The sequence below is a fragment of the Mycobacterium sp. AT1 genome (genome assembly GCF_002043095.1).
In the GTDB taxonomy this organism is placed as follows: domain Bacteria; phylum Actinomycetota; class Actinomycetes; order Mycobacteriales; family Mycobacteriaceae; genus Mycobacterium.
In genome coordinates, this window is record NZ_MVOC01000044.1 from 134,910 (window position 1) to 192,580 (window position 57,671).

At 68.2% G+C, this 57,671-nt stretch carries 51 protein-coding genes and 3 pseudogenes (2 of these 54 cut by a window edge); 21 read left to right on the plus strand and 33 right to left on the minus strand.

Going from position 1 to position 57,671, the window contains the following annotated elements; all coding sequences use genetic code 11:
* Positions 1-1,332, minus strand: a pseudogene (locus tag B1790_RS20560) (acyl-CoA dehydrogenase); it reaches 466 nt to the left of the window's first position.
* A pseudogene (locus B1790_RS20565) lies at positions 1,332-3,115 on the minus strand (acyl-CoA dehydrogenase). Before B1790_RS20565 ends, B1790_RS20560 begins: the two co-directional pseudogenes overlap by 1 nt.
* Before the next feature lie 177 nt (positions 3,116-3,292).
* Between B1790_RS20565 and B1790_RS34740 the strand changes: the two are divergent.
* On the plus strand, positions 3,293-3,430 hold the full coding sequence (locus B1790_RS34740; RefSeq protein WP_158083857.1) for a hypothetical protein: 138 nt from the start codon (positions 3,293-3,295) through the stop codon (positions 3,428-3,430).
* Positions 3,430-4,056, plus strand: coding sequence for a TetR/AcrR family transcriptional regulator (locus tag B1790_RS20570; RefSeq protein WP_233165235.1), 627 nt, complete (start codon positions 3,430-3,432; stop codon positions 4,054-4,056). Before B1790_RS34740 ends, B1790_RS20570 begins: the two co-directional genes overlap by 1 nt.
* Here B1790_RS20570 and B1790_RS20575 read toward each other — a convergent pair.
* The 6 genes from B1790_RS20575 to B1790_RS20600 are packed head-to-tail and all read right to left on the minus strand — an operon-like array spanning position 4,053 to position 8,361.
* Entirely contained in the window at positions 4,053-4,868 is an 816-nt protein-coding gene (locus B1790_RS20575; protein WP_079925093.1) for a serine hydrolase, read from the minus strand. The genes B1790_RS20570 and B1790_RS20575 overlap by 4 nt on opposite strands.
* Positions 4,869-4,871: 3 nt before the next feature.
* The gene (locus B1790_RS20580; protein WP_079925159.1) at positions 4,872-5,534 is read right to left on the minus strand and encodes a thioredoxin domain-containing protein; all 663 of its coding nucleotides are present in this window, start codon (positions 5,532-5,534) and stop codon (positions 4,872-4,874) included.
* Between the two features lie 52 nt (positions 5,535-5,586).
* Positions 5,587-6,504 (minus strand): M56 family metallopeptidase, encoded by a 918-nt coding sequence (locus tag B1790_RS20585; protein ID WP_079925094.1) that lies wholly within the window; start codon positions 6,502-6,504, stop codon positions 5,587-5,589.
* Positions 6,501-6,878 carry a BlaI/MecI/CopY family transcriptional regulator gene (locus tag B1790_RS20590; RefSeq protein WP_079925160.1) on the minus strand — a complete coding sequence of 126 codons (378 nt, stop codon included), beginning with the start codon at positions 6,876-6,878 and terminating at the stop codon, positions 6,501-6,503. The genes B1790_RS20585 and B1790_RS20590 overlap by 4 nt, the downstream gene beginning before the upstream one ends.
* Before the next feature lie 30 nt (positions 6,879-6,908).
* Positions 6,909-7,448 (minus strand): dihydrofolate reductase family protein, encoded by a 540-nt coding sequence (locus B1790_RS20595; RefSeq protein ID WP_079925095.1) that lies wholly within the window; start codon positions 7,446-7,448, stop codon positions 6,909-6,911.
* Position 7,449: 1 nt separating this feature from the next.
* Positions 7,450-8,361: a helix-turn-helix domain-containing protein gene (locus B1790_RS20600; RefSeq protein WP_369832386.1), complete on the minus strand. Its 912-nt coding sequence runs from the start codon at positions 8,359-8,361 to the stop codon at positions 7,450-7,452.
* 79 nt (positions 8,362-8,440) lie between these two features.
* Between B1790_RS20600 and B1790_RS20605 the strand changes: the two genes are divergently transcribed.
* Complete coding sequence (locus B1790_RS20605; protein WP_079925096.1) at positions 8,441-9,604, plus strand: acyl-CoA dehydrogenase family protein; 1,164 nt, start codon at positions 8,441-8,443, stop codon at positions 9,602-9,604.
* Complete coding sequence (locus B1790_RS20610; RefSeq protein WP_079925097.1) at positions 9,601-10,623, plus strand: acyl-CoA dehydrogenase family protein; 1,023 nt, start codon at positions 9,601-9,603, stop codon at positions 10,621-10,623. Before B1790_RS20605 ends, B1790_RS20610 begins: the two co-directional genes overlap by 4 nt.
* Here the strand turns inward: B1790_RS20610 and B1790_RS20615 are convergent.
* The gene (locus tag B1790_RS20615; protein WP_079925098.1) at positions 10,620-11,471 is read right to left on the minus strand and encodes an arylamine N-acetyltransferase; all 852 of its coding nucleotides are present in this window, start codon (positions 11,469-11,471) and stop codon (positions 10,620-10,622) included. The genes B1790_RS20610 and B1790_RS20615 overlap by 4 nt on opposite strands.
* A 42-nt stretch (positions 11,472-11,513) precedes the next feature.
* On the opposite strand from B1790_RS20615, the gene B1790_RS20620 reads away from it, so the two are divergent.
* From B1790_RS20620 to B1790_RS20635, 4 genes are all read left to right on the plus strand, one after another.
* Positions 11,514-12,011 (plus strand): hypothetical protein, encoded by a 498-nt coding sequence (locus B1790_RS20620; protein WP_079925099.1) that lies wholly within the window; start codon positions 11,514-11,516, stop codon positions 12,009-12,011.
* A 72-nt stretch (positions 12,012-12,083) separates the two neighbouring features.
* Entirely contained in the window at positions 12,084-12,905 is an 822-nt protein-coding gene (locus B1790_RS20625) for a 1-acyl-sn-glycerol-3-phosphate acyltransferase (RefSeq protein ID WP_079925100.1), read from the plus strand.
* A 6-nt stretch (positions 12,906-12,911) separates the two neighbouring features.
* Positions 12,912-14,555, plus strand: coding sequence for an acyl-CoA ligase FadD12 (gene fadD12, locus B1790_RS20630; RefSeq protein ID WP_079925101.1), 1,644 nt, complete (start codon positions 12,912-12,914; stop codon positions 14,553-14,555).
* Positions 14,545-15,762, plus strand: a complete 1,218-nt coding sequence (locus tag B1790_RS20635) for an alpha/beta hydrolase (protein WP_079925102.1) — start codon at positions 14,545-14,547, stop codon at positions 15,760-15,762. Before fadD12 ends, B1790_RS20635 begins: the two co-directional genes overlap by 11 nt.
* Before the next feature lie 18 nt (positions 15,763-15,780).
* Here B1790_RS20635 and B1790_RS20640 read toward each other — a convergent pair whose 3' ends face one another.
* The 5 genes and pseudogenes from B1790_RS20640 to B1790_RS20660 form a co-directional block, all read right to left on the minus strand.
* The gene (locus tag B1790_RS20640) at positions 15,781-17,193 is read right to left on the minus strand and encodes a DUF4185 domain-containing protein (protein WP_079925103.1); all 1,413 of its coding nucleotides are present in this window, start codon (positions 17,191-17,193) and stop codon (positions 15,781-15,783) included.
* A gap of 215 nt (positions 17,194-17,408) precedes the next feature.
* On the minus strand, positions 17,409-18,824 hold the full coding sequence (locus B1790_RS20645) for a wax ester/triacylglycerol synthase family O-acyltransferase (protein ID WP_079925104.1): 1,416 nt from the start codon (positions 18,822-18,824) through the stop codon (positions 17,409-17,411).
* A 4-nt stretch (positions 18,825-18,828) separates the two neighbouring features.
* Positions 18,829-20,052, minus strand: coding sequence for an alpha/beta hydrolase (locus B1790_RS20650; protein WP_079925105.1), 1,224 nt, complete (start codon positions 20,050-20,052; stop codon positions 18,829-18,831).
* A gap of 61 nt (positions 20,053-20,113) precedes the next feature.
* Positions 20,114-21,610 carry an amino acid permease gene (locus B1790_RS20655; RefSeq protein WP_079925106.1) on the minus strand — a complete coding sequence of 499 codons (1,497 nt, stop codon included), beginning with the start codon at positions 21,608-21,610 and terminating at the stop codon, positions 20,114-20,116.
* Positions 21,611-21,686: 76 nt separating this feature from the next.
* Positions 21,687-21,866 (minus strand): annotated as a pseudogene (locus tag B1790_RS20660) (hypothetical protein); the annotation flags it as partial.
* A gap of 274 nt (positions 21,867-22,140) precedes the next feature.
* Here B1790_RS20660 and B1790_RS20665 point away from each other — a divergent pair.
* The gene (locus B1790_RS20665; protein WP_158083858.1) at positions 22,141-23,445 is read left to right on the plus strand and encodes a septum formation family protein; all 1,305 of its coding nucleotides are present in this window, start codon (positions 22,141-22,143) and stop codon (positions 23,443-23,445) included.
* Here the strand turns inward: B1790_RS20665 and B1790_RS20670 are convergent.
* The 6 genes from B1790_RS20670 to B1790_RS20695 are packed head-to-tail and all read right to left on the minus strand — an operon-like array spanning position 23,442 to position 29,139.
* Complete coding sequence (locus B1790_RS20670) at positions 23,442-24,239, minus strand: ABC transporter permease (RefSeq protein WP_079925109.1); 798 nt, start codon at positions 24,237-24,239, stop codon at positions 23,442-23,444. The genes B1790_RS20665 and B1790_RS20670 overlap by 4 nt on opposite strands.
* Positions 24,214-25,122 carry a 2-aminoethylphosphonate ABC transporter permease subunit gene (locus tag B1790_RS20675; protein WP_079925162.1) on the minus strand — a complete coding sequence of 303 codons (909 nt, stop codon included), beginning with the start codon at positions 25,120-25,122 and terminating at the stop codon, positions 24,214-24,216. The genes B1790_RS20670 and B1790_RS20675 overlap by 26 nt, the downstream gene beginning before the upstream one ends.
* On the minus strand, positions 25,119-26,276 hold the full coding sequence (locus B1790_RS20680; protein ID WP_079925110.1) for an ABC transporter ATP-binding protein: 1,158 nt from the start codon (positions 26,274-26,276) through the stop codon (positions 25,119-25,121). The genes B1790_RS20675 and B1790_RS20680 overlap by 4 nt, the downstream gene beginning before the upstream one ends.
* A gap of 2 nt (positions 26,277-26,278) precedes the next feature.
* Positions 26,279-27,325, minus strand: coding sequence for a 2-aminoethylphosphonate ABC transporter substrate-binding protein (locus B1790_RS20685; protein WP_079925111.1), 1,047 nt, complete (start codon positions 27,323-27,325; stop codon positions 26,279-26,281).
* 9 nt (positions 27,326-27,334) lie between these two features.
* Entirely contained in the window at positions 27,335-28,012 is a 678-nt protein-coding gene (locus B1790_RS20690; protein ID WP_233165236.1) for a phosphonatase-like hydrolase, read from the minus strand.
* An 11-nt stretch (positions 28,013-28,023) separates the two neighbouring features.
* A complete protein-coding gene (locus B1790_RS20695; RefSeq protein ID WP_079925113.1) occupies positions 28,024-29,139 on the minus strand; it encodes a TIGR03364 family FAD-dependent oxidoreductase in 1,116 nt (371 codons plus the stop codon).
* Positions 29,140-29,248: 109 nt separating this feature from the next.
* Between B1790_RS20695 and B1790_RS20700 the strand changes: the two genes are divergently transcribed.
* The 3 genes from B1790_RS20700 to B1790_RS20710 all read left to right on the plus strand — a co-directional run bounded on the left by B1790_RS20700 (position 29,249) and on the right by B1790_RS20710 (position 31,410).
* On the plus strand, positions 29,249-29,776 hold the full coding sequence (locus tag B1790_RS20700) for an HD family phosphohydrolase (RefSeq protein WP_079925114.1): 528 nt from the start codon (positions 29,249-29,251) through the stop codon (positions 29,774-29,776).
* Complete coding sequence (locus B1790_RS20705; protein WP_079925115.1) at positions 29,773-30,468, plus strand: GntR family transcriptional regulator; 696 nt, start codon at positions 29,773-29,775, stop codon at positions 30,466-30,468. Before B1790_RS20700 ends, B1790_RS20705 begins: the two co-directional genes overlap by 4 nt.
* 90 nt (positions 30,469-30,558) lie before the next feature.
* Positions 30,559-31,410, plus strand: coding sequence for an alpha/beta hydrolase (locus B1790_RS20710; protein ID WP_079925163.1), 852 nt, complete (start codon positions 30,559-30,561; stop codon positions 31,408-31,410).
* Here the strand turns inward: B1790_RS20710 and B1790_RS20715 are convergent.
* From B1790_RS20715 to B1790_RS20730, 4 genes are all read right to left on the minus strand, one after another.
* A complete protein-coding gene (locus tag B1790_RS20715; protein ID WP_079925116.1) occupies positions 31,382-32,437 on the minus strand; it encodes an aldo/keto reductase in 1,056 nt (351 codons plus the stop codon). The genes B1790_RS20710 and B1790_RS20715 overlap by 29 nt on opposite strands.
* Before the next feature lie 58 nt (positions 32,438-32,495).
* The gene (locus tag B1790_RS20720; protein WP_079925164.1) at positions 32,496-33,323 is read right to left on the minus strand and encodes an alpha/beta fold hydrolase; all 828 of its coding nucleotides are present in this window, start codon (positions 33,321-33,323) and stop codon (positions 32,496-32,498) included.
* Between the two features lie 29 nt (positions 33,324-33,352).
* The gene (locus tag B1790_RS20725) at positions 33,353-34,402 is read right to left on the minus strand and encodes a cupin domain-containing protein (RefSeq protein ID WP_079925117.1); all 1,050 of its coding nucleotides are present in this window, start codon (positions 34,400-34,402) and stop codon (positions 33,353-33,355) included.
* 129 nt (positions 34,403-34,531) lie between these two features.
* Entirely contained in the window at positions 34,532-35,554 is a 1,023-nt protein-coding gene (locus tag B1790_RS20730) for a MaoC family dehydratase (protein WP_079925118.1), read from the minus strand.
* Between the two features lie 12 nt (positions 35,555-35,566).
* Here B1790_RS20730 and B1790_RS20735 point away from each other — a divergent pair, with 12 nt between their 5' ends.
* Both B1790_RS20735 and B1790_RS20740 read left to right on the plus strand, forming a co-directional pair.
* A complete protein-coding gene (locus B1790_RS20735) occupies positions 35,567-36,727 on the plus strand; it encodes an acyl-CoA dehydrogenase family protein (RefSeq protein WP_142271421.1) in 1,161 nt (386 codons plus the stop codon).
* A gap of 2 nt (positions 36,728-36,729) precedes the next feature.
* Positions 36,730-37,482, plus strand: coding sequence for a GntR family transcriptional regulator (locus B1790_RS20740; RefSeq protein ID WP_079925120.1), 753 nt, complete (start codon positions 36,730-36,732; stop codon positions 37,480-37,482).
* Between the two features lie 37 nt (positions 37,483-37,519).
* Here the strand turns inward: B1790_RS20740 and fadD4 are convergent, their stop codons facing one another.
* The 4 genes from fadD4 to B1790_RS20760 form a co-directional block, all read right to left on the minus strand.
* A complete protein-coding gene (fadD4, locus tag B1790_RS20745) occupies positions 37,520-39,043 on the minus strand; it encodes a fatty-acid--CoA ligase FadD4 (RefSeq protein WP_079925121.1) in 1,524 nt (507 codons plus the stop codon).
* A 126-nt stretch (positions 39,044-39,169) separates the two neighbouring features.
* Complete coding sequence (locus B1790_RS20750) at positions 39,170-40,996, minus strand: phosphoenolpyruvate carboxykinase (GTP) (protein WP_079925122.1); 1,827 nt, start codon at positions 40,994-40,996, stop codon at positions 39,170-39,172.
* Between the two features lie 150 nt (positions 40,997-41,146).
* Positions 41,147-42,289, minus strand: a complete 1,143-nt coding sequence (locus B1790_RS20755; RefSeq protein WP_079925123.1) for a hypothetical protein — start codon at positions 42,287-42,289, stop codon at positions 41,147-41,149.
* A complete protein-coding gene (locus B1790_RS20760; RefSeq protein ID WP_142271422.1) occupies positions 42,286-43,275 on the minus strand; it encodes a hypothetical protein in 990 nt (329 codons plus the stop codon). The genes B1790_RS20755 and B1790_RS20760 overlap by 4 nt, the downstream gene beginning before the upstream one ends.
* 164 nt (positions 43,276-43,439) lie before the next feature.
* Here B1790_RS20760 and trmB point away from each other — a divergent pair, with 164 nt between their 5' ends.
* The 3 genes from trmB to B1790_RS20775 all read left to right on the plus strand — a co-directional run bounded on the left by trmB (position 43,440) and on the right by B1790_RS20775 (position 48,272).
* Complete coding sequence (trmB, locus tag B1790_RS20765) at positions 43,440-44,207, plus strand: tRNA (guanosine(46)-N7)-methyltransferase TrmB (protein WP_369832389.1); 768 nt, start codon at positions 43,440-43,442, stop codon at positions 44,205-44,207.
* On the plus strand, positions 44,207-44,941 hold the full coding sequence (locus tag B1790_RS20770; RefSeq protein WP_142271423.1) for an NYN domain-containing protein: 735 nt from the start codon (positions 44,207-44,209) through the stop codon (positions 44,939-44,941). Before trmB ends, B1790_RS20770 begins: the two co-directional genes overlap by 1 nt.
* 64 nt (positions 44,942-45,005) lie before the next feature.
* Complete coding sequence (locus B1790_RS20775) at positions 45,006-48,272, plus strand: MMPL family transporter (protein ID WP_079925125.1); 3,267 nt, start codon at positions 45,006-45,008, stop codon at positions 48,270-48,272.
* Here the strand turns inward: B1790_RS20775 and B1790_RS20780 are convergent.
* The gene (locus B1790_RS20780) at positions 48,269-49,459 is read right to left on the minus strand and encodes an AI-2E family transporter (RefSeq protein WP_142271424.1); all 1,191 of its coding nucleotides are present in this window, start codon (positions 49,457-49,459) and stop codon (positions 48,269-48,271) included. The genes B1790_RS20775 and B1790_RS20780 overlap by 4 nt on opposite strands.
* A 203-nt stretch (positions 49,460-49,662) precedes the next feature.
* On the opposite strand from B1790_RS20780, the gene B1790_RS20785 reads away from it, so the two are divergent.
* Genes B1790_RS20785 through B1790_RS20795 form a run of 3 tightly spaced genes read left to right on the plus strand, consistent with a single transcriptional unit; the run spans position 49,663 to position 52,369 of the window.
* The gene (locus tag B1790_RS20785; RefSeq protein WP_233165238.1) at positions 49,663-50,763 is read left to right on the plus strand and encodes a YbhN family protein; all 1,101 of its coding nucleotides are present in this window, start codon (positions 49,663-49,665) and stop codon (positions 50,761-50,763) included.
* Positions 50,764-50,772: 9 nt separating this feature from the next.
* The gene (locus tag B1790_RS20790; protein WP_079925127.1) at positions 50,773-52,014 is read left to right on the plus strand and encodes a M23 family metallopeptidase; all 1,242 of its coding nucleotides are present in this window, start codon (positions 50,773-50,775) and stop codon (positions 52,012-52,014) included.
* A complete protein-coding gene (locus tag B1790_RS20795) occupies positions 52,001-52,369 on the plus strand; it encodes a DUF3054 domain-containing protein (RefSeq protein ID WP_079925128.1) in 369 nt (122 codons plus the stop codon). The genes B1790_RS20790 and B1790_RS20795 overlap by 14 nt, the downstream gene beginning before the upstream one ends.
* Here the strand turns inward: B1790_RS20795 and B1790_RS20800 are convergent.
* The 4 genes from B1790_RS20800 to B1790_RS20815 all read right to left on the minus strand — a co-directional run bounded on the left by B1790_RS20800 (position 52,284) and on the right by B1790_RS20815 (position 55,586).
* A complete protein-coding gene (locus B1790_RS20800) occupies positions 52,284-53,717 on the minus strand; it encodes a HAMP domain-containing sensor histidine kinase (RefSeq protein ID WP_079925129.1) in 1,434 nt (477 codons plus the stop codon). The two genes, B1790_RS20795 and B1790_RS20800, sit on opposite strands and share 86 nt — an antisense overlap.
* A 1-nt stretch (position 53,718) precedes the next feature.
* Positions 53,719-54,387, minus strand: a complete 669-nt coding sequence (locus B1790_RS20805; protein WP_198952074.1) for a response regulator transcription factor — start codon at positions 54,385-54,387, stop codon at positions 53,719-53,721.
* A gap of 56 nt (positions 54,388-54,443) precedes the next feature.
* On the minus strand, positions 54,444-54,827 hold the full coding sequence (locus B1790_RS20810; protein ID WP_079925131.1) for a heme-binding protein: 384 nt from the start codon (positions 54,825-54,827) through the stop codon (positions 54,444-54,446).
* Positions 54,828-55,019: 192 nt separating this feature from the next.
* Positions 55,020-55,586 (minus strand): hemophore, encoded by a 567-nt coding sequence (locus B1790_RS20815; RefSeq protein WP_079925168.1) that lies wholly within the window; start codon positions 55,584-55,586, stop codon positions 55,020-55,022.
* A 209-nt stretch (positions 55,587-55,795) separates the two neighbouring features.
* On the opposite strand from B1790_RS20815, the gene B1790_RS20820 reads away from it, so the two are divergent.
* Positions 55,796-57,671, plus strand: the 5' portion of a protein-coding gene (locus B1790_RS20820; protein WP_079925132.1) for an MMPL family transporter. Its footprint extends 1,097 nt past the window's final position; 1,876 of the gene's 2,973 nt are visible here — the first part of the coding sequence; the start codon lies at positions 55,796-55,798; its stop codon lies off the right edge, out of view.

Consider the following 57,671-nt stretch of genomic DNA (forward strand, 5'->3'; position numbering starts at 1 on the left):
GTCGATCTTCGCGTCGCGGACGTACTGCTCGAGCGGATAGTCCTTCAGGTAGCCCGAACCACCCAGTGTCTGAAGCGATTCCGCCAGGTACTGATACGACCGCTCCGACCCGACGCCCTTGACGATCGGCAGCAGCAGGTCGTTGACGCGGCGGGCCACGTCGGCGTCGGCACCCGAGACGAGCTCGGCGACGACGTCGTCCTGGTGGGCGGCGGTGTAGAGGTAGAGCGCCCGAAGCCCCTCGGCGTAGCACTTCTGCATCAGCAGGGAGCGCCGCACGTCGGGGTGGTGCAGGATGGTCACCTTTGGCGCCGTCTTGTTGGTCATCTGGGTCAAATCGCTGCCCTGCACCCGCGTCCTGGCGAACTCGAGGGCGTTCAGATAACCGGTCGACAGCGTGGCGATTGCCTTGCCACCCACGGCCATTCGGGCGAACTCCATGATTTTGAACATCTGGACGATGCCCTCGTGGGTGTCGCCAACCAGGTAGCCGATCGCGGGGGTGCCGTGCTGTCCGAACGTCAGCTCGCACGTCGCCGAGGCCGTCAGCCCCATCTTGTGCTCGAGCCCGGTGACGAAGACACCGTTGCGCTCGCCCGGGGCCGCCGTCTCGGGATCGGGCAGGAACTTCGGCACCAGGAACAGACTGAGTCCCTTGGTGCCCGGCGCCGCGCCGACCGGCCGCGCCAGCACCAGGTGGGCGATGTTCTCGAAGAGGTCGTCGCAGTCTCCGGAGGTGATGAAGCGCTTGACGCCGTCCAGGTGCCAGGTGCCGTCGGGCTGTTCGACGGCCTTGGTGCGCCCGGCGCCGACGTCGGACCCCGCGTCCGGCTCGGTGAGCACCATCGTGGCACCCCAGTTTCGCTCGACGGCCAATGCGGCCCAACGCTTCTGCTGTTCGTTGCCGACGTTGAACAAGACGTCCATCATCGGCGGGCCGTCGAGGTAGAAGAACGCCGCGGGCAGTCCGCCGACCAGGAACTCGTTGATCGCCCACCGGACCATCGCGGGGGCGGGCAGACCGCCGATGCCCTCGGCGAGGCCGATGCGCGTCCACTCCCCGCGTTGCCACGTCAGCACTGACTCCTTGAACGCCGCGGGCAGGGTCACCGCGTGCGTCTGCGGGTCGAACGTCGGCGGGTTGCGGTCACTCTCCTCAAACGACGCCGCCAGCGGGCCCTCGGCTTGGCGAGCGGCCTCGGCCAGCATGCCGAGGACGTCGTCGACCTCGAGACCGTCGAATTGGCCACTGCTGAGCGCCTTTTCCAGACCCAGCACCTCGACGAGGTTGAACACCAGGTCTCGGACGTTGGCCTTGTAGTGGCTGGCGATTAGAAGGCTCCCTCGTCGAGGTCCATGGTGGCCAGGTCGACCGATTCGATGATCTTGCGTTCGGCGGTGAGCCGCGGCAGCACGTTGTTCGCGAAGAACTTGGCGGCGGTCACCTTCCCGCGGTAGAACGCGCGATCCCGCTCGGAGGGCTCGCCGTCCAAGGCGTCAAGGGCGATTTCGGCCCCGTTCAGCAGCAACCATCCGATGAAGAGGTCGCCGACGGACAGCAGGAAGGAGACCGAGCCAAGGCCGACCCGGTACAGGTCACGCGAATTCTGTTGCGAGGAAATGAGATAACCGGTCATGGCGCCGACCATCGCCTGCACGTCGGCCAGCGCCGTCGCCAGTCGTACTCGACATTCGGCGAGTTCCGGACGTGCCGACTCGGCGTCCAGGAAGGCCTGGATCTCCCCGGCGACGTGGGCGAGCGCGCCACCCTGGTCGCGGGCGATCTGTCGATCTTCGCGTCGCGGATGTACTGCTCGATCGGATAATCCTGCAGGAAGCCCGAGCCGCCGAAGGTCTGCAGCGACTCCGTCAGCGTCTGATAGGCCCGTTCCGACCCGACGCCCTTGACGATCGGCAGCAGCAGGTCGTTGACGCGGCCCGCCATGCCGGCGTCCGCGGCGGAGACGACGTTGGCCGCCGCCACGTCCTGGTGCGCGGCGGTGTAGAGGTACAGCGCGCGCAGTCCCTCGGCGTACGCCTTCTGCGTCAGCAGGGCCCGTCGCACGTCGGGGTGGTGCAGGATGCTGACGCGCGGTGCGGTCTTGTCGGTCATCTGGGTGAGGTCGGCGCCCTGGATGCGCGTCTTGGCGTAGTCCAGGGCGTTCAGGTAGCCGGTCGAGAGCGTGCTGATCGCCTTGGTGCCGACCATCATTCGCGCATACTCGATGATCTTGAACATCTGCGCGATGCCGTTGTGGGTGTCGCCGACCAGGTAGCCGATCGCGGGGGTGCCGTGCTGCCCGAACGTCAGCTCGCACGTCGCGGACACCTTGAGGCCCATCTTGTGCTCGAGCCCGGTGACGTAGACGCCGTTGCGGTCACCCGGCGCGCCGGTCTCTGGGTCGGGCAGGAACTTGGGAACCATGAACAGCGAAAGGCCCTTGGTGCCGGGGCCTGCGCCCTCGGGCCTGGCAAGCACCATGTGCACGATGTTCTCGAACAGGTCGTCGGAGTCGCCGCTGGTGATGAAGCGCTTGACGCCGTCGAGGTGCCAGGTGCCGTCGGGCTGCTCGACGGCCTTGGTGCGCCCGGCGCCGACGTCGGAGCCCGCGTCCGGCTCGGTGAGCACCATGGTGGCACCCCAGTTGCGCTCGACGGACATTGCCGCCCAATGCTTCTGCTGCGCGTTGCCCTCCTCGTGCAGGATGCCGGCCAGCACCGGTCCGGCGAGGTACATGAAGGCCGCCGGCTGAGCGCCGAGCGGAAACTCGTTGATCGCCCACGCCAGCATCGACGGCGCGGGGACGCCGCCGACGTCCTCGGAGAGGCCGATACGGAACCACTCGCCCTGCTGCCACGCCCGGAAGGACTCCTTGAAGGCGTCGGGAAGCGTCACCACGTGGGTGTCGGGGTCGAAGGCCGGCGGGTGGCGGTCGGCGTCGGCGAAGGACTCGGCGAGCGGGCCCTCCGCCAGGCGCGCCGCCTCGCTCAGCATGTCGCGGATCGAGTCCGCGTCAAGATCACCGAACTCGCCGGAGGCAAGCACCTTCTCGAGTTGGAGGACCTCGAAGAGATTGAATTCGAGGTCGCGCACGTTGCTCTTGTAGTGGCCCACGTCTAGCCCTTTCAGGATCGAACCGCGCCATGCAGCGTAGTCCGATCGGGCGCCGGTAGCCACGACAGTGGCTATGGACGGACCCATAGAATGACGCGCTGGGCGTGACGTGGAATACATTCCCAACCCTTCGGCGTTCCCACCACTATGCTCGGCACCATAGTTAGGGAGGCACCCATGTGGGTCGTCGAAGTCAACGTCCTCGGTCGTCGATTCAGCTGCACCGTCGACTACCGGCGCCGCCCACAGCCGGGCCACGCCCGGATGGCACCGTGGCGCGACCGGATGCACCGCCAGTCGGGTGCCGCCGCCTGATGCCCTCCCCCGTCGACGTCGGCCACGCCACGCGGGGCACGACTCGGGACCGGATGCTGTCCGCCGCCTCCGAGGTGCTGCGCGAGAAGGGTGCCGCCGGGGTCACCATCGACGAGGTACTCGTCCGCAGCGGCGCGCCCCGCGGATCGGTGTACCACCACTTTCCCGGCGGTCGCAGTCAGCTGCTGATTGAGGCGCTGCAGCACGCGGGCGATGCGATCACCGGACTCGTCGACGACGCCGCCACGCGCGGCAGTGCCCCGTTGATACGCCAGTTCGTCGCCTTCTGGGAGCGCACCCTTGCCGAGAGCGACTTCGCCGCTGGCTGTCCGGTGGTGGCCGCCGCGATCGGCTCGGCCGACGCCGAGCCGGCACTGACCCCCATCGCCGGTGACATCTTCGACCGCTGGCGGACGGCGCTCAGCCGGGCATTCGTGGCCGACGGGTTCGGCGACGCCGACGCCGCGTCGTTGGCCGTCACCAGCATCGCGGCGTTGGAGGGAGCCGTTGTGCTGTGCCGCGCGTCTCGCACCGCAGAACCACTGCGGGAGGTGGCCAGGCAGGTCGAATTCCTGATCAAGTCACGGGAATTCGTGCATCGGTTCGGGCTGCCGGACCAACCCTAGGGCGACAGCAGGATACGGCTCAGCTGCGTGGTCGTGGCGACGCCGTCGTCGTAGCCGCCTTCGTCGCCGAGTGCGTTCATGATCGCCAACGTGTAGCGCTGTTGCGTCCCGGCAAAGCCCACCGAGTTGACCACCCAGCCGCCTTGCTCCTGCGACCACCCGTTCTTGTTGCCCGGTGTCATCGCCGGGCCTGCTCCCCACACTCCCCACTGCTGGTCGGGGTCGACGCGCTGCATCTCGGCCACCACGGCGGTGGCATCGGCCGGACTCAGCCCGGTCAGCACGTAGTTCATCAGCCCGTCGAGATCGTCGGCCGTGGCCTTTTGAAACCCCCAGTACGGGAACACGTCGCCAAAACCCCTTTGCGGTGCGACGTTTGGCATCCCGTAGCGGGGAAAGTTCGCGTTGAACGCGTTCGCCGCTCCGCCGTATCGGGACCACAGCGCGTCGGCGGCGTCGTTGTCCGAGTTGCGCAGCATGGCCACCATCAGGCGGCGGTCGGCGTCGGTGAGGGTGATGACGCCCGCTCGCTGCCTGGTGAGCAGATCGGCCACCATCGCCAGCTTGATCGTCGATGCCGTCCAAATCGGGGTCGCGGCGTCGGCATTGCGGTAGGTCGCCCCCGTCGCACGGTCACGCAGCACGAATCCGACTGTCCCAGGCCGGGTTTGGAGGTACTGCTCGGCGACGACGATGCGTTGCCGTAGACCGCATTCCGCTGCGGCGGTGCCGCAGGGCGCAGCGGCCGACGGCGCCGCTCTCGAGATCAGGGCCAGCAGGGCGACGACGAGGACGATCGCGCAACGTCGCATCGGCTAGCGCAGCCCGTTCTCGATGGCGGTGCGCAGATCGTCGACGGACCGAGGGCTGACCTGCTCACCGTCGACGAAGAACGTCGGAGTGCCCTGGACACCGAGCGCCATGCCGTCGTTCACGTCGACCTGGATGCGCTCCGCGGTGGCGGGGTCGGCGTACGCCGCGTCGAAGGCCGCCATGTCGAGTCCGAGTTCGACTGCAAATCCGCGAAATACGTCGTCGGCGGGAGTGCGCCGTTCGCCCCACTGGGCCTGAGTTTCGTACATCGTGCGGTACATCGCCTCGAGTCTGCCCTGCTGGGCGGCGGCCTCGACGGCGCGGGCGGCACGCTCGCCGTTGACGTGCCCGGGGAGTGGGAAGTAGCGCAGCACGAACTCGACCCGGTCCCCGTAGTCGGCTCGCAGCTGCTCGACGATCGGGTATGCGGCTCGGCAGCCCTCACACTCGAAGTCGAGGAACTCGACGAACGTCACCGCGGCGCCGGGAGGCGAGTTGAGGCGGTGGCTGTCGGCGCGAACCACCGCAGGCATGCTCGCGTCCGCCGAGACCCGGTCGGGGCCGTCGGTGTCACTTCGGCTGATCAGAAGAATCACCGCGCCGACGACGACTGCGACGATCGCGACCGCGGTCACCCCGATCCGGCCCGCAGTCGTTCTCGGCAACACTCCCCCTCGCGAATCTACGTACTCACTACGTAGGAGCGTAGCCCAGGACTCAGTGGTGGCAGAGCACGTTGACGACGACGGGCGCTCCGATCGTCGCCGCGATCGTGGCCGAGGTCGCCACCCGATGACACCACCGGGTCGACCGGCCGGCGGGGTCCAACAGGCGACGCGCGCGGGCGGCGGTCGCCGTGGCGGCCATCGCCAATCCACCCGAGGGCGGCAGCGGCGAGGCGAGCGCGAGCATGCCCGCCACGAGGGGCCGCGATCCGTGCCGCCGGGCAGCCGTGTCGTCGGCGCACATCTCCAGCAGCTCGGCAACCACGGCCGCACCGCGGGTGAACAGCGGAAGGTGCGCCAGGCTGGCGGCCAAGGCCCGCAACACCATCAGCAGGTGGTGGTGCCGGCCGGCGATGTGGGCGCCTTCGTGGGCGAGCACTGCGTCGAGTTCGGGTCCGTCGAGCGCCCGCACCGCGGCCATGGTCACGACGATCGTGTCGGGTCTGCCGACGACGCAATACGCCGCGGGCCGTTCGCCCGCCACCACGAACACCCCCTCGGCATCGGTGGGCGTTCCGATGATCCTGGCGGCGTCCGCGTGCTCCGCGCTGTGCGCGCGCAACCCGAGAACCGTTCGGCCGACGCCGACCGCCACGACCGCCGAGACCAGCACGCCGACGGCCAGCAGTCCGGTGGCCGCGAACGCCCCCAGCATTGCCTCACGCTCCGGAACCCCGAGAAGTTCCAGGCACAGCACGACGACCGACGAATTCGGGCCGCCGCGCACCAGCGACACCGCGACCACGCCGACGGCCACCGTCCAGGCCACCAGCACACCGGCCATCGCGGTCACCCAGGCCGCGACGCCGAGTCGCGGGTTGGTGCCGCGGCGGGTCAGCCGCGACAACGGCGCAGGCGCCAGCCAGGTGACCATCGCCCCGTACAGCAGTAGGTAAACCGTGCTGGTCACGTACGACGCCCGGACCCGCCACCGTGCCGCAGCGCCGCCTTCAACTGGGCCGACTCCTCAGCCGTCATCTGGCCGACGAAGAACGCCAGCACCGCCTCGCGATCGCCGCCCGCGCTGAACGCCGCCCGCATCAGGTTCGCCGAGCGTTCCTCGCGCGTCATCGTCGGCCAGTACCGGTACGCCTTGCCCTCGCGGTCCCGTCGCACCCAGCCCTTGCGGTGCAGATTGTCCATCGTGGAAAGCACTGTCGTGTAAGCGATCTGACGGGTGCCGGTGAGCTCTTCGAACACTTCGCGGACGGTGACGCCGTCTTCGTGCGCCCAGACGCGGTCCATCACGGTCGCTTCGAGATCGCCAAAACCTCGCTGCTGCATCGCCACCTCCCACGGATCGCGCCCTTGAATCTAGCCGCTGTCGGCGCGCTCGGACACTCCCCATCGCGCGCAGACGAAGTCGGCGTTGCGGCCGACCTCCCGCAGCGACCACTCCGAGCGCAGCGGCAGCACGCGCGCGCCCGTTCCGAGCGAGCACGGCGCATAGGACACGATCATTTCGTCGACGAGACCCGCGGCGGCGAACTGCGCGGCGACGTCGCCGCCGCCAAGTACCCAGACGTCCCTGCCCGCCGCAGCCGCCACCAGCTCGGGGTGCAGGTCGACGACGTCACCGGCGAACGTCGTCACGGGATGGCCGTCGACCACGATCTCGGGGCGATGCGTGAGCACCCAGCTCGGCTGCTCGTACATCCAGTCCCCGGGTTGGTTCACCAGCAGCCACTCGTAGGTCGACGCACCCATGACGATCGCCCCGACGCCGTCGGCGAAGGCTTCGTAGCCGAAGGCGCCCATGGGGTCGACGGCGCGCGAGGTCAGCCAGTCCAGGCTGTTCTCGTCGTCGACGACGAACCCGTCCAAGCTCGACGCGGTGTAGTACACGGTTGCCATGTCAACTCCTCCTCATCCAGTCCAGTGGGTCGCCCGTGCCCGCAAACAGGCCGTGCCGGTTGAGCATCGACCGGGTCAGCTCCCGCCGATGCGCCGAATAGACCAACACGTGCGCGACGATGCCGTAGAGCTGAAACGACTCGGGCGGATCGCACAGCGCGTCGATGACGGTGTCGCCCAACCGTCCTCGTTCGGCATGGTCGGCCACCATCGACGTCCAGCGCGTCGCGACCGCGGCGTGGTCGGCCGCGAGCGTTGTCGCCAAACGCAATTCGGGGCGACGAGGTTGGTCGAGTCCTTCGATGCTGGCGAGCCACACCTCCTTCGTCCACACGGCGGCCCCGAGTACAGCGCCGACGCTGGGTTCGGGGCCGTCCCAGTCGAGCACCATCTGCCCGGGCGAAACATGCTCCCGCCATTGGTCTTCGGTGAGCTCGCGGGCCCTTTCGATCAGGTACGCCGTGTCGGCGACGTCGTGGGCCACCATCAGCTGGGACACCTCGGGCGTGACGGCATCGTCGGCGCTGGTCAGCCACAGCGACTCCGGTGGATGGAAGTGCAGGCCGTTGGGCGCGGCCAACCGGAAGTCCACCTCGGCGGCGCGCGACGGGGGCACGCCGAACGAGCGCCGAAAGGCACGCGAGAACACCTCCGGTGACGACCAGCCTTCCTCGGCGGCCACCGCGGCAACGCCTTCCCCGCGCTGTAGTCGCCACGCGGCGCGTTCGAGCATGACCCGGCGCCGTATCGCGGCGGGCGGCTCACCGGCGAGGCGACTGACCTGACGGGAGAAGTGAAACTCCGACGAGTGGCTTCGGCGGGCCATCTCGGCGACGTCGGTGTTGCCGCCGTCGACGACGGCGTCGAGGAGCTCGCGCAGCCGGTCGCGTCGTCCCGGGGGCAGTTCGGTCACAGTCACCGAGTATGGCCGCGCCGCGCAGCAGGCGACATGACGATTCCTGCTCTGTCACCGCACTAGACTCGGCTCTCCAGTGAGCGAATTCGCAGCGTTGCGTGCCGACGACGCCGAACTGGCCGGGCTCCGCTCGGCAGTCCGGGCGTTCCTGGCCGCCGATCGGGAGACCTTCGGGTGGACGCCCGCCGTGGACTGCTGGTTGTCCAGCTGGGACACCGCCTTCAGCACGAGGCTCGCCGAGGCCGGGTTCATCGGGCTGACCATCCCCACCGAATATGGCGGCCGGGCACCGGCCGACGGCACCGGCTACCTGCATCGCTACGTCGTCACCGAGGAACTGCTTGCCCACGGCGCGCCCGTCGGGGCGCATTGGATCGCCGACCGTCAGGTCGCCCCCGGCCTGCTGGCGTACGGGACCGAGGAGCAGCGTCGCCGACTCCTGCCGCGGATCGCCGCGGGGCAGCTGTACTCCGCGATCGGCATGAGCGAACACGGCGCAGGTTCGGATCTCGCGGCCGTTCAGTCGAGGGCGACGCGCACCGACGACGGCTGGCTTCTCAACGGCACGAAGGTGTGGACCAGCGGCGCGCACCTTGCACACCAGATCGTCGTGCTGGCCCGCACCAGCCCGCTCGATCCCGACCATCGGCACGCCGGCTTCAGTCAGTTCGTCGTGCCGACCGACCTGCCGGGAATCACGATCAGTCCCATCGTCCTGATGAACGGCGAGCACCACTTCAACGAGGTGCAGTTCGACGACGTTCGGCTCACCGACGGCGACGTGCTCGGCGAGATCGGCGCCGGATGGCACCAGGTCACGTCCGAGTTGGGATTCGAACGCAGTGGCCCCGAACGCATTCTGTCCACGGCCACGATGCTGTTCGAGGTCGTCAAGGCCCTTGGTCGCAGGGACGTCGACGACCGGACCGCCGCCGCGGTCGGCGACCTCGTCGGGAGGATGATCGCGCTGCGGCAGATGTCGGTGTCGGTGGCCCGCGCACTGACAGCCGGCCAGGACGCCAACACCCGGGCGGCGATGGTCAAGGACCTGGGCACCCGGTTCGAACAGGACTCGGTGGAACTCGCCGCCGACCTGATCGACGGCGTCTACGGACCCGAGGGCGCCCGGCTGCGCGCGATGTTGGCCGTCGCCAGGGTGCATTCACCGCTGTTCACGCTTCGCGGCGGCACCAACGAAGTGCTCCGCGGCATCGTGGCGCGGGGGGCGAGGGCGACGTGAATGACGAACTCAGGGCGCTCGTCGAGGAGATCGGCCGCCGCTCGTTCGACGCGCGGGTGGGCAGGCACGGGTTGCCGGAACGCCTCGACTCCGAGCTGTGGCAGGTCCTGGAGACCTCGGGACTGACCAGGCTGACGACCGAGCAGGGCGCGGATCCAGCCGACGCCGCGGTCGTACTCGGCGGGTTGGCCCGCTACGCGGCGGCCGTGCCCATCGCCGAAACCGACGTGCTTGCAACGTGGTTGGCGGGTCAGGCGGACCTGCCGATCCCCGCCGACGGCCCACTGACGGTCGCGATCGCCGACGTCGACCCCAACGGCAACCGGGTCACGGGCACCGCACACGACGTGCCGTGGCCCGACGCGGGGCCGGTGGTGCTCGCCGCCAGCTCGGCCGACGCCACCTTCGTCGCGGTGCTCGCGCCGGGGTCGACCACCTCCACGCACAACCTGGCCGGTGAGCCGCGCGGGGACGTGCCGTTCGATCTGTCGTCGACCGACGTCGTCAGGCTTTCCCCTTCTGTCGCAGACGAATTGGTGCGGCGAGGCGCGTGGGCGCGGTGCGTGCAGATCGTCGGTGCCTTTGACGCGGCAGCGCTTCTGACGGCCGCCCACATCGGCGAGCGCGTCCAGTTCGGCCGCCCCCTCGCAACGTTCCAAGCCGTCCAGCATTCGATGGCCAACCTCCTGGGCGAGGTCGAAACAAGCCGAGCGGCAACGAATTTGGCGACGTTCGCGGCGTTTGACCATGGCTTCGACAGCCCAGAGGCCGACTACGCGGTGACGGCGGCGAAGGTTGCGGTGGGCCGTGCCGTCGCCCCAGTCACCACGATCGCCCACCAGCTGCACGGCGCCATCGGGGTGACACTGGAACATCAGCTGTGGTTGGCGACCATGCGAGCGCGCAGCTGGGCCGACGAGTTCGGTTCCACGGGTTGGCATGCCACCCGCCTCGGCCGGATGGCGCTGGCGGCCGACGATCCGTGGAACCTCGTCGTCGGCCCTGCCCCGCGCATCTAGGAGTCGAGAAGCTGGCCCACCCTGGTCAGCACCACGTCCGGTGCCGCCACGTCGGTCAGATCGATGCCGAAGGTGTTGGCCAGCGCGTCGACGACTTGGTCGGCGGTGTCGAAGCGGGTCTTCTCCGTCGCCCCGGCCCGATGAACGGCGAGGTTGCGGCCGCGCAGGTTCCATCGAGCGTCGTCGGTCACCAGCGCTGCGGTCAAGCCCGTGACGAAGTGCGACGTGGGGTGGGTCGAGACGTACCAACTGCCGACTTCGAGATCGATTCGGGGCTGCGGCTTCTCGGTGAACTCGTAGAGCGCCTGCCACGTCCCACGCACCTGCGCCTCCAACACCAATCCCTCACTGCCCTCGGTCAGGCGGTAGGGCTCGTGTCGGGTCGGTTGCTCCAGGCCCACCGTCAGGTCGATCGGCGAGGTCAGCGTCTGCCCACCGAATCCGACGTCGACCAGCCGGCGTCCCGCGACGCCGGGCACCGTCACCGCGAGCACCTGGTGCGTCCGCGCAGGCAGGGGGCCGCCCGGCTCGCTCATCCACACCACGCGCCCGGCGCACCGGTCCACGCCGTAGCCGAGCCGTTCGAGGACGTAGCCAAGCAAGCCGTTGTGCTCGTAGCAGTAGCCGCCGCGGCGCCGGTGCACCAGCTTGTCCACCAGCGCGGCAGCACCCAGGTCGAAGACGGGCACCCCGAAGACGGGGTCGAGGTTCTCGAACGGAATCGACCGGTTGTGGGCGGCGACGAGCTCGGCAAGCACGTCGCCGGTCGGGTCCGCCGGCCCGCGGTAGCCGATCCGGGCGAAGTAGGCCGTCAGGTCGACGTCGGTCACGACTCGATCATCCGTCATGACTACATGCTGCACTTTCGTCGACCGGAACTATGGTTAGTCATGATGAAATTGACGCCGACGACATGGTTCGCCGTCGCGACGGCCCTCGTGACCTCGGCGGTGGTGACCACTCCGGCTGCCGGCGCCGCCCCAGGAACGGCGAGCTCGCCGATGCCGATGTCCGGCCAGTGGCGCGCGTGTGACTTCTCGAAGTTGAAGTCGGTCGACGCGGTGGGCGACGCGCGACCCGTCGCGCACATCCGCACCGACGGCTCCGGCACGCTCGTCGCGACGGTCGACGTGGCGACCGCCGTGCCGAACACCCGTTACGACGTTCGGGTGATCCAGATGCCTCGCCCGTCGCTCGGGTGTGGCCCCGGCGCGCCGGGCGTGGTCACCGGCACGCTGCAAACCGATGCGATCGGCGGCGGCTCGACGACCTTCGGTGGTCCGGTCGCGAGCGGCGCGACCGGAGCCTGGGTGGTTCTCGAGCGACCGTCGCCATACAGGCAGGTCCCGGCAGAGTTCTACACCACGGAGTTCATCGCGTCCGTCTGAGGATTACCGCGTCCGAGGGTGCCCCGGGTAACCTGGAACTAGAACACGTTCCACTTTCCGCAGGGAGCACCCGTGAACGCGAACGACACCGATCCGGTCGACATCGAACCCACCGCCGTCACGAAGTGGGATCCTGGCCTCACCGAACGCGTGATGGGCATTCTCCGCCCGCTCGTCAAGGGCTACCACCGCGCCGAAGTGCGCGGGCTCGACGACTTCCCCAAGGGCGGCGCCCTGGTGGTCGGCAACCATTCGGGCGGGCTGTTCGCGATGGACGTCCCCGTGTTCGCGACGGGCTTCTACGAGAAGTTCGGCTTCGACCGCCCGGTCTACACGCTGAGCCACGACATCATCTTCACCGGCCCGACCGGCGACTTCTTCCGCAAGACCGGCTTCATCCCCGCCAACCACGAGAACGCCGACGAAGCACTGCGCTCCGGTGGCGTGGTGGTCGTCTTCCCCGGGGGCGACTACGACGTCTACCGGCCGACGCGGTCCGAGAGCAAGATCGACTTCGGTGGACGCACCGGATACGTGCGCGCCGCGATCAACGCCGGGGTGCCGATCGTGCCGTCGGTGTCGATCGGGGGCCAGGAGGCGCAACTGTTCCTGTCGCGCGGCGAGGGGATGGCCAAGGCGCTCCGCCTCGACAAGCTGCTGCGCGTCAAGATCCTGCCGATCTCCTTCGGATTCCCGTTCGGACTCTCGGCCGTGCTACCGGTCAACGTGCCGCTGCCGACGAAGATCGTCACGCAGGTGCTGCCTCCGATCGACGTCGTCGCGATGTTCGGCGAAGAACCAGACGTCGACGAGGTCGACGCGCACGTGCGTCAGGTCATGCAGCAGGCACTCGACGAGTTGGCCAAACAACGCCGACTCCCCGTGCTGGGCTGACGGCCCATGGCGCTGACCGACCCGTTCACCAGCACCCTTGGCCTGCTGTCGACGATGGCGCGCGCGGGCGTCATCGCGCCCCTGCGCCCGGACAAGTACCTGCGCATCGGCGCCGCCATGGCACGCGAGAACATGGGCATCACATCGGGTTTCGCCAGCGCGGCCCAGCGGTGTCCCGACCGTCCCGCCCTCGTCGACGAGATCGGCACTCTGACGTGGCGTGACGTCGACCAACGGGCCGACGCCTTCGCCGCCGCGCTTCAGGCCCTGCCAGGCGGCGCGCCGCAGACGATCGGCATCATGGCGCGCAACCACCGCGGCTTCGTCGAGTCGTTGATCGCCGCCAATCGCATCGGCGCCGACGTGTTACTGCTCAACACCTCTTTCGCGGGACCCGCTCTCGCCGAAGTCGTTTCGCGCGAAGGGGTGGACGCCGTCGTCTTCGACGAGGAGTTCACTCCGACGGTCGAGCAGGCCCTGGCGGACCGTCCCGACGCGGTCCGGATCGTCGCGTGGCGTGACACCGAAGGGCACGACCTGTCGGTCGAGACCATGATCGGCGCGCACTACGGCAGACAACCGAAACGGGCCAGCGCCAAGTCCAAGGTGATCCTGCTGACCTCGGGCACGACGGGAACTCCCAAGGGCGCCAGCCACTCCGGTGGCAGCCCACAGACGCTCAAGGGCATTCTGGACCGCACCCCGTGGCGGACCGAGGAGGTCACCGTCGTCGTGGCCCCGATGTTCCACGCCTGGGGTTTCGCGCAGTTGGCGTTCTCCGCGATGATGGCGTGCACCATCGTCACCCGGCGCAAGTTCGACCCGGAGGCGACGCTGAAGCTCGTCGACCGCCATCAGGCGACCGGATTGTGCGTCGTCCCAGTCATGTTCGATCGCATCATGGCCCTGCCCGAGGACGTGCTCTCGCGCTACAGCGGGCGCTCGCTGCGGTTCGCGGCAGCATCGGGTTCCCGGATGAACCCCGACGTGGTGACCGCGTTCATGGACCGCTTCGGCGACGTCGTCTACAACAACTACAACGCGACCGAGGCGGGCATGATCGCCACGGCGACGCCAGCCGACCTGCGCGCCGCACCGGATACCGCGGGAAAGCCGGCCGAGGGCACCAATATTCGCATTCTCGACGCCGAGCGTCGGGAGGTGCCCACCGGTGAGGTCGGCACCATCTTCGTGCGCAACTCGACGCAGTTCGACGGCTATACCAAGGGGTCCACCGACAAGGAAAGAGCCTTCGAGGGCGATCATATGAGCTCAGGCGACGTCGGGTACCTCGACGCCAACGGTCGTCTCTTCGTCGTCGGCCGCGACGACGAGATGATCGTCTCTGGCGGCGAGAACGTCTACCCCATCGAGGTCGAGAAGGTCCTCGCGGCTCATCCGGCGGTGTCGGAGGCCTCGGTCCTCGGCGTCGACGACGCGGAGTTCGGGCAACGACTCGCGGCCTTCGTGGTGTTGAGCGACGGGTCCGCGACGCCGGACGACCTCAAGGCGCACGTCAAGAAGAACCTGGCGAACTACAAGGTGCCGCGCAGCATCACAGTGCTGGAGAGTTTGCCGCGTGGCAGTACGGGAAAGATCGTTCGTCGTGATCTCCACGCACTTCTCGAAACGGACGGCAATGCGACGTAGGCACCCACTGCTGCGCTCCGTCGCCGAACTGCTCAACGCCGCCAACGCCGTCCAGCCGCTGGGCCGCGAGGGCTACGTCACCATTCCGGTGTTCTTCCTCGGCTGGCCGACGGGCGAGGCAGCGCCGGTGGTGGCCGGCGCGTCGATGCTCGACGCGGCGCGACGCGGGCTGCGCGGCGACTTCGCAGGCACGCGCGGCAAGGTTGCGCTGGGGTTGACCGCATTGTCGTGGGCGGCACTGGGTTTCGTTTACTACCGAAACGCGAAGTCGCAGGAGTGCTTCGAAGGCCCGCTTCGGGAGACCCTTGGCGTCGACTACGCCGACATCGCCGCCGAGGAGCGGCGCCGTCGTCGCGGTGGCGTGCTGCGGACGTCCTGGGCCCGGCGGCAATACGTGAAGAAGGACGACGTCATCCGGTACGGTCCGCACCGCGCCAACGTCGCCGACGTCTGGCACCGCGGCGACCTGCCCCGCGACGGCAAGGCACCCGTCCTGCTCCAGGTGCCCGGCGGCGCCTGGGCGATCGGGATGCGCCGTCCGCAGGCTTATCCGCTGATGACGCACATGGCCGAACGCGGCTGGATCATCGTCTCGATGGCGTACCGGGTCAGCCCGCGCAACACCTGGCCGGCCCACATCGTCGACGTCAAGCGGGCGTTGGCGTGGATCAAGGAGAACATCGCCGACCACGGCGGCGACCCGGGCTTCGTCGCCATCACGGGCGGATCCGCGGGTGGACATTTGACGGCGTTGGCGGCTTTGACCCCCAACGACCCGCAGTGGCAACCGGGTTTCGAGGACGCCGACACCTCCGTGGTGGCCGCGGTGCCAATCTACGGCCGCTACGACTGGTTCACCAGAGAGGGCAGCGGCCGGCCCGAGTTCATCGCCATTCTGCAGCGCTACATCGTCAAGAAGCGGTTCACCGAACACCGCGCGGTATACCGCGACGCGTCGCCCATCACGAAGGTGCGGGCCGACGCGCCACCGTTCTTCGTGTTGCACGGCACCGACGACTCGATCATCCCGGTGCAGGAGGGACGCGCGTTCGTCGAGGCGCTGAAGAAGGCGTCGGACAGTCCGGTTGCCTACGCCGAGATCCCGCACGCCCAGCACGCTTTCGACTTCTTCGGTTCACCGCACGGGGACTACACCGCGACGGCCGTCGCGCACTTCCTGGACTGGGTGAAGGCCAAACGCGGCTAGCTCAGGGTAAGACCCGGGTCATGGAAGAACGGTGTGCAGCAGCATGACGTTGTACGCCGACCACAGCGAAAGGTTGTAGTACAGCTCCTTGCCCGTCGACCACGGGTGGAGGTACGGCGCGTAGATGCCACCGGGAAACTCCATGTGGCTCACCAGCATTTGTTCCGGACTCCACGGTCCCTGCGGTGTCGGCGACGTCCGCATCACGACGTCGTTGGCGCCGTTGCAGTACAGCGCCAGGTACTGCTTGAGATAGGTGTTGTACTGGGCCGACATCTCGCCGACAGGCCCGGGGATCACCGGGGTGGCGGCCGCCGGATTGCCAGGCACCCAGGCCCCGCCGTCGGCGTTCCAGTACTCGTACTTGGTCAGGTCGGGGATGAGGCTCGGTGCCACGCGTGCCAGGTAGGCCGATCCGCCGCGGCCGTTGGGCGTTCCGAAGGAGTACAGATACTGGTCGCCGGGTCCCCCCTTGAGGAACGCGCCCATCTGGAAGTTCTCGTTGCCCGCTCCCGGGGTGCGGATGGTGCCGGGATACACGCCCCACGTCTCACCGTTGTCGGGGGACATCGCGATCGCGGAATAGTTGGTCGTCCAGGCGCCGTTGGCATCCCAGCTCTTGATCGACATGAAGTTCATGTACTGCTTCCCGCCGGCGGCGATGCCCGCGGTGGGGATGATGCCCGTCTCCTGCGGCGCCTGCCCGATGGTGTTGACGACCTGCTTGGAGATGCCAGGCCGCCACACCGGCGACCCGGAATACTTGTTGGCGACAACACCATTGGGTACGGCCACGGTCTTGGCCAGGGAGCGGTCCTGGCTGCGGAACAGGGCGTTGTACCGCCACTGCTTGCCGGGGATGCCGCAGTAGCCGTTGGTGTCGCCGAACGCCATCAGCACCTGGTTGTTGGCGGGATCGCCGTTGTCCCACATGATTCCGAGATCAGTTCCGGTGATCGCGAACCGTTTGATGGTGTCGTTGGGGCTGTCCGGTCCGGTCACCCATCCGACCAGCGAGGTGCCCGGCGGTGCCGTCGACACCGGTGCCGGCGCCGCCACCGGGGCGGGAGCCGTTTCCGACGGTTGGGCCGCCGTCCCGCCGGGGCGCGGCGATGGGACCACCGCGGCTTGCTGCTGCACGGGTGCGGCCGGTGGGGTGAGCGCCTTCAGAAGTGCGGGTAGCAGACCAAGTTTGGGCGTCGGGGCCGCGTCGTTGGCGCCGGTGGGCTTGTGGCCGATCGGCCGGTTGAACGGCGAGATGCCCGACGGGCTGGGGATCTGGAATGCCTGCCCAGGCAGGGGCTGGGCTTGCGCGGCAGCACCCTCGCAGGGCTCGGCGTTCGCCGGTGGCGCGACGCCCACCACGGCGCAGAGTGCGATCACGGCCGCCGTCGCCACCGATGCTGATGCGGTTCGACGACGCGGCGACATGTGACACCTTCCACGGAGGACGTCACGATGACGCCAGCAACTTCTGCTGTGACGATAGTGACCACTGGGACGGTTGTGTTCAGTGAGTCATCGCTTGATGCTCATCCGTGACCGTGTCGCAACCTACTGCGCAGTTCGTCGAGACTTCACTTGTTTACGAGAAGTTGCTTCACGCGCGACAACTCGTGCAGTCTCGGCGCGGCTGGCCGGCATCGCTACGGTGCCATCGCCCCGTCGACGACCGTAAGCTCCTCGGAAAGCCCAGCAGCACGCCGGATCTCGACGAACGCCTCGACCATGGCTTCGGTCAACTCGTGCGCGTCGGCGAGCGTGGCACCGTCGGACAGCACCGAGACGTTGAGCTGGTCGACGTAGCTCCACACCGTGATGTTGAGCCCGCTGCCGGTGGTGAGCGGACCCACCGAATAGATCTCGGTGACCAGCGCTCCGCCCACCCGCCCGTGCTCGCGAGGGCCCGGCACGTTGGAGATGGGCAAGTTCAGCACCTTGTTCTGACCGTCCTTGTTGGCCAGACAGCGGAACAGGGCTTCGGCGGGCGCAGGCGGGAAGTACGCCGACCATCGGCTCACCAACTCGGGGCCCATCAGGTGGTGGGTCTCCTTCGCCGACACCGCGGCGTCGTGCACGGCTCGCACCCGCTCGAGCGGATCGGCCATCTCCACCGGAAGCGTCATCATCACACCGGTGAAGTAGTTGCCCGAGATGCGATCGCGGGAGAAGTCGAAACTGACTGGGACAGAAGCCAACAGCGGATGATCCGCGTGCCCGTCGTACTTCTGCAGCAGCTGACGCAACGCCCCCGCGGAGATCGCCAGCACCATGTCGTTGATGGTCACGCCCAGCTGCTTGCCGGTCTGCTTGACGTCGACGAGCGGCAGCGTCGCCGTCGCGAACTTACGGGTCGCGTCGACCATGTGGTTCATGAAGGTGGGCGGCGGGGTGAACGGTCGGGTCAGTTCCGGCCCCAGCTTGTGCGGGCTCTTGCGCACCCGGCCCAGCCCCTGAGCGGTGTACCGCATGGTGGCGGGCAGCCTGCCGATCTGACGCAGGTGGTCACCAAAGGCGGTGCGCACCAACTCCGCCTTGGTGGGCGCCGGGTCGGTTGCGTAGGAATCTCGGTCGTCCGGCGCGGTCTGAAGGTCCATTCCGCGCGCCATCAGATTCGCCGAGGCCACACCGTCGGCCAGCGCGTGGTGGATCTTGCCGAGCACGGCGATCCGGCCGTCGGCCAGCCCCTCGATGAAGTACATCTCCCACAGCGGCTTGCTGCGATCCAGCGGCGTGCTGGCGATCTTGCCGACGGCGTCGTCGAGTTGCCTGCGCCCACCCGGGCTCTCCACCCGGTACGGACGAATGTGGTACTCGAGGTCGACTTCGCAGTTCTCCCGCCACATCGGATGGTGAAACTTCAGCGGGATGTCGACCAGCTCGTAGCGGAACGGGTCGAGTTTGTGCAGCCGACCGTGGATGACCTTTCGAAAGTCCTCGACGCCGAACGTCCGGCCCTTCAGCTCGTCGAGCGCGATGACGGCCAACTTCAGCGTATGCATGTGCACGGTCGGCGTTTCGCTGTACAGAAGTACCGCGTCCCACCCGCTGAGCCTCTTCACGCGGTTATATAACCGCCCTTGCCGCCGCCGCCGTCTGGTTTCGGTGAACTTCGTTGAGGAACAATCCGATTGCCGTGGCCGTCGACCCCGTCCTGGCGCCGTCGGTCATGTCGAAGCCGTGTCCGGCGCCCGGCAACTCCACGTAGCCGACCACCGAACGGGACTCGCCGCGCAGCTTCTGGACGAAGTCCCGCGCCTGCTGCACGGGGATGACGGTGTCGCCGCCGCCGTGGATCACCAGGAACGGCGGTGCGTCGGCGTGGGTGCGAGCGATCGGGGACGCCCTGCGGAAGATCTCCGGGTGCCTGGCGATCTTGCGCTTCACCACGACGCGCTCCAGGAAGTCGACGAAGCGGGCGCGTTCGACGGTGGACTTGTCCTCCCAGTCGTAGCGGCCGTAGATCCCGACGACCGCGTCGACCGAGGTGTCGGAACCCTCGGGCAGTTCGCGCTGCATCTCCGGGTCACCTGCGGTCAATCCGGCCAACGCTGCGAGGTGACCACCGGCCGACGTGCCCGCCACGGCGACGAAGTTCCGGTCACCGCCGAACTTGTCGACGTTGGCCCTGGCCCACGCGATCGCCGTCTTCACGTCGGTGATGTGCTGCGGCCAAGGATGATTCGGGGCGACGCGATAGTCGATCGACAGACACACCCAGCCCATCTCGGCCATGTGGGACATCAGCGCGTAGCCCTGCAGAATGCGTCCGCCGTGCACCCAGGCACCACCGGGCAGGAAGATCATCACCGGTGCGGGCTGGGCGGGCAACTCCTTGGGGCGCCACACGTCGAGCAGCTGAGATGGGCTGTCGCCGTAGCGAACCGAGGAACGATAGACGCTGCGGCGGTGCCCGAGGGCCTTCCACACCGGCGGGGTGCGTTCGGGTGCAGGCCAGGTGATGGCGAGATCCTTCGCGGGGACCACGCCACGCAGCGCGGCCTTGGTGACGGACGCAGTCGCGTCGCGCTGCTCCTTCTTCACCTCGCCGATGCCAGGGGTGAACCAGGACTTGACCGCGGCACCGACGAAGTCCGGGGTGTGCCGAACACCCCAGATGCTCATTGCCGTGATGCCGCCGAGCGGTTCGAGATGCTTGCCGATCACCGGCAGTGACGTCGCGGCGACGCTTGCCGCCAGCATGTAGTCGGCTGGCCCCGCCTTCATCAGCCACCGCACCCGCGTCGTCAGGGTGGGTCCGGGGTACCGGGTGTCCGGTCGAGCCGTCATTTCGCGAGGGTACCCCGGTTGGGTGTGAGGCACACGACACTGTTGAGAATTTGTCTACTCGCTACTCGTCCTTGCCCGGCGCAGGCCGGTTCGCGACCACCGGGAACTGGCCCGTGTAGCCCTCACGCTCCCGAGCCACGGCCAGCACCCGCGACCTGACCGCGAACCAGCCGATGACCAACGCGGGGATGATGACGACCAGGGACGCCACGGTCCACGTCCCGATGGGCGGGTCGAAGGCCATCAGCACCAGCACGCCCACCAGGAACACCAGCGTGAGGTAGCCCGTCCACGGCGTTCCCCACAACCGGAACGACGGGCGCTCCAGAATGCCCTTCTTGGACCAGCGGTACAGCTGAATCTGGCAGATCACGATGGTGCCCCACGACGCGATGATGCCCAGCGCCGCCACGTTGAGCACGATCTCGAACGCCTGCGCCGGTACGACGCCGTTGAGCAGCACGCCGAACAGTCCGATCACCGCCGTCAGGCAGATGCCGCCGTAGGGCACCCCGCGCTTGTTCATCAACGACGTGAACTTCGGTGCGCTGCCGTTCATCGCCATCGACCGCAGAATCCGACCCGTCGAGTACAGCCCGGCGTTGAGGCTCGAGAACGCGGCCGTCAGGACCACGATGTTCATGATCGTGCCTGCGCCGTCGACCCCGATCTTGGAGAAGAACGTGACGAACGGGCTCTCCCCCGACTTGTAGGCCGTGTACGGCAGCAACAGCCCAAGCAAGAACACCGAGCCGACGTAGAAGAGCGCGATCCGGGCGATGACGGAGTTGATGGCCCGCGGCATGATCTTCGCGGGATTGGCCGTCTCGCCCGCCGCCGTCCCGACGAGTTCGACTGCGGCATAGGCGAACACCACGCCGGAGGTGACGATGACGACCGGGAACAGCCCCGTCGGGAACAGTCCGCCGTGGTCGGCGATCACGCTGAAACCGGTGTCCTGACCCTCGATCTTGTAGCGGCCCGCCAGGAAGATCGTGCCGGCAACCAGGAACGTCACCAGTGCGATCACCTTGATCAGCGCCGCCCAGAACTCGAGTTCACCGAACACCTTGACCGAGATCATGTTCATGCCGAGCACCATGGCCAGCGCGATCAGCGCGATCAACCACTGCGGGATGTCGGCGAAGGCCTTCCAGAAGTGGAAGTAGGTGGCGATCGCCGTGGAGTCCACGATCGCCGTCATCGCCCAGTTGAGAAAGTACATCCACCCGGCGACGAAGGCCGCCTTCTCGCCGAGGAATTCGCGGGCGTAGGACACGAACGAGCCGGACGACGGCCGGTGCAGCACCAATTCACCGAGTGCCCGCAAGATCAGGAACACGAAGACGCCGCAGAAGGCGTACACCAGGAACAGCGCGGGTCCCGCGCTGGCGAGCCTGCCACCCGCACCGAGGAACAGCCCGGTGCCGATCGCCCCTCCAATCGCGATCATCTGAAGCTGACGCGGCTTGAGGCCCTTCTCGTAGCCGGCGTCCTCGGTCGTGAACGCGGAGTTGTCGTAGTCCTCCTGCTTGGTCGCCTCCGGCTCCGTGCTCATCGGGTCGCCTCCGGCTCCGTGCTCATCGGGTCGCCCCGTTCGACGGCGGCACCACCGGCGGCGGTTTCGACGTGTCGTTGATGTCGCGAAAGGTGAACGCAAAACCGAACACCGCGAGGACGGCAGCGATCGCGTACCCGACGATCGACCACCACCCCACGTGCAAATAGGCGGTGACGGCGACGATCCCCATCGCCAGGAACACCATGGACATCCCGATCAACGGGATCTTGGCAGTCAGGTCGATACGTGCCATGGCACCTACCTCGCGTCGTCGTCGAGCCGAAGTTGGGTTCTGATGTCAGTAGACACCCGTGCCGGAGAAACGTGCCGGAAATCACGTCGACTCACAGGCAACCGAGACACGGAATGGCGTCGAAGCCGGTCACGGTACGGCCGCAGACGTGGCGTCCCCTGCGAGGCTGTGCCACGCTTGATGCCGTGGCTAGCACATGCGGCCAGCTCATCGTCGTGGAAGGCAGGGGCGTGGAAGGCGGGTTCGTGCCGACACCTCGACGGAGCCGGGCACGGTGAAGAACCCCCAGACGGGTGGCGGCGTCCCTGACCTGGCATCCGTGCTCGCCGCGCTCGACGACAAGTGTTCGGGTCCCGAGGGTGAGACCAAGCGACGGCAGACCCGCGCGCACCGCCGAGGGATCCTCACCCTGGTCATGATCGTCGTGCTCGTCGGCGGTGTGATCCAGCTGCTCACGTCCACCCCGGAGGCGCCCCGGACCGCCAGCGGCGGCAGCCGCGCCAGCATCGTGTTCAGCAACGCTGGCACCGGAACGTGCCTCAGCTGGCCCCCCGACGCGCCCGACAAGCCGTCGTTCGTGCAGTGCCGTTCGGACCACATGTTCGAAGTCGCCAAACCCGTCGACATGAACGGTTTCGGCGAGCCGTGCCAGCTCGCCGTGCGCGAATACCTGGGAACCCACTACGACCCGAACAGCCGATTCACCATCAGCGTTCTCTGGGCGGGTGACGCGGACGGGACCAACACCGGCAGCCGCAACCTGTTGTGCGGACTCCAGTTGCTCGGCCAAGAGGGCAAGCCGGTGCCCTTCAAGGGCCGCATCGTCGACGTTGACCAGTCGAAGGTCTGGGCGCCGGGCACCTGCCTCGGCCTCGATTCGGCGAACCGGTCGACCGACATTCCCGTCGACTGCTCGACACCGCACGGCCTCGAGGTCACCGGCTCGGTGAGCCTGGCCGAGCGGTTCACGGGGAGCCTGCCGTCCGACTCGGAGCAGCGCTCGTTCATCACCGAGGCCTGCACCCGCACGGCCGACGCCTACCTGGCGCCCGCCAGGTTGAGCACGTCCGGACTGTCCCTCGGTGTCGAGCCGGTGTCCGCCGTCAGTTGGGCGGCGGGCAGCAAGCAGGTGTCGTGCGGCATCGGCAAGCCCGCCGTACAGGGCTGGACGCCACGGTCGGGAAGCGTGCGAACGTCGTCGCCTGCGGATCTGCCTCCCCCACCGGCACCGTCGCCGTCACCTCCGCCTCCCCCGCCGCCCAGCGCGTCGGAGCCCGCGCCTCCGCCGGTCTACGAAGAGCCCCTGATTCCGATCGGGCCGCTGCCGACCGAGACCCCGCCTCCCGCGCCGACGACCACCGCCGCACCCACCGAGACTTCGACGGCCCCGGCCCCGACGACCGAGGTCCCAACCACGACGGGCACGGCGCCTCCGCTTGGACCACCGCCGGGACCGGCGACGGCGCCCAGTGAGACCAGCACTCCAGCGCCACCAGGAATCCTCGAGATTCCCGGCCTTCCTCCGATCACGCTGCCCGGCTACGTCCCGCCGGAACCCGCGCCCGCGCCTGCTGCTTAACGCACGGACGCCGCGGAACGGATGCGGCCCAGCCCGACCAGCGCCACCAGGGTGACCACCAGCAGGACGGTCGTTCCCGCGGCCGCCTGGAACGCCTGCCCACGGTCGGTGAGCGCGAAGATGCTGACGGGCAACGTCTTCCACGTCGCCGGATACACCATCACCGTGACGCCGAGCTCGCCCATCGACAACGCGACGGCGACACCAGCGGCCGCACCCAACGCCGGGAGCAACATCGGCAGCGTCACCCGCATCAGCACCCGAATGGGGCTGGCCCCAAGGGATTCCGCGGCCAGTCGGTAGGCCGGATCGAGGCGGTCCAGCGCGGCCGACACGGCACTGAAGGAAAAGGCCAGCACCAGGACGGCGTGCCCAAGGATGACGATCCACCGCGTTCCGCCGAGCAGCAGCGGCGGCGAGTTGAAGGCAATCAGCAGGCCGAGCCCAAGGGCCACCGACGGCACCGCGATCGGCAGGTGGAACACCGCGTCGACGATCCGGCTCAGCCACCGCGGCGCCTCCCGCGCCGCAAGCGCCGCCCACGCTCCGAGTACCAACGCCAGACCACCCGCGACGAAGGCGGTTTGCAGGCTGACCGAAAGGCTCGCCAGGTTCTCCCCGGACAGCGCGCCGCCGAGGTGGGCCAGGCCCAGGTTCGACGGGAGCGCACCGGTCCACGACCCCGCCAACCCGGCGAGCATCACCGTCGCCAGTGGCGCGACGAAGACGACGGCAACGACGACCGCGAAGACGCCGAGCAGGACGGCCCTACTTCGCCTGGTCCACAACAACATCGGTGTCCGTCCCTCCTCGTCGTGTCGTCACGCGGGCGAAGACGACCCGGTAGACGGTGTAGAGCGCCAGCGACAGGGCGATCTGCACCGTCGCGATCACCGCCGCGCCCGGCAGGTCGAACGACACGATCCCCCTGGTGTAGATCAGCACCGGCAGCGTGGTCACACCCTTGGCTCCGGTGAACAGCACGATGCCGAACTCGTTGAGCGTCAACAGCAGAACGAGACTGCCGCCGGCCATCAGCGCGGGCCACGCCTCGGGCAGCACCACCGAGCGCAGCACCCGAAGGGGTGACGCACCGAGACTCGCCGCGACGTCGAGCTGTGCCCTTGGCAGCGTCGAAAACGACGCCAACAGCGGACGGACGACGAAAGGCGTGAAGAACGTGATCTCCGCGGCGATCACCCCCACCGGGGTGTAGAGGAAGTCGAGGACGGGCGCCTGATCGCCCGTGACGCCGGCGATGGCGGCGTTGACCGCGCCCGCGGTGCCGTAGAGGAACGTGAAGGCCAACGTGACGAGGAACGACGGCAGCGCCAGCACGGTGTCGATCAGACGACCGACGAGGCGGCTGCCTGGAAACGGCACGAAGGCCAGCACGACGGCCAGGAACGTGCCGAGGACCAGGCAGCCGAGCGTGGAGGTGGCCGCGATCGCGACGGTCCGCCACAGCGCGTCGCGGAACGCCCCCGAGGAAAGCACGCTCAGCCAACTGCTCTGGGTGCCAACGCCCTTCACCGACTCCAGGCACACCCGAATCAGGGGGTACACCGCGGCGAGCAGCACGATCGCCACCGGCGGAACCGCCCACCACACGGCCGCCGACCTCGGCGCGGCCGGTCGGACCGGGGCCTCCGACGTCGACTCGAGGACGGCCGTCACGGGCACTGCACCAGCACGCCGGCGGGCTCGGGGAACCGCAGACCAATCTCGGCCCCGACGTCATACGTCGTCGCACCGGGCACGTCGACGTCGATCACCTGGTCGGCCAAGCCGTGAACCGACACGGTAAGGCGGGTGGTTGCACCCCGCCACACCGCGGCGTTCACCTTGGCGCGCAGCGCATCTCGATCACCGAGGCCGACGACCTTGACGGCGTGCGGGCGAATGCACAGCAGCGCCTTGGACTGTGGCGCCCAGTCCGCTCTGCCGACGGTGGGCTGGGGTGCCTCCGCGCTGACCGTCTTGTGCGCGAAGGTCACCAGCGCCGACGTGCCGATGACCCGCCCCACGGTGCAGGGAATCAGGTTGGCACCACCGAGGAAGGCGGCCGTGAAACTGGTCGGCGGTCGCTTCCAGAGATTCTCGGCCGTGTCGACGTCCATCAGCCGCGCGTCCTTCATCACGACTATCCGGTCGGCCAGTGCCAGCGCCTCACCTTGGTCGTGGGTCACGTAGAGCATCGCGGTGTCGGGCAGCGCCTCCTTGAGTCGTTGCAGCTCTGCGAGCATCGACTGGCGCAGCTGGGCGTCCAGCGCCGCAAGGGGTTCGTCGAGCAGCAGCACGCTCGGCCGGATCGCCAGCGCCCTTGCGATCGCGATCCGCTGTTGTTGGCCACCGGAAAGCTCACGGGGCAGGCGCTTTCCGTAGGCGGACATGCCGACCATGTCCAGTGCTTCGGCGACCCGGGACGTGACCTCGCCACGCGGGACCCGTCGCGACGTCAGACCAAATGCGACGTTGTCGTGCACCCGCATGTGTGGAAACAGTGCGTAGGACTGCAGCACCACCCCGATGCCGCGCTTGGCAGGCGGCAGGTCGGTGACGTCGCGACCGGCGAGCCGGACCGCGCCGGTGGCTGGGCGGACGAACCCGGCCAACGCGTTGAGTGCGGTGGACTTGCCGGACCCGCTGGGGCCAAGGAGCGCCACCGTCTCACCGACGGCCACCCGGAGGTTGAAGTCGACCAGCGCCGTCGTCGTCTTGTTGCCGCGGCCGTAGGTCACGCCGATGCGGTCGAAGGTGATTGCGGGCGTGCCACTTTCGGTGACCGCTTCGCGGCGAACGCTGGTCTTCCCTACCCGGGTCTCGGCCATGATCAGCTGCCGGTGGCCTTCTGGTACGCGGCGACGTCGGCGTCGAGATCCTTGAGCACGGCGTTCCAGTCGGGCACCCACACGTCGACGCCCTCGAGCACCGCGGCCGGGGTGTTCGGTGCGGCCGCACCCTGCGCCGACGAAACCAGTGAGCTCAGCACCGGGATGCCGAGCGCCTCGGGTGCGACGGTCTTCTGGACGTCCTCCGAGACCAGGAAGGAGAGCAGCTTCTTGGCCGAGTCGGCGTGGGGCGCACCCTTGGTGACGCCCGCGACGTAGGGCAGCGAGACGGTGGTCTTCGTGCCGTCGGCGGCGGCCGGGAAGAAGACGGTGAACTTCGACCCGTCGTCCTTGATCGAGCCGAGGTTCATCTGCACGTCTCCGTTGGCGACCAGCAGCTCGCCGTTGCTGACCTTCGGCTGCAACTTGCCGGTCGACGACGACGGTCCTACGTTGTTGGCCTGCAGCTTGCCGAGGTAGTCCAGCGCCGCGGGCTTGCCCATCAGGTGCTGCAGCAGGACGAGCACCGCGGTGCCGTCACCGGCCTGCCCGGGCGTCGAATACTGAAGCTTGCCCTTGTATTCGGGTGCCAGCAGGTCGTTCCAGGTGGCGGGTTGCGGGTTCGCGCCGGGGTTGGCGATGAAGCTGAGCGCGTTGTCCACGACCGGCAGGTAGTGGCCGTCGGGGCCCACCTGGGCGGCCGGGATGCCGCTGACGTCGACGCCGCTCGGCTGCAGCAGACCCGACTGGTCGGCCTTCTGGATGAACGGCGGCAGGGTGACCAACAGGTCGGCCTGCGGGTTCGACTGTTCCTTCTCGACGCGCGAGACCACTTCGCCGGAACCGGCTTCCACCAGGTTGACGTTGACGCCCGTGCTCTTGGTGAAGGCGTCGAACTGGGTCTTGTACCAGGTGGCCAGACCGTCGGCGCTGTACACCGTGATGGTCTCACCCGTTCCCGTACCGGAGGATCCGGTGCCGCCACACGCCGTCAGGGTGACGGCGAGGGTCACAGCGGTCATGGCCGCCAAGGTCTTTCGAAGCGTCATCTCTGCGTCCTAGGGTTGGTGGTCGAGGATCAGGTCGGCGAACTCGGATACCGTCGGCACCACGTGGGTGGCTCCGGCGTCGTACAACTGCTTCTCGCCGTGGGCTCCCGTGAGAGTGCCTGCGGCGATGGAACATCCGGCGCGCAGCGCGCTGGTGACGTCACTGGTGGTGTCACCGAGTGCGGCGACGTCACCGACGCCGTCGACGCCCAGCCGCATCAGGGCGGTCAGGATGAGGTCCGGGTAGGGACGGCCGCGCACCCCTGCGCCGGGCGCCAGCACCAGGTCGACGGCGGACTCCCAGCCAAGCGCGGCCAGCAGCTTCTGCTGCGTCGGCCCGCTGAATCCCGTCGTCAGCGCCACCTTGACGCCGGCGTCGCGAAGGCGCGCGATCGCATCGGCAGCGCCGTCGACCGCTCTGGCGTGGCCCTCGTCGATCGCCGCCGCGTATGCGCTCTCGAAGGCGGCGTTGGCCCGCTGGGCAAGGTCCTCGGCGCCGAACAATGCACGGAACACGACGATCTTGGACTGGCCCATCGTGTCGAGCACGTACTGGCGGGCGTGCTCGCGTTCGGACCCCTCGACGGGTAGGCCCGCTGCCGTCGCGGCAACCTCGAACGAACTGATCACCAGGCCGTCGTCGGCGACGGTGGTTCCTGCCATGTCGAGCACGGCGAGTTGAATCATGCTTGTTTCCTTCATAGTTCGATCAGATCGGCGGTCTGCTCGGCGATGGCGGGTCCGAGCGTCATGCCCCGGCCGCCGGGACCGGTAATCACCCAGACGCCGTCGGCCGCCTTGGTGCGCATCACCAGTTGCCCGGGGTCGACGCATTGGCTGTACACGCCCGCCCACCGGCGCCGGACGGTCGGCAACGGCCGACCGAGGAATTCCTCGACGCGCGTGGCGAGGTAGTCGTAGGGCGCGTCGTCGACGTCGAACGCGAACGGCTCGTCGTATTCGTGGGTGTCGCCGATCGTCAGCCCGCCGTGCAGACGCTGAACGCACAGCAACTGCATGCGCCCCTCGGCCGCGGTCTCGTGCTGAGGTTCGCTGTCCCGCAACCCGTCAAGGGCACTCCCCGCGAAGCCCGGGTAGTAGCGGAAGCTGTCGCCGTCGGCAATGGCCGTGGTGAGTGGCTCGCCGAGAGGGTCGGTCTGCATCATCTGCAACCGCACGCGTCGCACTGGCAGGTCGCCGGCAATCTCGCGGGTCAGACCACCGTGCGCGGCGCCGGGGCACACCAGAACCAGGTCGGCGTCGTGGAGTCTGCCGCGGTCGTCGCGGACGGTGGTGCCGTCGACCGAGCGCGCCTCGGTCCCCGACATGAAGTCGTAACGACCGGTGCTGCAAAGATATTCGCGGATGGCGGGCATCGCCTGGCGTGACTCCACCGCGGCGTCGCGCGAACAGTGCAATGCGGCCAGGAACCGACCCCGCAGTGCGGGATTCAGTGCACGGGCTCGATCGGGCTCGAGTAACTCGAAGCCCCGCGGCGCGGCGTCGGCACGCTCGACGGCCTGTTCGGCGACAGCGACCTCGCGCGGTGTGCGCAACAGCGTCAACGAGCCGGCGGGCCGGAACCCGACGCCGGGGATCGTGGCGCCGATCCGTTCCCACAGTTCACGGGACCGCAGGGCGGCGTCGAGTTCGTGCTCGGCCCGGCCGGAGACCCAAACCAGACCGAAGTTGCGGACGGTCGCGCCGCGGGCCTCCGGCTCGCGCTCGAGCTGGGTGACGTGATGACCGCGCCGAACCGCTTCGAGGGCGTGGGCGGTTCCGAGGATTCCGCCGCCAATGATCGTGACGCGCATGGTGGTTGACCTTCCAGACTCGTGGATACGGGCTGCCGACGCTCCGGTGATGGGAGCCGGAACGGCAGATGAACAATTGGTATAGACCAATCGGGGGTATGCTGCAACCGTGGACGCGATCACCGAAACCGCCCGCCTCCTGTCGTCGCTGCGCGACGTGTGGGACGAAGAAGCGGTCGACGAACTCGACCACGCCCTGCAGTCAGCGGCCCGCGCCGTCGACGACGGTGCCGACGACGAACTGGTGCTCGCCGCCGCGCTGCACGACATCGCGCACAGTCCGTTGTTCGACGCGGCGGCGGCCGAACGGCACGACCAGACGGCCCGGGAGTGGCTGTCACCGCGGTTCGGCGAGCGGGTCGGCTGGCTGGCAGGCCAACACGTCGCCGCCAAGCGGTACCTGGTGGCAACCGATCCCACCTACGGCGCCGCGCTCACCCCGACGTCCTTGACGTCACTTCGGGCCCAGGGCGGCGCCGAGGTCGAACCCGCACTCGTCGCGCACGAGTGGTGGCCAGACGCGCTGCGGCTGCGCCGCTACGACGACGCCGCCAAGGACCCCGACGCCGCCGCGACCGTTACGATCGACGACGTGCTCGCCGTCGCCGAACGCGTTGCCCGCCAGAGGGAGTCATGAGCAAGCCGCACGCGATCCGCACGGCCCTCGACGAGATCCTCGACGGACTCGTCGAGGGCGACGCCTTTCCTCCCGAGCGGGAGTTGGCCGCAGGCTTCGGGGTCGCACGCGAAACCGTGCGGCAGGCGTTGCACGAACTGCTCGTCGAGGGACGCATCGAGCGCCGCGGGCGTGGCACGGTGGTGTCGAAACCTAAGCTGGTGCAGCCCCTTTCACTCAAGTCATATACCGAGGGCGCCCTGAAGATGGGGCGCAAACCGGGCCGTCTCCTGGTCACCTGGGAGGACGTCGAGGCCACCCCCGATCTCACCGCCGCGCTCGACGTCACCGACGGTGCCGCGGTGATGCATCTCGAACGCATCCTCCTCGCCGACGGGCAACGCATCGGGCTGGAGAGCACCTACCTGCCGAAGCATCGCTTCGGCGCGTTCACCGAGACCTTCGATCCGACGACCTCGCTCTATGCCGCGGTCCGGGCCACCGGAGTCGAATTCGGTTCGGCGGTCGAACGAGTGGAGACCGTGCTGGCGTCCCCGCGCGAAGCCGGACTGCTCGAGTCGACGACGGCCATGCCGATGCTGCGGCTGCATCGGCGATCGGTGGACACCGACGGCCGGCCGATCGAAGTGGTCCGCTCGCTGTATCGCGGTGACCGAGTGGCGTTCGAAGCCCTGCTCGACGATCGCGATTAGGCGCGCGGGAACCGTCCGATAAGTAGTGTCGGTCGGGTGGCCGACTTTCATCCCGAGCTGAAGCGCTCCGCCCGGTTGATCCCCCGCAGCATGATCACCCCCAATTCGTTGCCGGTGTTCCGCGTGGCCGCACGCCTGATGGACCGCCGAACGCCGCCCGACGTCGAGGTCCTGACGTTGACCTCCGGTGTCCGGGTTCGGCTACATCGAGTACCCGACGCGCAGGCGAAAGGCCCTGCGCTGCTGTGGATTCACGGCGGTGGTTACGTCATCGGCAGCGCAGCCCAGGACGACGACGTGTGCCGCCGGTTCGCCCGCGAGCTGGGTGTCACCGTCGCGGCAGTCGACTACCGTCTGGCGCCCGAGTACCCGTATCCGACCCCGCTCGAGGACTGTTACGGCGCGCTGCGCTGGCTGGTGGACCTGCCCGGCGTCGACCCCGCGCGCGTCGCCGTCGCCGGTGCCAGTGCCGGCGGCGGACTCGCCGCCGCTTTGGCGCTGCTGGCCCGCGACCGGGGTGAGGTGAACCTGGCGGCGCAACTGCTGGTCTACCCGATGGTCGACGACCGCTCGGCAACGCAGGAGGGTCTCGACGACCACCACCATCGGTTGTGGACGCAGAAGTCGAACGTCTACGGCTGGGCGAGTTACCTGGGCGACGCCGACCCGAACGTCGCCGTCCCCGCGCGCAATCCCGATCTTGGCGGGCTGCCGCCGGCGTGGATCGGGGTCGGCACCAACGACCTCTTCCATCAGGAGGATCTCGCCTACGCCGAACGCCTCACCTCAGCCGGGGTGCCGTGCGACGTCGAGGTCGTCCCTGGCGCCTTTCACGGTTTCGACGGCGTCGTCCCGAAAGCCCTGGTGTCACAGGGCTTCTTCGCCAACCAAGTCACCTGGTTGCGCCGACACCTCACGCAGACGGAATCGGCCCCGTCCTGAAACCGTCGCCACCGAGGGTGGTGCTCAGTCGCGCGGTGTTCTGCTCGTGGGGCTGGCCAAGCGGGATGGCGCTGGCCCGGTCCAGACGGTCGTAGATCTCCGCACCAAGGTCGACGTCGAGCGCGGCCAGGTAGTCGTCGAGTTGGTCCACCGTGCGCGGGCCGATCACCGGCACCACGCCCGTCGGTGACCGCCTGGCGCGTTCCAGCAGCCAGGCGACGGCCACCCTGGCAGGCGGCACCCCGAGCTCGCCAGCGGCGTCGAGCACGGCGCCCACCGTCGCGGCCTTCACCGGCTCGTCCTCGGCGTGTACCAACCGATTCCACTCGGTCAGCCTGCCCGCACTGCTGCTGCGGTACTTCCCGGTGAGCAGTCCGCCGCCCAGCGGGGACCACAGTGCGGCGCCGAGGCCGAGCGCCTCGGCCATGGGGAGGTTGTCGCGGTCACCGCTGCGCTCGACGAGGCTGTACTCGAACTGCACGGCCGAGATCGGCGTCCACCCCCGCACGTCGGCCAGGGTCACCCCACGAGCCGTCATCCACGCCGGGAAGTTCGACAGACCGGCGTAGAGGATCTTGCCTGCGCTGGCGAGGTCGTCGAATGCGCGGACGATCTCCTCGACCGGGGTGACGAAGTCCGGAAAGTGTACGTACAGCAGGTCGAGATAGTCGGTGTCGAGACGCCGCAGGCTGTCCTCGACCGAACGGAACATCGCCCGTCGGCCGTTGCCGGTTTGCAGTACGCCGCTGCCGTCCGGTGTCGCACCACCGATGGCGAACTTCGTGGCGATGGTGAACCGATCCCGTCGCCCCGCCAGGATGCGTCCGAGGTTCTCCTCGGACTCGCCGACCTGATAGCTCGCCGCCGTGTCGATCGCCGTGCCCCCGGCGTCGGCAAAGCGGTCGACCAGCGCACGGGACGTCTCGGCGTCGGCGCCGTACCCCCAGCGCGTCCCGAAGTTCCCTGCGCCGAGGGCGAGGGCGGACACGCGCAGGCCGTTGTTGCGACCGAAGGTGAAGTGCTCCATGCCCACATCCAAGACCAGTCGGGCTGAGTTTATTTCCAAATACTCAGATCCGTCACCGCTATCCCTTCAGGAAGGCCAGCAGGTCGGCGTTGATCACGTCGGCGTGCGTGGTGGGCATGCCGTGCGGGAAGTTGTCGCGGTAGGTCTTGAGCGTGCCGTTGACCAACAGTTCGGCGGACTTCGGCCCGGCGGCCACGTACGGCACGATCTGGTCGTCGACGCTGTGCATCACCAGGGTCGGTACGGTGATCTTCTTGAGGTCCTCGGTGAAGTCGGTCTGCGAGAACGCGACGATGCCGTCGTAGTGCGACAGGGCGTCACCCATCATCCCTTGGCGCCACCAGTTCTCGACGATCGCCTCAGACGATTCCACGCCCGGCTTGTCGAAGTTGTAGAACGGCCCCGACGGAAGCGCGCGGTAGAACTCCGACCGGTTCGCCGCCAGCTGGGCTTGCAGACCGTCGAACACGCTCTTGGGCAAGCCTTCTGGGTTCGCCTCGGTCTGCACCATCAACGGCGGGACCGCGCTGATCAGCACGGCCTTGACCGCTCGGCTCTCGCCGTGGCGGGCGAGATAGCGGACCACCTCACCACCGCCGGTGGAGTGCCCGACGTGGACGGCGTCGTGCAGGTCGAGGTGTTCGACCACGACGGCGAGGTCGTCGGCGTAGTGGTCCAGGTCGTGCCCGCCCGGGGTCTGCGTGGACCGACCATGGCCCCGCCGGTCGGCCGCGATCACGCGGTAACCCTGGGCCAGGAAGAACAACATCTGGTTGTCCCAGTCGTCCGACGACAGCGGCCAGCCGTGACTGAAGACGATCGGCTGCCCGGTACCCCAGTCCTTGTAGAAGATGTCGGTGCCGTCGGGTGTGGTGACGAAAGCCATTGCGGTGCCTCTCATTTGGCGGTAGAGAACTAACGGGGGTCGAGCGGGTTCACGCGTCCGACGACCAGCGGGTCGGCCGGGGTGAAGGGGAACGTCGGGAGGTCGTCGAGGTGGGTGTTGAACGTGGCGGCGAGCACTTCACGAGAGTATGCGCTGGCGGAGGCCTTGTAGCCGATGTCCGCAGGGAACGGCTGGTCGAAGAAGATCAGGAAGTGCCAGTCATCCTGGCCGATGTTCTCGATGTGGTGCGGGTAGGCCCGCGGGATGAAGTACATGTCGCCGGTGGTCATGTTCCACGTGTCCAGTGTGCCATCGGGATTCATCACCGTCATGCGAGCGTCGCCGTGCTGGACGTAGCCCATCTCGGCGGTGACGGGATGCCAGTGTGGCTCGCGCATGCCGTCCTCGGTGACGCGCAGCGAGTACATCGAGATGTTCTTCAGCGCCGGCCAGTACTGCTCGCGGGCGAAGCGGGCGCTGCCGCTGACGTAGTTCAGGCTGGGCGGCTGGGCCTCGACGTCGAACTTGTGGGGATCGTTGAAGTACGCGCCAGCGGGCACGACCGGATCACCGATGCGGGCGGCCAATTTGTGATCGGTTGTGGTGCGGCGGATCTTGGCGAAGTCCGAGGACGGCAGATTGTAGGTGTTGCCGAGCACGGCGTCGGAGAACGCGCCAAGGGTGGCGCCGAAACCGAAGTCCTCGGGACGCTCGTTGCGGAACGCGATGATGAACTCGGCGACGTCATCGCCGATGTTCTCGATGTGGTGCAGGGAGCCGGATTCGGCGTGGAACATCTGTCCGGCAGTGACGACGAAGCTCGAGAACTTGCTGCCGTCGTCGAGGATGGACACCAGGGCGGTGCCCGACACGCAGTAGGTGAGTTCGTCGGCGTTGGCGTGCCAGTGCGGCGTGCGCATCGCACCCGAGTTCAGCAACACCCGCTTGATCGACAGGCCCTTGAGGATGGGCAGGTTATCGGCGGTGACCCGCCGCATCGAGCCCAACTCGGACTCCTCGACGATCTCGCCGTCGAGTAGCGAGAGGGTGTGATTGCTGCGGTTGATCGACGTGGTCATGACTGCGCCTCCTCGGTATGCGGGTCGCCCAATCGGGCTATGCCACTTACCTTGCTCCACCGGGGGTGACGGCGTCGACGCCGCTGGCCGCAATGTCCACTACCGGTTAGCCCCCAGCGGTGGCGCGGGTCAGAACTGCAGCGCCCGGAATCGCCAGTCCAGCACCTGCCGGTCGGGCTCACCGACGGCGTAGACGAGCGACCGCAGCGACAGCACCCCGCCGCGGCCCGCGGGCAGCGACCGCACCGACTCCACGCGGAGTTCGCTGTACAGCGTGTCGTCCTCGCGCACCGGCCCGGTGTGATCGCAGGAGTCCCACCCGAGAACCGTCACCAGGTTCGGCAACAGCCGAGTGGCCTGTGCCAACGCCAGGCCGATGGTGTGCCCGCCGTAGACCAGCCGGTGGCCGTTGACCCGCCAATCATGATGTGTGGCAGCGATGTTGAGGCTCAACCGGGCGAGCTCCGGTGCGCTGCTGACGACGTCGCCGGTGCTCGTCAGCACCATGCCCGCCATCTCGGGGTCGAAGTGCGGGCCGGGCACCCGGGCGCGGAAGGCGTCGGCGTCCCATTCGGCGGTTGGGTCGGTCGTCGCCCCCGCGTCGGCCCCGATGGTGGAGAGGTCGTCGGCGTGCCCGGTGTCCGGCGCCTCCGGGCTCAGCGGCAGCATCGCGCATCGGTAGAAGTCCAGCACCAGCCGGTCGGCCTGGTCGACGGTCGTCATCCGCAGCGCCGCCAGCCCGGTCCGACCGCGGCCCGGCTTGGTCGAATTCTGTTTCAGGCCAACCACTTCGGTTCTCGTGTATAGGGTGTCGCCGATGATGGGGTACCGGAAGTACGTCAGACCGCGGTAGAAGAGGTTTGCCTTCACCCGCTGCGTCGCCAGGGTGCTCTGGCCGATTGCGACGTCGCTGACCATCGCGGGGTGGGCCAACGGCGCCGTGGCTCCGGTGACAGCCCGCGTCAGCGCGGCGTCCAGCGGCATCCGCATCGGGTCCCCGAGGATCGACTGGTGCACGGCCGCGGTGCCGGGCGTCAGCGTCATCGACGGTGCTCGATCGAACACCTGCCCAACCGCCAAGTCGTCGAAGAACGGGGCAGACGATATTTGGCCGGACAAAGTCACAGCGTCACATGCTGGCAGTGCAGTCATCGACGTGTCAATATGGCCGTACAAATGGACCTCAACGACGAAGAACTCATGCTGATCGCCACGGTGCGCGAATTCGTCGACCGTGACGTCAAACCGACCGTCCGCGACGTCGAGCACGCCAACACCTACCCCGAGGCGTGGATCGACCAGATGAAGCGCATCGGCATCTTTGGGCTGGCCGTGCCAGAGGCGCACGGCGGCACGCCGGTGTCGACGCGGTGCTACGTGCTGGTCACCCAGGAGTTGGCGCGCGGCTGGATGAGCCTGGCCGGGGCCATGGGCGGTCACACCGTCGTCGCCAAGCTCCTTGACCTGTTCGGCACCGACGAGCAGAAGCAGCGGTACCTGCCCGCCATGGCGACCGGCGAGCTCCGCGCGACGATGGCGCTCACCGAACCGGGCGGCGGCTCGGATCTGCAGGCGATGACGACCGTCGCCCGCGCCGACGGAGACGACCTGGTGGTCAACGGCGCCAAGACGTGGATCACCAACGCGCGGCGCTCGGGGCTGATCGCCCTGTTGTGCAAGACCGATCCTGGCGCCACCCCCAAGCACCGCGGCATGTCCATCGTGCTGGCCGAACACGCTGCGGGGCTGTCGGTCTCACGCGATCTACCCAAACTCGGCTACAAGGGCGTCGAGTCGTGCGAACTCTCGTTCGTCGACTATCGCGTGCCGTCGACCGCCATCCTCGGCGGCACGCCCGGCAAGGGTTTCGGGCAGATGATGAAAGGCCTCGAGACCGGCCGCATTCAGGTCGCCTCCCGTGCGCTTGGCGTCGCGACCGCCGCCTTCGAGGACGCCCTGGCCTATGCGCAGGAGCGCGAGAGCTTCGGCGAGCCGATCTGGAAGCACCAGGCCATCGGCAACTATCTGGCCGACATGGGCACCAAACTCACCGCCGCACGCCAGCTGACCCTGCACGCCGCCGACCGCTACGACAGCGGCGCACGGGCCGACATGGAAGCGGGCATGGCCAAGCTCTTCGCCTCGGAGACCGCGATGGAGATCGCCCTGAACGCGGTGCGGATCCACGGCGGCTACGGCTACTCCACCGAGTACGACGTGGAGCGCTACTTCCGCGACGCGCCGCTGATGATCGTCGACGAGGGCACCAACGAGATTCAGCGCAACGTGATCGCCGCCCAGCTGGTGGCCCGCGGCGGGCTCTGACCGTGCGCGCCCCACCCGCGTATCAGACTCTGCGCCAGACACTTCGGGACGAGATCGCGTCCGGCGCCTACGCCGACGGTGTCCGCCTGCCCACCGAGTCCGAGCTCGTCGCCCGCCACGGCCTGTCCCGGCAGACCGTACGGCGCGCCTTCCAGGACCTCGTCGCCGAGGGCGTGGTGTACCGGGTGCCGGGTCGTGGCACCTATGCCCACCAGGACGGGCGCCGCTACCTGCGGCAGCTCGGCTCGATCGAGGACCTGATGAGCCTGTCCGAGGACACCACCATGGAGGTGCTCACCGGGCTGCGGCGCCGCGTCGACGTCGAGGCGGCCAGCCGGCTGCGGCTCGACGACGACGTCGTCCACACCGTGGTGATTCGTCGCCTGCACGGCACCGATCCCGGCGTCCCGTTCGTGCTGACGCGCGTGCACCTGCCGGAGTTCGTGGCAACGCCGGTTCTCGGCGCACCGGAGTTGGCCGACGGAGCCGTCAGCACCTGCACCGTCATCGGACTGACCGAACCACACCTGGCCTCACCGATAACCGAAGCGGCCCAGTCGATCACGGTGTCCAGCGCCGACGACGAGGTGGCCGCGGCGGTGGGTTGCCCGCCGGGGCATCCGATGCTGCGGGTCGACCGGCTGTACTCCGACGCGTCGGGAACGCCGGTGGAGTTGGCGGTCAGCCACTTCCTGCCGGAGCAGTACACCTATCGGGTGACGCTGCGCCGGTCCTCCGGCGGTTTCGGCGCGTAAACGTTCGCCTGGCGAACGCCTACGCGCCGAAATCGTCTTAGCGGGAGTACTTCTCGATCAGCGTCTGCTTGTAGAGCTTGCCGGCGTCGGTGCGGGGCAGTTGGGCCTCGAAGGAGATCGACCGTGGACACTTGTAGTGGGACAACCGGTCTCGCAGCCAGGCCAGCAGTTCCTCGGCGAACGCGTCGGTGGCGTCGGCCTGGTCGACGGTCTGCACCACACCCTTGACCCGTTGGCCCATCTCCTCGTCGGGGATGCCGAACACCGCGGCGTCCATCACCTTGGGGTGGGTCACCAACACGTTCTCCGCCTCCTGCGGATAGATGTTGACCCCGCCCGAGATGATCATGTGATGTCGCCGGTCGGTCAGGTAGAGGTAGCCGTCCTCGTCGAGATATCCGATGTCTCCCACCGTCTTCCAGCCGTGCGAGTCGCGCGAGGACGCCGTCTTGGCCGGATCGTTGAGGTACTCGAAGTCGGCACCGCCCTCGAAGTAGATCTCGCCAGCCTCGCCAGGGGGCAACTCGTTGCCGTCCTCGTCGAGGATGTGCAGCGGGGTCATCATCGACCTGCCGACCGAGCCAGGGTGAGTCAGCCACTCCTCGGCACTGATGAGCGTCGACCCGATGGCCTCCGAAGACGCGTAGTACTCGTCGACGATCGGGCCCCACCAGTCGATCATCTGCTGCTTGATCTCCACCGGGCACGGCGCGGCGGCGTGCATGACGCGTTCCAGGCTGGAAACGTCGTAGGAGGTCCGCGCGGCCTCGGGCATCTTGAGCATGCGGGTGAACATCACGGGGACGAACTGGCCGTGCGTCACCCGGTGCTTCTGGATGGCCTCGAGGGCTCCCTCGGGGCTGAACTTGTCGAGGATGACTGTCGTGATGCCACCCGCCTGCGTCTGCATCGTCCAGACCGACGGGGCGGTGTGATAGAGCGGCGCGGGGCTGAGATAGACCGCCTCGGGGTGCATCCAGAAACCGACGAGCGCCGCCATCAAACCGGGCACCTCGGCAGGCGACTGATGCGTCAGCGCGCGCCTGATGCCCTTCGGCTGACCGGTCGTGCCAGAGGAGTACTGCAGCAGATCGCCCTCGATCTCGTCGTCGATGGGCGTAACCGGTTGGTCGACAACACATTCCGGGTAGCTCTGCCACCCGTCGAGATCGCCGTCCGCGACGAGGCGGACCGCGGGCAGACCGTTGGGCAGCTCCGCCTCGAGCCCGGCCAGCAGGTCGCGCAACCCGCCCGACCCGACGATCGCCTTCGCGCTGGAGTTGTCGACGATGTAGGCGACCTCGGCGGCCGTGAGGTGGGTGTTGATGGGCACGTAATACAGCCCGGCGCGGCGCGCGGCCCACATCACCGCGTGGAAGTGTTCGCTGTTCTCCATCAGCATCGCGACGGCGTCACCCTCGACGAGACCGGCCGAACGGAACAGGTGGGCGAGCTGGTTGGCCCTGGCCTCGAGCTCGCCGAAAGTCACCACCGTCCCTGACGGATGCATGATGATGGCCGGCTTGTCGGGGGTCGCTACGGCGGTGTCGCGGATCTGCATGACGTGACTCTACGACGGCCCGACTTGACGGGTGTCAACTAGGGTCCCCTACCCCCGCCACCACCCCTGCCACCAGTCCCGCCACCAGACGGAAAGGGCCCTTTCCGTCTGCTCGCGGGGAAGGAATTAGTCGGCTTCGGCCAACCGAGTCTTCAGCGCGTCGAACTCGTCCTTGATGCCGGTCGGCAGCTTCTCGCCGACGAAGGAGAACCACTCCTCGATGAGCGGAAGCTCCTTGCGCCATTCGTCGGCGTTGACGGCCAGCGCCTCGTCGACGTCGGCCGCGTCGACGTCCAGACCGTCCAGGTCGAGGTCGGCGGCGGTCGGGACGATGCCGATCGGGGTGCTCTTGCCGTCGGCCTGGTGCTCGATGCGCTCGATCGCCCACTTCAGCACGCGGCTGTTCTCACCGAATCCCGGCCACAGGAACCGGCCGTCGTCGCCACGGCGGAACCAGTTGACGAAGAAGACCGCGGGCATCTTGGACTCGTCGGCGTTCTTGCCGAGGTCGATCCAGTGCTGGAAGTAGTCACCGACGTTGTAACCGAGGAACGGCAGCATGGCCATCGGGTCGCGACGGACGGTGCCGACCTTGCCCTCGGCTGCCGCGGTGGTCTCCGAACCCAGCGTGGCGCCGATGAACACGCCGTGCTGCCAGTCGCGGGCCTGGGTGATCAGCGGAACCGTGGTCTTGCGGCGCCCGCCGAACAGGATCGCCGAGATCGGCACGCCCTGCGGGTCGTCCCACTCCGGCGCCAGCGTCGGGCACTGCGAGATCGGGGTGCAGTACCGCGAATTGGGGTGCGCCGCCTTGGTATCGGACTCGCGGTCCCACTCGTGACCCTTCCAGTCGATCAGATGGTCGGGGTCGCCTTCGAGGCCCTCCCACCACACGTCGCCGTCGTCGGTCTTGGCGACGTTGGTGAAGACGGTGTTGCCGCCGGCGATGGTCTTCATCGCATTCGGGTTGCTGCTCCAGTTGGTGCCGGGCGCGACGCCGAAGAAGCCGAACTCGGGGTTGACGGCGTAGAGCCGGCCGTCCTTGCCGAATCGCATCCACGCGATGTCGTCACCGACGGTCTCGGCGCGCCACCCTGGGATGGTCGGCTGAAGCATCGCGAGGTTGGTCTTGCCGCATGCCGACGGGAACGCCGCGGCGACGAAGTACGACTTGTTCTCGGGGCTGATCAGCTTGAGGATCAGCATGTGCTCGGCGAGCCAGCCCTCGTCGTGGGCCATCGCCGACGCGATGCGCAGCGAGTAGCACTTCTTGCCTAGCAGCGCGTTGCCGCCGTACCCGGACCCGTAGCTCCAGATCTCGCGGGTCTCGGGGAAGTGGGTGATGTACTTGGTGTCGTTGCACGGCCACGGGACGTCCGCCTGGCCCTGCTCGAGCGGCGCCCCGATCGAGTGCAGCGCCTTGACGAAGAAGCCGTCGTCACCGATCTTGTCGAGCGCGTCCTTGCCCATCCGGGTCATGGTGCGCATCGAGACGACGACGTACTCCGAGTCGGTGATCTCGACGCCGAGCTTGGGATCCTCGGCGCCAAGCGGGCCCATGCAGAACGGGACGACCCACAGGGTGCGTCCGCGCATCGAACCGCGGTACAGGCCGGTCATCAGCTCCCGCATCTCGGCGGGGTCCATCCAGTTGTTGGTCGGGCCCGCGTCGATCTCGCGCTCCGAACAGATGTAGGTCCGTGATTCGACGCGCGCCACGTCGGACGGGTCCGACAGCGCCAGGAAGGAGTTCGGCTGCTTCTTGTCGTCGAGCTTCTGGAAGGTGCCCACCTCGACGAGGTGTGAGGTCAGACGTTCGTACTCTTCGTCGGAGCCGTCGGCGAACATGACGCGATCGGGCTCGGTGAGCTCGGCAACCTCGCGAACCCAGGCCAGCAGCCCCTCGTGTTTCGTCGGTGCGCTGTCCAGACCGGGAATGGTCGCTGAGGTCATCTAAAATCTCCTGCTCGGCGGTCTCGGTGAATGCCTGGGATCGAGGTTAACGCGGGTGACATACCCGCGGTTAATCGGTGGTATGTCCGTTGTCTCACAAGAACGATTCAGATGAGCGTTTCCGGCGAAATTCGCCTCGAAATCCTCGATTCACCACCATTCATACTGGTCAGTAACCACATTGCGCGTCAACGGCCGGCTCTCCACCCCCGGTTGCGGCGGGGCTGCGCGCGTTCCCGCCGCCCATCGCGACTCGGCGATCAGCAACCGCTCGGCGACCATCGCCTCCCCATGCCACCGGAGCGTGGCGGCGACCTCCACTACCCACCTGTCGAGGAGCGCGCGATCGTTCAGTAACCCTCGCGCCCGCACCACCCACACCACCAGCGCCAGCCCGGCCGCGGTGCCTGCCGCCCAGCCGAGCGCCGAGGATCCGGGCAGCAGCCCAGCCAGCAGCCGACTACATGCCAGCGCGATGCCCGCCCCGAACCCCACGCCGAGCACGGCCACCAGACGGCCCTCCAGGCGCCTGGAGGACGTCGTCGTCCGTCTGACGTCGGGCGGATCGGGCGGCGGTGGGGTCGGCGTCGCGGTCAACCCGAGCCCGGCGGCGGCGTGGACCACGCGGTCGACCTCATCGGCCAGCCGCACGTGAAAACTCAGTGCCTCCGCCGTCACCAGCGCCTCGAATCCCTCCGCTCCACCGACGCCCACCTCGGCCGCGGCGTCCCGCAGATTGGCGCGCACCGCCGCGCTCTCGTCCCTGACGACGCGGAGCAGCCGTAGCCGAGCCCCCGCAAGGACGCGCCTCAGCTCGGCCGGGTCCCGTCCCGGGCGAGGCCGCACAGCGCGAGACACGCTGATGGGCAAGGGACTTCGCCCCAGCTCACCGCGCAGCAGGTCGACCAGCTCGTCGACTCGGGGTTCTCCGAGACCTGGCGCGGCGGCGACCCCCAGCCAGGGTGTCGAACGGTACCGCCCGTCCCACGCGGCGACGCGCGCCCGATCGGCAGCCACGACGTCACGCCACCCGCGGTGCGCGTCGATCTTCGACACCACCCCGATCACCAGACCGGTGTGCGCGGCCGCCCGCTCGACCGACGCCCAGTCCGACCTGGTCAACGGCGCCGCAGCCGAGAAGACGGCCAGCACGGCGTCGGGTGCGCGCCCCGCCAAACCGCCGGTCTCGACGACGTCCACCTCGGGAAGGCGGGGTCGAAGGGCGGCCACGACCCCACCCACCCCGGCCAGCGGCGGCCCGACCACCAGGACGACGCGGCCCGTCGCCGTCACGTCCGCTGCTTCCGCACACCGTCCAGCAGACGCAGCGAGCCCCTGACGATGTCGGCGCCGCACTGCCGATGCAGCGCGTTGACGGGCCCGCGGCCATAGGTTCGCCACGCCAGCGCCCGGTCGAGGTGGGCGGCAGCGGTGTCACCGCAGTCGACCGACAGCCCGGCCGCGGTGACCACGTCGACTGCGGCGGTCATCGTGGCCATCGCCGTGACGTCGGAGACCAACAGCTCCGAGAGGGCATCGTCGTCGAATTCGGCGGCAAGACACTGCAACTCGACGATCGCTCCACGCAGCCGGCGGTATCTGACCGGCGCGGCAACCGCGTCGAGCGCGGACAGCACCCCGTCGACGTTGCCGACGCCTGCCAGATGCGTCGACAACCGCTCGGGGTCGCACCCGTCGGCCAGCGCGAGGACGGCATGGGCGATGCCGAACCGGTCAAGCCGCGCCAGCAGCCGGACCCGCACGTCCCGTTCGACGGGATGGGGGTCGTCGACGAACGCGTCGACGCTGGTGAGATTGGGCGGTTCGGTGACGAAGTGACGCAGTGCCGCGACGAGGGCGTCGTCGAGGTCGGCCGGCTCCAACGCGGCCAGCAGCCCGACCGCCGGGACGGCGGGGATGCCGACCTGCCGGTGGACGTCGACTGCGCGCCTGCGGGCCAGCTCCATCGGTCCCCCTGCCCCGGCCCCGGCCAGATCCGCCTTGGTGAGCACGACCAGCACCGGTCGACGGGCGGCCCGAACCATCTCGAGGTCTTCGTCCTTGACCGCTTCCGCGACGACCAGCACGCAGACGTCACCGTCGTGGGAAGCCGAGACGGCGACCCCGCGGCGGTGCAGCGCGGTCGCCACGTGGCCGCGGCCGACGCCCTCTCGGCCCAACACGGCGACACGGACCGGCCGGCCGATGCGGTCGGCGATCCGCTTCACGCGCGGGTCACCCGCCACGTTCTGCAGCTCTCCGACGAACGCCTGCGTCACTACTCACTCCCCCGACCTTCACCCGGGTTTCATCGTGACACCGCCGCGCGCCCCCGCCGAGCGGCAAAATCCCGCCGCCGCGTGGTAGCCGGTCAAGGCAACTGTTGGGTATCAAATTGCCCCACGATGAGGGCACACCGGCCCCGATGAGCGACCATGGACGGATGCACGCGCAGCGCGAGGGGTCCGATCAGTCGGTCTCCGATGAAGACTCCGTCGGCGCGCACACCCCTCGTCGCGTCAGCAGCTTCCGTTCCCGCCGGTCGGCGTTGTCGGGATTGCAGCGCGAAACGTGGGATCGCCGCTGGCCAGAGCTCGGAATGCTGGTCAGGGATTCCGACGGTGAAATCGCAGGCCCGCTCGACGCGGAGGCGTGGTTCGGGCGGTCCGCGCCGCTCGTCCTGGAGATCGGGTGCGGAACCGGCGTCTCGACGCTGGCGATGGCGGCGACCGAGCCGGACCTGGACGTGATCGCCGTCGAGGTCTACAAGCGCGGCCTCGCGCAGCTGCTCAACGGCGTCGACCGCGAGGGCCTCGAGAACGTGCGTCTGATCCGCGGCGACGGAGTCGACGTGCTCGAACACCTCCTGACCTCGGGTTCGCTCACCGGCGTCCGGGTGTTCTTTCCGGACCCGTGGCCGAAGGCCCGCCACCACAAGCGCCGACTGCTGCAGCCGGACACCGTGGCGATGATCGCCGACCGGCTGCGCCCCGGCGGCATCCTGCACGCCGCCACCGATCATGCGGGTTACGCCGAGCAGATCGGCGAGGTCGGCGACGCCGAACCCACGCTGCGCAGGCTGAGCGACTCCGTGATCGACGACCCCGGTGCCAACCTGCCGATCTCGGTCCGGCGACCCGTCACCAAGTACGAGGACAAGGCGCAACGCGCGGGCAGCGCCGTCGCCGAGTTCATCTGGGAGAAGCCGTAATGAGCCTCACGGAGGACTTCGGCATGGTCGGAGAGGACGTCGGCGAGATTGCCGATGAACTTCCGAGCGAGGTCGACGACACCGTCGACCTGCAGCCCCAGGCCCCCCAACGTGTGCTCCTGGTCTGGGACGCGCCCAACTTGGACATGGGCCTTGGGTCGATTCTCGGTGGTCGCCCGACGGCGGCGCACCGGCCGCGTTTCGACGCCCTCGGTCGCTGGCTGCTGGCCCGCACCGCGGACCTGTCCCGCGAGCGTGCCTCCGAAGAGCCGCAGGTCACGTTCGAGCCCGAGGCCACGGTCTTCACCAACATCGCGCCGGGCAGCTCCGACGTCGTCCGACCGTGGGTGGAGGCGCTGCGCAACGTCGGTTTTGCGGTGTTCGCCAAACCAAAGGTCGACGACGACAGCGACGTCGACGCCGACATGCTCGAGCACATCGCGCTACGCCGCCGCGAAGGTCTGGCCAGCGTGTTCGTCGCATCCGCCGACGGTCAGGCGTTCCGGCTGCCGCTCGAGGACATCGCGCGGGACGGCATCCCCGTCAGCGTTCTCGGATTTCGCGAACATGCGAGTTGGGCGCTAGCGTCGGATACCTTGGAGTTCGTCGACCTCGAGGACATCTCTGGTGTCTTCCGGGAGCCGTTACCGCGAATCAGCCTTGATTCGCTGCCCCAGCAGGGGGCGTGGTTGCAGCCGTTCCGGCCGCTGTCCTCGTTGCTTACCTCACGCTAGTGCACGATTGAGATCGAAGCAGCGGAGGTAGAGAGAACTTGAAGAAGATCAGTTAGGAGCTCACGTGTTCGCCTGGTGGGGTCGGATGGTGTACCGATTCCGATACATAGTGATCGGAGTCATGGTCGCGCTGTGCGTGGGCGGCGGCATCTACGGCGCAAGCCTGGGGCAGCACGTCACTCAGAGCGGGTTCTACGACGAGACCAGTCAGTCGGTCGCCGCGTCGGAGTTGGCCGACCAGGTCTACGGACGTGACCGGCTCAGCCACATCGTGGCCGTTCTCGACGCGCCGGATGGCAAGAAGGCCGACGACCCGCAGTGGTCGAAGGAAGTCAAGGCCGAGCTCGACAAGGTCGTCAAGGACCATCCCGACCAGATTCTGTCCTGGCAGGGCTACCTGACCAATCCGTCGGGCGACCCGACCACCAACAAGGCCCTCGCCAACGACGGCACGCGCACGTTCGTCGTCATGCCTCTCAAGGGCGACGACGACGACACCATCCTCAAGAACTACAAGATCATCCAGCCGGATCTTCAAACGGTCGACGACGGCAAGATTCAACTCGCCGGCCTGCAGCCCATCGCCAGCGAGCTCACCGGCACCATCGGCGAGGACCAGAAGCGCGCCGAGGTCGCGGCCATCCCGCTGGTCGCGGTGGTGCTGTTCTTCGTCTTCGGCACCGTCATCGCGGCCAGCCTGCCCGCCATCATCGGCGGCCTGACCATCATGGGCGCGCTCGGCATCATGCGGGTGGCCGCCGACTTCACCCCGGTGCACTTCTTCGCCCAGCCAGTCGTGACCCTGATCGGTCTCGGCATCGCGATCGACTACGGCCTCTTCATCGTGAGCCGGTTCCGAGAAGAGCTCGCCGAGGGGTATGACACCGAGGCCGCGGTAAGACGCACGATGATGACCTCCGGTCGCACCGTCATGTTCTCGGCAGTGATCATCGTGGCGTCGTCGGTGCCGCTGCTGCTGTTCCCGCAGGGGTTCCTCAAGTCCATCACGTACGCGATCATCGCGTCGGTCATGCTCGCGGCGATCATGTCGAACACGGTGCTCATCGCCGCGTTGGCCGTCCTCGGACACCGCGTCGACTCACTCGGCGTGAACTCGCTGACGAAGTTCGCGCTGCCGAACACCATCCACTCGGACCCCTCGAACCCGAAGAAGAACACCTTCGCCCTCGCGGCGATCCCGACGGGCATCCTGCTTCCCCCGGTGGGCATCGCGGTCGGGCACATCGCCCGCACCCAGATAAAGAAGACCGGTGAGCAGGGCGCAGGCCTGGCCTACATCGGTCTGGTGTTCGCCTACCTCGGTCTCTACGGCGGACTCGCCTACGGTTGCTATGCCCTCCGCGATGCGGGGACCGTCGACGGGTCCCTGTTCTGGATCCTGCTCGGCATCGTGATCTTCTGCGCCAGCGTCACCGCGATCCTGGCGGTGGCCCGGTTCGTCCCGTTCGTCCGCCGGATCACCGTCTGGTGGCTGAACTTCCTGACCGAGAAGACCCAGAAGACGAAGACCCGCGAAGAGGTCGAGAAGGGCTTCTGGGGCACCCTTGTCAACAAGGTCATGAAACGGCCGGGCCTGTTCGCCCTGCCCATCGTGATCGTCATGACCCTGCTCGTCATTCCGCTCGGTCAGCTCGCCCTCGGCGGCATCAGCGAGAAGTACCTCCCCCCGGACAACGCGGTGCGTCAGGCGCAGAACGCCTTCGACTCCAGCTTCCCCGGCTATCGCACCGAGAAGTTGACCCTGGTCGTCCAGGGCGCGACGCCCGAACAGCTCGCCCAGGTGAAGAACGAGGCGTCCCAGATCACCGGGTTCACCGGCACGTGGGACGAGCGTCCGGTGGCGCCGGAGGTCAAGGACCCGAAGATCCCGATCGGCGCGGACGGGCAACCGCACCCGTGTCTGTCGAAGGATCTGCCCTGCGTCCTGCAGAACGGCCTCGAAGTACGCAACGACGCCTCCAAGAAGATCGACGAACTCCGTGAGATGTCCGCCCCGAAGGGCGTGACGATCTGGGTGGGCGGCACCCCCGCGCTGGAGCAGGACAGCATCCACAGCCTCTTCGCGAAGCTGCCGGTGATGGTCGTCGTGCTGATCCTCACCACCACCGTGCTGATGTTCCTGGCGTTCGGCTCGCTGGTGCTGCCCATCAAGGCGGCGCTGATGAGCGCGCTGACGCTCGGCTCGACCATGGGCATCCTGACCTGGATGTTCGTCGACGGGCATGGGTCCGGACTGATGAATTACACGCCGCAACCATTGATGGCCCCAATGATCGGGTTGATCATCGCCGTCATTTGGGGTCTGTCGACGGACTACGAGGTGTTCTTGGTCTCCCGCATGGTGGAGGCCAGGGCCCGCGGACTGTCGACGGCCGAGGCGATCCGCGTCGGAACGGCCACCACCGGTCGACTCATCACCGGCGCCGCGCTGATCCTGGCGGTCGTGGCAGGCGCGTTCGTGTTCTCCGATCTGGTGATGATGAAGTACCTGGCCTTCGGCCTGCTGTTGGCGCTGCTCCTCGACGCCACGGTCATCCGGATGTTCCTGGTGCCGGCGATCATGAAGATGCTCGGCGACGACTGCTGGTGGGCACCGCAGTGGATGAAGCGCATCCAGGAGCGGCTGGGACTCGGCGAGGTCGAGCTGCCCGACGAACGCAAGCGGCCGACCGCCCGCGAGGCCGAGGTCGACGCCGAGGCACTCGTCGGCGCCGGAGCACCCATGCGAGCGCTCCCTCCGCACGACCCCACGCACCCGCAGCCGGGACCGCGCTCGGTCACCACCGGCAAGGTCGCGCCGCAGCGGGTCAGCCCGCCGTCGGCAGCGGGCACCACCCGCTTGCCAACGGCACCGCCTCCGCCACCGGCCGAGCCGCCGACGACGCGGATGCCCGCCGCTGCACCCGTCGACCAGACGACTCGGATGCCTGCTCAGACCGAGCCGCCCACCACGCGCACCCCTCGGGTCGACCCGGGCCGCCCGGCCACCCCGCCGCGGACCCCGTCCCCGGCCAAGGCGTCCAGCCCCCGCGGCTCGGACGACGCAGCTGGTCGGGAGATCGAGTCTTGGCTGGGTGACCTGCGCGGCGGTGCCGCACAGGGCGAGGCCAAGCGTCCGCCGACCGCAGGCCGACGCCAGCCACCGCCGCCTGCGACCGAACCGCCGACCACGGCGATTCCCGTTTCCCGGCCGACGGACTCCGATCAGACCGAGAAGATCGACACCCGTGAGGTGTCCGACGAGAATCCCAAGCGTCGGGGCGGCGGCATGAGCGCCGCGGACCTGCTGCGTCGGGAAGGCCGGCTCTAGTCCTTCGGGGACAGTTCGTCGGTCTCGCCTTCGATGGGCGGTCCGACGTCCGCCGCGAGAGCGGCTTCCTCGGCGGCGGGGTCGTCGGCGAGCAGGACGCGCATCGCGCTGTTGACCACGGCGACGATCGGCACGGCCAGCAGCGCGCCGACGATGCCCGCCGTGACGCCGCCCGCGGTGATCGCCAGGACCACCGCGAGCGGGTGCAGTGACACCGCACGGCCCATCACCAGCGGCTGCAGGACGTGCGCCTCGAGTTGCTGCACGGCGATGATGAGCCCGAAGGTGATCAGTGCGTAGACCCATCCCTTCGCGATCAGCGCGACGATGACGGCCAGTCCCCCGGTCAGCACCGCGCCGACCAGCGGGATGAACGCACCGAGGAACACCAGTGAGGCCAGCGGCAGCGCGAGCGGGATGCCCATGATCGCCAAGCCCGTCCCGATGCCTACGGCGTCGACGAACGCCACCAGGAACGTCGCGCGGACGTAGCCGATCAGCGAGTGGAAACCCGCCCGGCTGGCGTCGCGCACCCTTGGGCGCACGTTCGTCGGGAAGATCTTCGTGACGAACGCGAAGATGTGGCGGCCGCCCTGCAGCAGGAAGATCAGCGTGAAGAGCATCAGCAGGGCGCCGGTGACGATCTCGGTGATGGTGCCTGCCGTCGACAGGGCGCCGCTGGTCAGCTTCGACTGGTTGTTCTTGAGCGCCTCGATCGCGGTGTCGGTCGCGCTCTTGATCTGGTCGTTGCTGAAGTGCGACAGCAAGCCGGTGTTCAGCGAGTTCCTGGCATTGGTGATGCTGAGGGTGACCTGGTCGACCAGTGCGGGCGCGCCCTGGATGAACTGGCTGACGACGAACGTCAGGAGGCCGCCGACCACGACGATGCTGCCGACGATGACGGCTGCCACGGCGGCACCCCTCGGCAGTCCCAAGCGGTCGAGGAAGTCGACGAGCGGAAGCAGCATCGCCGTCACCATCGTCGCGAGCAGCACGGGCACCACGATGACCTCGAGGTGCGAGACGACCCAGACGACGGCGACCAGGGCGCCGAGGATGATCAGCAGCCGCCACGACCACGCGGCGGTCTTGCGGACGATGGGGTGGACCGACGCGTCGGCCTCCGGATCGAGTGACAATGATTTCGGCGGAGATGATGCGAGGGCCTCTGACGACCGGGAAGGCATCCCGGTAGCGTAACGACTCGCCGCGCCGGTTCCTGGCAAAGCTGGCGGTGTGGTGGCGCGCCGTTACCCTGGAGGCCGTGTCGCAGGATGCCGTCCACGGCGGGAGCGAAGCGACCTCGGCGGGCAGTCCACGCAAGGACGGCTCCAGCGGAGCGACCGGGGACGCAACCCAGGAGTGCCGTCCACGCGGGAAGTACTGGTGGGTGCGCTGGCTGCTGGTCGGCGTCGCCGTCACCGTGCTCGCCGTCGAAGTGGTGCTGGTGTGGGATCAGCTCGCGAAGGCCTGGCGGAGCCTGTTGTCGGCGAACTGGTGGTGGGTGCTCGCCGCCGCGTTCGCGGCGCTGGCGTCCATGCACAGCTTTGCCCAGATCCAGCGCACGCTGCTGAAGTCCGCTGGGGTCGACGTCAAGCAGTGGCGTTCGGAGGCCGCGTTCTACGCAGGCAACGCGCTGTCGACGACGATGCCGGGCGGTCCGGTGCTCTCCGCCACGTTCGTCTACCGACAGCAACGGCTGTGGGGCGCCTCCCCCATGGTCGCGTCGTGGCAGCTGGTCATGTCGGGTGTTCTGCAGGTCGTCGGCCTGGCGCTGATCGGCCTCGGGGGCGCCTTCCTCCTTGGCGCCAGCAAGAACCCGCTGTCGCTGATCTTCACCCTCGGTGGGTTTCTCGCCCTCCTCGTGCTGGCACAGTCGGTCGCCGCCAACCCTCAGCAGATCGACGGCATCGGCGTGAAGGTGCTGTCGTGGTTCAACTCGTTGCTCGGCAAGCCCGCCGACAACGGCCTGGCCAAGTGGCGCGAAATCCTGTGTCAGCTCGAGTCGGTCAGCCTGAGCCGGCGGACCCTGGGCACCGCCTTCAGCTGGTCGGTGTTCAACTGGGTCGCCGACGTCGCGTGTCTGGCGTTCGCCGCCTACGCCGCGGGCGGCAAACCGTCACTGGCGGGTCTGACGGTCGCCTACGCGGCAGCGCGCGCGGTCGGCTCCATCCCGTTGATGCCAGGCGGGCTTCTGGTCGTCGAGGCCGTGCTGGTTCCCGGCCTGGTGTCCAGCGGGATGACGCTGGCGTCGGCGATCTCGGCGATGCTGATCTACCGGCTGGTGAGCTGGATCTTCATCTCGGCGATCGGCTGGGTGGTGTTCTTCTTCCTGTTCCGCACCGAGAGTTCCGTCGACCCGGACGCGGCCCTCTACGAGAACCCGGTCGACGACCCCGCCGACGCCGGGGCGATGCCCGCACAGTTCAGCCCCGACCCCGAGGTGTCCTACGAACCCGAAGCCAGACACGAGCCCAAGGAGCGGCCATAGGATTGGCGAATGCACCGCATCGGCTCAGGCACCGTCGCCCTTCTCGGTGCGGCCACCCTCCTGACCGCGTGCGCCAACCCGACGGAGGGCCCGCCCACGTCGAGCAGCGCCGCCCGTGCGACGGCGACGCTGCCCGCGTCGACGCCTCCCGCTCAGGCCACTCCCGTGCTCGCCACCGTGGTCGCCGCGCCCGTGCCGGTGCCCACCACCGACGGCAAGCGTCACCTCGCCTACGAGCTGCAGCTCACCAACGCCTTGGACGGCGACGTGACGCTGACGTCGTTGTCGGTCAAGGCGGGAACCGACGAGCTGCTGACCTTGGCCGGCGACAAACTGGCCTACTGGATGCGGGCACTCGGGGCACCGCAGACTCCCACCACGACGTTGGGCCCCGGGCGGGCGGGCATCGTGTGGCTGGACGTCGTCCTCGACGAGTCGGCGCCGATTCCGACCGACTTGTCGCACACCATCGTCGCGAACCTGGCCACCCCGATGCCGCCGCTGCTGCCCGCCACCGTGACGGAGAACGCCGTCGCACCCGTCACGGTCTCCACGCACCAGCCCGTGGTGATCTCGCCACCGCTGGACGGTCCGCGCTGGTTGGACGGCAACAGCTGCTGCGACATGACGTCGCACCGGATGGCCATGAACCCGCTCGACGGAAACCTTTGGGCCGCTGAACGATTCGCCGTCGACTACGTGCAGTTGAGCGCCGACGGGACCATCGTCACCGGCGACAGATCCCGGCCGGAGAGCTACCCGTACTTCGGCGCGCCCATTCACGCCGTCGCCGACGGGCCCGTCGTCGCCGTGCTCGACGGCCTGCCCGAACAGGTGGCAGGCGCCAGTCCCGTCGGGCTTCCGCTCGAGCACTACGCGGGCAACCACGTGGTGCAGGACATCGGCGACGGAAACTTCGCCCTGTACGCGCACCTGAAGACCGGCAGCGTCACGGTCAAGCCCGGTGATTCACTGACCGCCGGTCAGGTGATCGCCTACCTCGGCAACACCGGCAACACCGACGCCCCGCATCTGCACTTTCACGTGATGAGCACACCGGACCCGTTGCGCTCCAACGGTTTACCCTTCGTGTTCAAGGATTTCACCCTCGACGGAAGACTGGCCTCGATGAACGCACTCGACCCCCTACTCACGGGACAACCCGCGTCGATGGCCCCTGGGACGACTCCGCGTGCCGAGAAGGCCGTCAGCCCGTTGGTACTCGACGTGATGACCTATGCCGCGGGATGACCGCAGGGCGGTGGCTGCTGCCGCCACGGCAGACGCGGTGTGCGTGTTGGTGTTCTGCGCCATCGGCAGGCGCAGTCACGCCGAGGGCATCACCGTGGCGGGTGTCGCCGAGACGGCATGGCCGTTCCTGGCTGGAACCACGTTCGGTTGGCTCGCGGCAAGGGCATGGCGCCGCCCGACGACGCTGGCGCCCACCGGCGTCGTCATCTGGCTGAGCACGGTCGCCATCGGAATGCTGTTGCGCAAGGCCACGTCTGCGGGAACGGCACTCAGCTTCGTGGTGGTCGCTTCGCTTTCGACCGCCATCCTGCTACTCGGTTGGCGCCTCGGCGCAAGGGCCCTGGCTCGCCGCTGAGCGAATCGTCGGATTCCGAATCCGACTCCGGCTCAGGGGACGTCGACACGGTCAGGGTCGCCCTCAGCCCACCGAGCGGCCCCTCGGACAGTTCGATTCCGCCGCCGTGCAATTGCGCCTGCTGAGCAACCAGCGCCAGTCCCAGCCCCGATCCGCCCGGCGTCGCGGTGCTGCCGCGGGCGAACCGGCCCATGACGAACTGATGCTCGTCGGCCGGCAGGCCGCAGCCGTCGTCGTCGACCACGATGGTGAGCACCTCGCCGCGGCCGTCCGCCGCGGCGTGCCGACGCGCGGTCAGCAGGATCGTGGAGGCACCGCCGTGCGTAATGGCGTTGCGCACCAGGTTGTCCACCGCGAGCCGCAGCCCACCCGGCCAACCCCAGATTGCCCCGATGGCGTCGTCGCTCTGCACGACGACCTCCACGTCACCCGCCCTGGCGTTCTCCCTGGCCACCCGGTCGAGCATGTCGGTGACGTCGATCAGCTCCCGGTCCTCGACCTGCGCGAGCTGACCCGACGCGAGCTGACCGAGGGCGGTGATGATGGCCTCCACGCGCCGCTGGGCGCGCGCCAGATCCCCGACGACCTCGTCGCGTTCCTCGGCGGGCAAATCGTGGATCCGCAGCGTGTCGAGGTCGGCTCGCATCGCGGTCAACGGCGTGCGTAGCTCGTGTGCCGCGTTGGCCGCGAAGTCCTGGGCCGCCTGAAGGGAATTCGTGGTGGCCAGCTGCGCCGCGGCGAGGCGCTCGAGCATGCCTGCCATCGCATCCGACAGTTCTTCGGCCTCGCGCGCGCCCTTTACCGCCGTCATCCGGTCGCTGCCCTTGCCGAGCCGCATCGTCTGCTCGGTGAGCCGCCGCAACGGCCTGATCGCCGGACCCGCCAACATCCAGCCCAACCCGCCTGCGATGAGCACGGTCACCACGCCGACGGCGGTGTACAGCGGAATCCGCGCCCGGTTCAGCAGGATGCTGTCGGCGCGGATGCCCACCGACATCAGCACCCCGCCCTGCTGGTCGACGGGGATGGTCCGCACCCGGTACTCGACGCCGTTGACCTCCACGGTCTCGGTGCCGGGCGGCAGCTGGGGCAGCTGGAAGCCCCGCTGGAACACCACCTGCCCGGACAACCGCTCCCGGCCGGTCTGCAGCACGCCGTTGGTCTGGTCGTAGACGCTGGCGTCGACGATCGAGTCGAGCCGCCGGTCGAGCTGCGCGGCGTCGTTGTTGGCGAGCACCACCGACGTCAGGACGGTGAACACCGCGACCACCGCGGCGGCCGCGGCGGCGGAGGCCAGCGCGACGCGCGTGCGCAGCGAGGCGGACCTGCCAAGACGATGCAGCGGCACCTCAGGGCTCGTCGCGCAGGACGTACCCGATCCCCCGGACGGTGTGGATCACCCGGGGATGGCCTTCGCGCTCCAGCTTTCGCCGCAGGTAGCTGATGAACACGTCGGCGACGTTCGTGTCGACTTCGAAGTCGTATCCCCACACCAACTCGAGCAGCCGCTGCCTGGTCAGCACCACGCCCGCGTTCTCGGCGAGGACTGCCAGCAGGTCGAACTCTCGCTTGGTCAGCTCGGCACGGTCACCCTCGACGAACACCAACCGCCTGGCCGTGTCGATGGTCAGATGACCGACGGTCATGGTGTCCGGCGACCGGTCCGACAGGCTCGACCGGCGCAGCAAGGCGTGCAACCTGGCGACCAACTCGCCGAGATCGAACGGCTTGGTGAGGTAGTCGTCGGCGCCTGCCTCGAGTCCGGCGATCCGGTCGTTGACCGTGTCCCGCGCGGACAGCACGCAGATCGGGATGTCGTTGCCCAACGCCCGCAACGCCGTCACGACCGCCACGCCGTCGAGCTCCGGCATCTGGACGTCGAGCACCAACGCGTCATGCGACTCGTTGGACAGCAGCCGCAACGCTTCCTTGCCGGTAGCGGCGACCCTGACGTCGAACCCCGAGTGCCGCAAACCGCGGGATACGGACGTTCTGACGTCGGGATCGTCGTCGACCATCAACACCGTGCGACCCGCGCCGTCAAGCGCAGGTGGTTCAGCCACCTGCACCCGGGTTACGGAATTGCGGGCGCAGGAGCGGCGCCGCAGCGGTTCTTCAAGTCGACCAGAGGCTGACGGATGCCCGTCAGGTCGGCCTTGGCCATCGGGTTGGCGTTCATGTAGTCGGCCACCTTGGTACGGATCTCTTCACGGGGCAGCCCCTCGAGGCTGGTGAAGAAGTAGTTCACGTCCGGGTGGGTGAACAAGTACGCCGACGTCGAGGCCGACACTCCCGACGACACGCCTGCGAGATCCGCGGCGGAGCAGTTCGGGGGGTTGAGGGCCGGATCATCTGCCAGGGCAGACGGAAGCGCTCCGAACAACATCGCGCCTGCGATCGCACTGGCGCCCATCGCGCCAGCTACCGCACGTCGCCCAGCGAGGGCAGAGAGCAACATGATCAAGCTCCTTCTTCGAATGTGCACAGACCTTCAAGATTCTTCGGCGACCGCACCTTGATGCGGTTGCCGACACCGGAAAGCTAAGCAGAATCGGTCGCGAGATTCTCGCCTTGCGTCCAATCCACGGCCGAAAACGCCGAACATCCTGCTCACGGCTACCTCGTGAACACGCAGACGAGTCGCTTGGGACTACCTGGGAGTCACCGTCACGGGGCCTGGGAGCGGACCGGTCCCCGGTGTGACGGCGGTGGCGGCCGGTGACTGGGCAGGCAGGGCGACCCCGGGGGTCCCAGCGTTCGGCGCGGTCGACAGCGCGCTTGGCAAACTCCCCGGCACGGATCCGACCGGCGACTGCGCCCCCTGAAGAAGGCCCATCACCTGCGGCAGGGTGAACGGCAACCGGCAGCGGGCGGAAAGACCCTGGAGCGGGGCCTGCAACGCCTGCATGTCCTTGGCCGCCTGCGGGTTGGCGTCGAAGTACGTCTTGAGCGCCCCGAGCGACTGCGGACCCGACTGCTGCTGCGAGATGGTGGTCAGCGCGGCGTTGGTCTCTGGATGCGCGTCGAGGTAAATGGCCGTCGAGGTCGCGACGGACCCGATCGTGCGGGCCACCTCGCTCGCCGCGCAGGGGTCGGCCGCTGCGGTGGCCGAGGGGGCCGACGGGGTCGCCATGGCGGCAAGGACGGCACCGCCGACGACGGATGCAGCGAACACGCCACCGAGGCAGCGCCGGACGGCGGAGGTAGTGGTATTCATGTCACCGGCCATGATGCCATCGGCACGGCTCAGCTACCAATCACACAGCAAATACCCAGGTCGGCTCGGTGGTGGCCCGGGACCACCCTTGGCCGTCGCGCGGGTCGGTTACCCTACCTCGTGCTGCGGTACGCTCACGGAACGAAACACACGGAGTAACGCCGGATTTCTCGCGGGGATTAAGGCAGGGGCCAGCCATCCAGCAGTTCATGTTGCGGTTGAGCAGCAAGCTGCGTCGATACCGCTGGGCAGTCTTCATCGCGTGGCTGCTCCTCTTGCTTCCGTCGGTGTACCTGGCCCTGAACCAGTCGGGCAATCTCACCGGCGGCGGCTTCGAAGTGGCCGGCTCGCAGTCGCTGAGCGTCGAGCACGCCATCCAGGATCACTACCCGGATCAGGGCGCGTCCCCGTTGGCCTTGGTGGCCGCACCACGCGCCGACGCCTCGTTCGACGACATGACCGCGGCGGTCGGGCAGCTCGAGCGCATCGCGGCCGAGGTTCCCAGCGTCAAGGTGATGCCCAATCCGCAGCAGCCACCGCCGCAGCCGGATCGGCCGTACGTCGTCTCGTTGCAGACCGACTTCAACAGCGGCAGTTCCGACGTCGCCAAGCAGCTTCGCAAGAAGGTCGGCATCAACGGCGATCAGCCGGGCCAGATCGAGAACGGCCACGTCAAGCTCTACGTCATCGGCCAGGGCGCGCTCGGCGCCGCGGCCAGTGAGGCCACCAAGCACGACATCGCCCAGGCCGAGAAGTGGAACCTGCCGATCGTCATGATCGTGTTGCTGGCGGTCTTCGGATCGCTCGCGGCCGCGGCGGTCCCGTTGGTGCTCGGCATCTGCACCGTGGCGGTGACGATGGGGCTGGTCTACCTCCTGGCGATGGTCACCCAGATGTCGGTGTTCGTCACCTCGACGGTGTCGATGTTCGGCATCGCCCTGGCCGTCGACTACTCCCTGTTCATCCTCATGCGCTTCCGCGAAGAGTTGCGGTCGGGCCGCGACGCGGCACAGGCCGCCGACGCGGCGATGGCGACGTCGGGCCTCGCCGTGTTGCTCTCGGGTCTCACGGTGATCGCCTCGGTGACCGGCATCTACCTGATCCACACCCCGGTGCTGGCGTCGATGGCCACCGGCGCGATCCTGGCCGTCGCGCTGGCCGTCCTCACCTCCACCACGCTGATCCCCGCAGTGCTGGCCACCTTCGGCAAGGCCGCGTCCAAACGGTCGTCCTACCTGCACGTCTCGCGTCGACCCGAGACCACGCAGTCCAGGTTCTGGACCCGCTGGGTCGGCTGGGTGATGCGACGCCAGTGGATCTCCGCACTGGGTGCGACGTTGGTTTTGGTCGTGCTGGCCGCCCCGGCGTTCGCGATGACGCTCGGCAACAGTTTGCAGCGCCAGTTCGAACCCACCCACGAGATCCGCGGTGGCATCAGCGCCGCCGCGCAAGCGCTCGGCCCGGGTGCACTCGGCCCCATCCGCGTCCTCGTCACCTTCCCCAACGGCAACGCCAACGGTTCGCAGAACACCGGTGCCCTGGACTCCTTGCAGCAGAAGATGAGCCAGGGACCCGACGTCGCCACGGTGTCACCCCCGGTGTTCGCCAACGACAACCGCAGCGCCCTGCTGTCGGCGGTCCTCTCGATCGACCCGGAGGACCCCGCCGCGCGCGACACCGTCGACTGGCTGCGCGCCGAACTACCGGGAGCTGCCCCCGGCTCCCCCGCCGTCGTCGACGTCGGCGGGCCCACCGCGCTGCTCAAGGACTTCGACCACCGCGTGGCCACCACTCAGCCGATGGTCTTCGTATTCGTCGCACTCATTGCGTTCGTCATGCTGCTGATCTCGATCCGCTCGGTGTTCCTGGCGTTCAAGGGCGTCCTCATGACGTGCCTGTCGGTGGCGGCGGCGTACGGCAGCCTCGTCGTGGTGTTCAAGTGGGGCTGGCTGGAGGCACTCGGCCTTGAACCCCTCGGGTCTCTGGACAGCACCATCCCGCCGCTGGTACTCGCGATGACCTTCGGCTTGTCGATGGACTACGAGATCTTCCTGCTCACCCGCATCCGCGAACGCTTCCTGCAAA

Bases quoted from the DNA above. Each gene is read 5' to 3' on its own strand.
- B1790_RS34740 (WP_158083857.1), top strand. From the start codon at position 3,293: ATGTGGGTCGTCGAAGTCAACGTCCTCGGTCGTCGATTCAGCTGCACC.
- B1790_RS20570 (WP_233165235.1), top strand. From the start codon at position 3,430: ATGCCCTCCCCCGTCGACGTCGGCCACGCCACGCGGGGCACGACTCGG.
- B1790_RS20575 (WP_079925093.1), bottom strand. From the start codon at position 4,868: ATGCGACGTTGCGCGATCGTCCTCGTCGTCGCCCTGCTGGCCCTGATC.
- B1790_RS20590 (WP_079925160.1), bottom strand. From the start codon at position 6,878: ATGCAGCAGCGAGGTTTTGGCGATCTCGAAGCGACCGTGATGGACCGC.
- B1790_RS20595 (WP_079925095.1), bottom strand. From the start codon at position 7,448: ATGGCAACCGTGTACTACACCGCGTCGAGCTTGGACGGGTTCGTCGTC.
- B1790_RS20615 (WP_079925098.1), bottom strand. From the start codon at position 11,471: ATGACGGATGATCGAGTCGTGACCGACGTCGACCTGACGGCCTACTTC.
- B1790_RS20620 (WP_079925099.1), top strand. From the start codon at position 11,514: ATGATGAAATTGACGCCGACGACATGGTTCGCCGTCGCGACGGCCCTC.
- fadD12 (WP_079925101.1), top strand. From the start codon at position 12,912: ATGGCGCTGACCGACCCGTTCACCAGCACCCTTGGCCTGCTGTCGACG.
- B1790_RS20635 (WP_079925102.1), top strand. From the start codon at position 14,545: ATGCGACGTAGGCACCCACTGCTGCGCTCCGTCGCCGAACTGCTCAAC.
- B1790_RS20640 (WP_079925103.1), bottom strand. From the start codon at position 17,193: ATGTCGCCGCGTCGTCGAACCGCATCAGCATCGGTGGCGACGGCGGCC.
- B1790_RS20650 (WP_079925105.1), bottom strand. From the start codon at position 20,052: ATGACGGCTCGACCGGACACCCGGTACCCCGGACCCACCCTGACGACG.
- B1790_RS20655 (WP_079925106.1), bottom strand. From the start codon at position 21,610: ATGAGCACGGAGCCGGAGGCGACCAAGCAGGAGGACTACGACAACTCC.
- B1790_RS20670 (WP_079925109.1), bottom strand. From the start codon at position 24,239: ATGTTGTTGTGGACCAGGCGAAGTAGGGCCGTCCTGCTCGGCGTCTTC.
- B1790_RS20680 (WP_079925110.1), bottom strand. From the start codon at position 26,276: ATGGCCGAGACCCGGGTAGGGAAGACCAGCGTTCGCCGCGAAGCGGTC.
- B1790_RS20685 (WP_079925111.1), bottom strand. From the start codon at position 27,325: ATGACGCTTCGAAAGACCTTGGCGGCCATGACCGCTGTGACCCTCGCC.
- B1790_RS20690 (WP_233165236.1), bottom strand. From the start codon at position 28,012: ATGATTCAACTCGCCGTGCTCGACATGGCAGGAACCACCGTCGCCGAC.
- B1790_RS20695 (WP_079925113.1), bottom strand. From the start codon at position 29,139: ATGCGCGTCACGATCATTGGCGGCGGAATCCTCGGAACCGCCCACGCC.
- B1790_RS20705 (WP_079925115.1), top strand. From the start codon at position 29,773: ATGAGCAAGCCGCACGCGATCCGCACGGCCCTCGACGAGATCCTCGAC.
- B1790_RS20710 (WP_079925163.1), top strand. From the start codon at position 30,559: ATGATCACCCCCAATTCGTTGCCGGTGTTCCGCGTGGCCGCACGCCTG.
- B1790_RS20715 (WP_079925116.1), bottom strand. From the start codon at position 32,437: ATGGAGCACTTCACCTTCGGTCGCAACAACGGCCTGCGCGTGTCCGCC.
- B1790_RS20720 (WP_079925164.1), bottom strand. From the start codon at position 33,323: ATGGCTTTCGTCACCACACCCGACGGCACCGACATCTTCTACAAGGAC.
- B1790_RS20725 (WP_079925117.1), bottom strand. From the start codon at position 34,402: ATGACCACGTCGATCAACCGCAGCAATCACACCCTCTCGCTACTCGAC.
- B1790_RS20730 (WP_079925118.1), bottom strand. From the start codon at position 35,554: ATGACTGCACTGCCAGCATGTGACGCTGTGACTTTGTCCGGCCAAATA.
- B1790_RS20735 (WP_142271421.1), top strand. From the start codon at position 35,567: ATGGCCGTACAAATGGACCTCAACGACGAAGAACTCATGCTGATCGCC.
- fadD4 (WP_079925121.1), bottom strand. From the start codon at position 39,043: ATGCAGATCCGCGACACCGCCGTAGCGACCCCCGACAAGCCGGCCATC.
- B1790_RS20750 (WP_079925122.1), bottom strand. From the start codon at position 40,996: ATGACCTCAGCGACCATTCCCGGTCTGGACAGCGCACCGACGAAACAC.
- trmB (WP_369832389.1), top strand. From the start codon at position 43,440: ATGCACGCGCAGCGCGAGGGGTCCGATCAGTCGGTCTCCGATGAAGAC.
- B1790_RS20770 (WP_142271423.1), top strand. From the start codon at position 44,207: ATGAGCCTCACGGAGGACTTCGGCATGGTCGGAGAGGACGTCGGCGAG.
- B1790_RS20780 (WP_142271424.1), bottom strand. From the start codon at position 49,459: ATGCCTTCCCGGTCGTCAGAGGCCCTCGCATCATCTCCGCCGAAATCA.
- B1790_RS20790 (WP_079925127.1), top strand. From the start codon at position 50,773: ATGCACCGCATCGGCTCAGGCACCGTCGCCCTTCTCGGTGCGGCCACC.
- B1790_RS20795 (WP_079925128.1), top strand. From the start codon at position 52,001: ATGCCGCGGGATGACCGCAGGGCGGTGGCTGCTGCCGCCACGGCAGAC.
- B1790_RS20805 (WP_198952074.1), bottom strand. From the start codon at position 54,387: ATGGTCGACGACGATCCCGACGTCAGAACGTCCGTATCCCGCGGTTTG.
- B1790_RS20810 (WP_079925131.1), bottom strand. From the start codon at position 54,827: ATGTTGCTCTCTGCCCTCGCTGGGCGACGTGCGGTAGCTGGCGCGATG.
- B1790_RS20815 (WP_079925168.1), bottom strand. From the start codon at position 55,586: ATGAATACCACTACCTCCGCCGTCCGGCGCTGCCTCGGTGGCGTGTTC.